Raw genomic sequence first — 57391 nt, 5'->3', positions numbered from 1 at the left:
ATCGGGCGGGGTTACGACGACGGGCTGCGGGTGGCGGTGGAGATCTGCAAGCTGATGGAGCGCAATCCCGACAAGTCCATGTCGGACCTGCGCCGGGCCCTGCCACGCACTTGGTCCACCCCCACCATGTCGCCCTATTGCGCCGATACCGAAAAATACCAGGTTCTGGAACGGCTTGTGGCGCGGCTGGTGCAGATGCAGCGCGATGGCGACTCCATTGCCGGCCGCCCGATTGCCGAGGTGGTCACGGTCAACGGCGCCCGGGTGATCCTGGACAATGGCGCCTGGGGGCTGGTGCGGGCTTCGTCCAACACGCCCAATCTGGTGGTCGTGTGCGAAAGTCCCGACAGCGAGGCCGAGATGCGTGCGATCTTTGCCGATATCGACAAGGTGATTCGCACCGAACCCGCCGTGGGCGAGTACGATCAGGTGATCTGAGCGGGGCGCGGCGGTGCGCCCCGCCACGCGCGCGGGTTGCGCGCGTGGCCTCCGGCGGGAGTATTTCTGGCAAGAGGAAGAGGTGCGGGCGGAACGGACTTGCGCGGCGGGCCTGCCCCCCTGTATGCGGGCGCCCATGAGCACCAATCCTCCCCGTCTGCGCCCCGATATCGCCCCTGCCGCCCGTCCGGATACCGCCAGCGCCGGGCGCCGCCCCGATCAGCCGAGCATCGGCATGGTCAGCCTGGGCTGCCCCAAGGCGCTGGTGGACAGCGAGCGCATCCTGACCCGGCTGCGCGCCGAAGGCTACGGCATCTCGCCCGACTATGCAGGCGCCGATGCGGTGATCGTCAACACCTGCGGCTTTCTCGACAGTGCCAAGGCCGAATCGCTGGAGGCCATCGGCGAGGCGCTGAAGGAGAACGGTAAGGTGATCGTCACCGGCTGCCTGGGGGCGGAGCCCGAGTACATCCGCAGCCGTCACCCGCGCATTCTGGCGGTGACGGGTCCGCATCAATACGAGCAGGTTCTGGACGCGGTTCATGCCGCGGTGCCGCCCGCGCCGGATCCCTTCGTGGACCTGCTGCCCGCCACCGGCGTGCGCCTGACGCCGCGCCATTACAGCTATCTGAAGATTTCCGAGGGCTGCAATCACAAGTGCCGGTTCTGCATCATTCCCGACATGCGCGGGCGGCTGGTGTCGCGCCCCGCGTCGGCGGTGCTGCGCGAAGCGGAAAGACTTGTCGAGGCGGGCGTGCGCGAGCTTCTGGTCATTTCGCAGGACACCAGCGCCTATGGCCTTGATCTGAAGCATGCGCGGCAGGCGTGGAAGGGGCGCGACATTCGCAGCCACATCTCCGATCTGGCCCGCGAGCTGGGGCAGCTTGGGGTCTGGGTGCGGCTGCACTACGTCTATCCCTATCCGCATGTGCGCGAGCTGATCCCGCTCATGGCCGATCCCGAAAGCGGTGTTCTGCCCTATCTGGACATCCCGTTCCAGCACGCCCACCCGGAGACGCTGAAACGCATGGCGCGGCCGGCGGCAGCGGCGAAGGTTCTGGACGAGATCGCCGCCTGGCGGGCGCTATGCCCGGATCTGGCGTTGCGTTCGACCTTCATCGTCGGCTTCCCCGGCGAGACGGAGGAAGAATTCCAGACCCTGCTGGACTGGCTGGAGGCGGCGCAACTCGATCGCGTGGGCTGTTTCAAATACGAGAATGTCGAGGGCGCGCGCTCGAACGCCCTGCCCGGCCATGTGCCCGAAGAGGTCAAGCAGGAGCGCTGGGAAAGGTTCATGGCCAAGGCGCAGGAAATCTCGGCGGCGCGGCTGGCGGCCAGGGTCGGGCGGCGGCTGGAGGTGATCGTGGACGAGATCGGCGAGGACGGCATCGCCACCTGCCGCACAATGGCCGACGCACCCGAGATCGACGGCAACCTGTTCATCGACGAAAATGCGGCGGGCCTTTCGGTCGGCGACATTGTCACGGTCGAAGTGGAAGAAGCAGGCGATTACGACCTGTGGGGCCGGCGGCTTTGAGGAGGGGAATGCACAATTTCCGTGCATTCGCGCGCAGCAATGCCTCTTGCAGAATTTTCTTTTCCGGTCACAACCTGCGTCATCGAAACTGCAACCGAAAGATGAAGAGGAATTCTCCATGGCCGACAAGCCCGTGATCGCGCAGAAAGAGCCCATCCCGGTCGAGGTGAGCGCAGGCAAGACCTATTTCTGGTGCGCCTGCGGCAAGTCGAAGAACCAGCCCTTCTGCGACGGGTCCCACAAGGGAACCGCGTTCGAGCCGATGAAATACACCGCCGAGAAGGACGGCAAGGTCTTCTTCTGCGGATGCAAGCATAGCGCGAAGGCGCCGCTTTGCGACGGCACGCACAACCGGCTGTGAGCGCGCGGCCGCCCGGGACCTACTCGTCTCCGGGCGGCACTTCGCGCAGCTGGTAGATGCCTTCGGGCAGGTCCAGGGCCGCGGCCAGGTCGCGCAGTTGCGCGGCCGAAAGCGTGATCTTCTGCACCGAGTCGCTATGCGGGTCGAACTGTTCGATGGTGACGCATTCGGCGAAACTGTTGATGATGACGTCCTCCTGCAAAGGCGGGGCGCCTTCGTCCATGAGGACGATCTCGGTCGAATCAAATCCGTGTTCAATGGTAAACATGCCCAACAGTGACGCCCGCAGCACGTGTCTGCAAGCGCCGGGATCGTTGTGCCCGCCGCACCGGCCGGGTTAGCATGGCATCGCACCGGGCGACAGGTGCGCCCCGGAACGCGCGCGGGGCCTCCGGCGGGAGTATTTGGAGCAAGAGGAAGATGGGGCGCAGCGATGCATCCGCACCCACCGGGAATGGCCCGCGATGCGGCCGGTAGGGCCGGTTCTTGCGCTGGTGGCCGGGGCCTGTACCGCCCTGCCCCCGGCGCCGCCATCCGGGCCGCTCACCCCGGCACAGGCAGCGGAGGCCTTCGTCGAGGTGGTATCGCGGGTGGAACCCGTGGCCGAGCGGGAATGCCGGCGCCTGACAGTCGGGGTGAACTGCCATTTCGTGATCCTCGTCGATCGCGACCCGCGGGCCGAGCCGAACGCCTACCAGAGCGTCGATGCCGCCGGGCGGCCGGTCATCATCTTCACCATCGCCATGATCGCCGATGCGCGCAACGCGGATGAAATGGCTTTCGTGCTGGGACATGAAGCGGCGCATCACATTCTCGGTCACCTGACGCGACAGGCCGAGGATGCGGCTCTTGGCGCGGAGATTTTCGCCCGCCTGGCCCGTCTCACCGGCGGCGACCGGACCGATGTGGAAAATGCACGCCAGATCGGCGCGGAGGTCGGAGCGCGCAGCTATTCGAAGGAATACGAACTCGAAGCCGACCAGCTTGGCACTGTCGTGACCGTTCGGGCCGGATACGATCCGCTGAAGGGGGCGGGCTATTTCGACCGCCTGCCGGAGCCGGGAAACCGCTTTTTCGGAACCCACCCACCGAACGAGCTGCGCAAGCAGGTGGTCATGGAAACCGCGCGCCGGCTGAGGGGCGGCGGCTGAGCGGCGCACCCGGCCCGTCCGAGGCGCGATCTTGACCTGCATCAATGGTGGTGGAATCCGATGCGGCTATGATCGCGGCAGGAGTTGAAGGCCGCCGGCTGCGCCCGCAACCGAAGGGAAAGGCACGGAAGGCAGGTCGGCGCTTCGACAGTGCCGGCGGTACGAGACGGAGGCCTGAAAGGTGGACGGCCAGACGACCGGTTTCGGAAAGATGGATGAACATTTCTGGCTTTGCCGTTCGGTTGCCCGTGTCATGGGCATCAACCTTTCCGAACGTATGGCCCAGGGACGGCTGAGCCCGGAAGATCTTGCCGAGATCGTCGCATGCTGTCGTGCGGGGGGCTGCGCGCCACTGTGCAAGGCATGGCTGGCCAATCAGGCCTTGCGCCCGGGAAAGGCGCCGCGGCACTGCGCGGTTGCCCACATTCTTGACCGCCTGATCTGAGGCACGGCATTCCCCGGCCTGGCGGAGCCGGACGGCCCCGGGCCGGGCCGGATCGGATGGAAACAATCGCCGTTGATCCGCCTTTGGAAACGGTGGATCGGGCGGGTGTCTGCAAAACCTCCACTTTCTTGCACAGTTTCGGCACATTTCATGCCAGCCGGTCGGGTTGCAACCCTTGGGAAGGCAATATTTTTCATTGTTTTTTAGCAACTTGAAATATCCCGACAATGGCTGTCGGGAAAATGCGGCCAACCTGCGCAAGTCACCCCCCGGCCACGGCATCGCCTCTTTGTCGGCGAAATCCGCAATTATTCGTTAACCGTAGATTCGTGAATGAGGGCGACTGAATCATGACGTTTCCTGCTCAGACATCGACCGGCCCCGAGAGTGCGCTCGCGGGCAAGGCGCAGAAGATGAGGATTCTGGTCGTGGACGACGAGGCCAGCATTCTCGAACTGTTGAAGACGGCGCTCAATGCGCTGGGAACCTATGACGTGTCGATTGCCTCCAGCGCCGAGGATGCGCTGCGGCTGATCGACAAGACCCACCCGCCGTTCGACAGCTTTCTTCTCGATATCCAGATGCCGAAGATGAACGGCATCACGCTTTGCCGCGAGATCCGCAAGGTGCCGGAATACACCCATACCCCGATCATCATGCTGACGGCGATGTCGGACAAGAAATACGTGGACGACGCCTTCACGGCGGGCGCGACCGACTACCTGACCAAGCCGTTCGACTTTCTGGAGCTTCGCACCCGCCTGAGCACTGCGCGCAAGCTGGTGCAGGAACATTCCATCGCCACCGACAGCATCGAGGTGGCCCGCAAGCTCAAGAAGGAGCTCGATACCACGCTTCAGTTCAGCATCGAGGATCCGATCCGCATCGAAGGGGTCGAACGGATGCTGGGATATGCCCAGTTCGAGAACTACGTGCTGCAGCTGTCCAAGGGGCGGCGGTTCACCTCTTACGCCACCGCGATCAAGATCGCACAGGCCAAGCAGTTGCATGAAAGCATGACCTCGGGTGACTTCCGCGACCTGCTGCACGACGCGGCCTTCGCGCTTTCCAAGCTGACCCGAAGTTCGGGCAACATCATGTCCTACCGGGGCAACGGCACCTTCCTGTGCATCAGCGATTCGAAGAAGAACGTGCCGATTCCGGGGATGGAAACCCAGATGAACCAGATGGTGGCCACCGTGCTGGCCCGGCGCAAGATCGCGGCCGAGGTGCGGCTCCTGGTCGGAGACAGCTTCCCCATGCGGTCCCTGACCAAGCTGGGCGCGCTCTACGCGCTCAACCGCGCCATCGAGAACGTGGAACTGCGCGACCAGGACATGGAACAGGTGGCCTCGATCTCCAAGCGAATGCTCAAGAGCCGGGCATTGAGTACGGAAGAGGCACATCTGGAGCGCCGTTCCTACGAGGTGATTCTGCAGCAGCTTCTTCGCGAGGACCAGTCGCTGCGCAAGATCTGACCGTGGGACAGGCGACATGCCCCGGCTGTCGCCCGCCGGGGTCTTCCTTGCGCGTTCACGAATGACCCGGCGCCGCCCTTGCCCGAAAATCTCCTGAATGCGGACCAAGTGTTTCCCAACTCGGCAGGTAGAACGAAACAATGACAAGCAAACCGGGAGCAGCGCGCCGCCATGGAACTCGTGGGTAGGGCATTTGGGTTCGGATGGCTGAAGCACGAGCTGCTCGAACGCCAGTTGAAGGACTATATCGGCGGAGTTTCCCGTCTCATCTGGCAACGCCAGTCGATCTTTTTCGCGGCAACGACACTGACCGCCTTCTATTTCGATCCGGCAAAATCCTTTGCCTGCTACGCAGCCGTGCTGTTCACCGAGATGCTGGACCTGATCCTTGCACGCCGGATCAACCAGTGGACCGATGGCGATCCGGCCACGGCGCGCAAATTTGCCCTGTGGGTCATGGTCAACACCGTCCTAAGCGCTGCCGCGATCAGCCTTTTCGTCATCATGATCGCCCTGCAACAGGGCGTTGGCGGCCATTTCACGCCGCTCTTCTTCCTGTTCGCCGCCGCCCTCTTCGCGGCAATGAACAACCACCAGTTCCTGCCCGCGCTGGTGCTGCGGCTCATCATCTACAGCGGGGCATTCTTCTTCATCGCCTTCCTGGACATCTGGCGCGTGGCACCGCCGATCACCTCGGTGCTGTGGCTGCATTTCTTCACGGTGGTCTTCGTCCTCTATTTCATCATCGACTGCTCCTTCATGTTCCTGCAGCTCTACCGCAACCGGCTGCGCCAGTTGGAAGAACTCAGGCGCGAACATGAACGGACCATGGCGGCCTATGAAATCAAGTCGCAGTTCGTGTCCGTCGTCAGCCACGAGCTGCGCACGCCGCTGACCTCGGTGAAGGGCTCGCTCGATCTGCTGAAATCCGGGGCGGTGGGCGAGATGCCCGAGTCGGTCGCCGCGCTGGTCGATCTGGCCTCGAAGAATGCCACGCGGCTGTCGAACCTGATCAACGACATTCTCGACTTCCAGAAGATCGAGGCCGGCGAGATGACCTATTCCTTCGATACGGTGGATGTCGGGGCGCTGGTCAAGGAAGCGGTCGAAAGCAACAAGGGCTATGCCGACAGCCATGGCGTGACGCTGCGCGCGGCGCTGCCGGAAGGCGGCAACGCGAAGGTTCTGGGCGACGAATCCCGCCTGATGCAGGTCATGGCGAACATCATCTCCAACGCCATCAAGTTCTCGCATGAAGGCGACGAGGTGATCGTGGGCTACGAGATCGAAGAGGGCCGGGTGCGGATCTTCGTCGAGGATCACGGAGAAGGTATTCCGCCGGGCTCCAAGAACAAGGTGTTCGAACGCTTCAGCCAGGTCGACAGTTCCGACCAGCGGAAGGTGGGCGGCACCGGGCTGGGCATGAGCATCTCCAAGCAGATCGTCGAACAGCACAACGGCGAAATCGACTACGAAAGCGAGCTCGGCGTCGGCACGACCTTCTACGTCACGCTGGACCTGATCGACTCGGACGCGCCCGAATTCACCGACGACGAGGTTCTGGTCGCCGCGCAGTAGCGCCGACCCTTCCTTCCCGTACCCGCTTCACCGGCTGCCGGCCCCCGGCGGCCGGTTTTCCCTTGCACGAACTCACACCACCTGCCGGCACCAGTGTTGCCGAATGACCCGCATTGGGCGTCTTTTTGCCGGCCCGCTCTCGGAATGCGGCAAAATTGTGTGGACACAATGGCATTGGTGGGGTTTTCTCATGCACAAAAGAGCAATACGAACGAGTGCAGGACATGAAACAGACGCGCATGCCGGTGGGGGCCATGCCGGCGTGGACCGTATTTCCAGAGCTCGAACCCGCCGAAAGGGTCGAGCCGGTCTCACGCAAAGCAAACAAGAGTTCCCATGAAAATTCGCAGATCCGGATCGACCGGAAGGCACTGCCCGCAGGCGTCGGGCATCTTCGTGCGAGCGTGTTGTCGTTCACGAACATGCACGAATACGGCAGTCTTCTGGTCAACTACCTGAAGGCCCGGCACAAGGTATTCATCGAACGCCTGAAATGGGATGTGCCGCATGTGGACGGGCTGGAATTCGACCAGTACGACACCCCCTTGTGCCGCTGGGCGATCATCCACGAATATGGCGAGGTCCTGGCCGGCGTGCGGATGATGCCCACCACGGCGAAATGCGGCATCTATTCCTACATGCTGCGCGATGCCCAGAGGGGACTTCTGGAGGGCATTCCCACCGACGTCCTGTTCTTCGAGGCCCCGGTGGAAAACCGCGTCTGGGAAGCCTCGCGCCTGTTCATCACCGATGCGGTTCCGGCCAGTCGCCGGGCCGCCGTCCAGAACCTGCTGATGGAGCAGATGAGCAACATCGCGCGCGAGGCCGGCGCCACGCATGTGATCGGCATCGTGCCGGCGCTGTTTGCCCGCTGGCTGCGCCGGCTGGGCCTGGGCGCGGTCCCGGTAGGTCCGAAATTCACCATCGACCGCACCTCCAGCCAGGCCGCCCTGTTCAACGTGACGCAGAAATTCGTGATCTGACTGTGGCACCCCCGGCCTGGCGGGGCGCGCCGGTCAGGCCGGGGCCGGCGCACCCACCTTGTGCACCGCCCCGCCCCAGAACCGGGCCATGAGCAGAACGCCGGCACAACCCAGCCCCAGCACGAGACCCAGCCAGATGCCGACGCCACCCATGCCGAGGACGAATCCCAGGACATACGAAGCCGGAATGCCCACGCCCCAGTAGGCCAGCGCAGCAATCAGCATCGGCACGGTGGTGTCCTGAACCCCGCGCAACAGGCCCAGCGCGATGACCTGCGCGCCATCCACCAGCTGAAACAGCGCCGCCATCGCCAGAAGCCCGGTCCCGATCGCCAGTATCTCGCTCCGCTTCGGGTTGTCCGCGTCCATGAACAGCGACAGCAGCGCCTCGGGAAACAGCAGGAAAGCCGCCATCGCGATCGCGGCCATGCCCAGCGACATGGCGATCACCACCACCGCGCCCCGCTTCATGTGCTGCCGGTCGCCCCGGCCGAAGGCATTGCCGGCCCGCACCGTGGCGACGCTGCTCAGCCCGAGGTGCACCATGAAGGTCAGGGATGCCAGTTGCAGGGCAATTCCGTGTGCCGCCAGGGGCAGCGCGCCAAGCCAGCCCATCATCATCGCCGATGCTGTGAACAGGCTGACCTCGGTCAGGTTCGTCAGTCCGATCGGCACGCCCAGGCGGAAGACCCGCGCCATCATCCCCCAGTCCGGCCGCCACAGCCGCTCGAACAACCGATGCTGCGGCAGCACGCGCGCCGCATAGAGGACGACCGCCAGCACAGAGACCGCCTGCGTCAACACCGAGGCGACCGCGGCACCTGTCACGCCCAGCCGCGGCGCCCCCCAGTTGCCGAAGATCAGCGCATAATCCGCCGCCGCATTCACCAGCGCGGCAAGGATGGTGATCCACAGCACCACCTGCGTGCGTTCCAGTGCGGCAAGATAGGATTTCATCACCATGACCAGCAGGGCAGGAAAGATCCCCCACCCGGCCACCGACAGATACGCGGCCGCCAATCCGGCCACCTCCGGTTCCTGCCCCAGGGCGATCAGGATCGGCCCGGCCCACCAGAACAGCGGCATGGCCGCCATGGAATAGGCCACCGACAGCCACAACCCCATCCGGGTGGACCGGCGCACACTGGTCTGGTCGTCGGCCGATTCGGCGGCCGCCACCAGCGGCATCACCGCCCAGCCGAAACCCGCACCCATCAGGAAGAACACGAAAAAATAGCTGCTGGCCAGCGTGACCGCAGCCAGCGCCTCGACTCCGTACCAGCCCAGCATGACCGTATCGGTCAGCCCGATGGCCATCTGCGCGAGATTCCCGCCGATGAGCGGCAGGCCGAGAACGGCGACCGCCCTTGCATGGGCGACATATGACATCCGCGTCGTCATCGCCCCTGCCTAGACGCAGATCGAGACCGGGACAAGCCGGGGGATCGGGCCGCCTCAGCCCCCCCGACCGACCCGCGCATCGGGGTGCAGCGCCGTGCCCAGGATATGATCCGCCCGGTGAATGACATGATGCGCCTGACCGACGATCAGCGGATCGGGCTGGCCCACCACCCCCTCGTCCTTGCCCGGATAGTCCAGCGAAGCCAGGAAGTGCCGCATGCAGTTGAGACGGGCGCGCTTCTTGTCGTTCGACTTGATGATCGTCCAGGGCGCGTCCGCCGTGTCGGTATAGAAGAACATCGCCTCCTTCGCCTCGGTATATTCGTCCCACTTGTCGAGGCTGGCCTTGTCGATCGGGGACAGCTTCCACTGCTTGAGCGGATCGGTCTCGCGCGACTTGAAGCGGCGCAGCTGTTCGTCGCGGGTGACAGAAAACCAGTACTTGTAAAGCCGGATACCCGAACGCACCAGCATCCGCTCAAGTTCCGGCGTCTGGCGCATGAATTCGAGATACTCGGTGGGTGTGCAGAAGCCCATCACCCGCTCCACCCCGGCGCGGTTGTACCAGGAGCGGTCGTAGAAAACCATCTCGCCCCTTGTGGGCAGGCGGCAGATATAGCGCTGGAAATACCACTGGCCGCGCTCTTCGTCGGTGGGCTTGCTCAGTGCCACCACCCGCGCCCCGCGGGGATTGAGATGCTCCATGAACCGCTTGATGGTGCCCCCCTTGCCGGCGGCATCGCGGCCCTCGAACAGCAGAACGAATTTCTGGCCCGTCTCCTGGGTCCAGTGCTGGACCTTCAGCAGCTCGGCCTGAAGGCGGGCCTTCTCCTCCTCGTAGACGCGGCGCGACAGCTTCTTCCGGTACGGATAGACGCCGTTTTCAAATGCCTGCCTGATGCTTTCCCTGGTGGGTTGAAGCGATTGCATGCCCACCGGCACCTCCACGCCGTCCACGTCTCCCCCTGGCTTCCCGGCGCCAGCGGCGCCCGCCTTTCGGGGTTCGGGGGTCTTCCCCTTTTCGGATCTGGCTGCGGGTGCGGGCATGTTGTTCCTCCTCCGATAACGGATCGGCCTTGCCGGGTTTCCATTCGCGCCCGTTTCTACCCGATTCCAAGGCCCGCCGCCTTGATCCGGGTCAAAAAGAAGAGGCTGACAGTAATGTTTTCAAGACAGCCTCCGACGCCTGCCCCCCGCGTGCGCCGACATTCAGCCCGGCGGGCCGGCCAGTTCCGTGGCCACGGCCTCCACTGCCGCTACCGCCGCCACCACATCCCGTTCGGTGGTGCGGTGATTGGTGATTGCGGCGCGCAGCACCGTCACGCCGTCCAGATCGGTGGTCGAGAACACCGCCTCTCCGCGTTCCTGCAGGATCCGGGCAATCCGGGCATTGAGCGCCGACTGCGCCCGGCCATCCAGCCCGCCACGGGCGGAAAAGACGCAGATATTGGCCACCGGCCGCGGCCCCGGCGCCATGGCCGGGCGGGCGCGCACCTCCTCGTGCATCCGCAGCGCCGCCCGGCAGTTACCGGTGATCGCCCGCCCGAAGACCTCGCGCCCGAGGCTTTCCAGCGCGCACCACACCCGCAGGGCGCGGTTGCCGCGCGACAGGTCGATGCCGTAATCGCAATACCACGGCTCGCCCCCGGCCAGGCCGTGCTCGGCCCCTTTCAGATAGGCCGGGCGGGCGGCAAAGGCGGCGCGGTGTTCGGATTCGTCGCGGATCAGGACAAGGCCGCAATCATAGCCCACATACATCCATTTGTGGAAATCCAGCGCGATGGAGTCAGCCCTCTCGATCCCCTCGCCCAGGTCGCACCACGGCGGATCGGCCAGCCGGATCCATGCGCCGAAGGCACCGTCCACATGCAGCCACAGCCCTTCATCAGCGGCCACATCCGCCACTGTGTTCAGGTCGTCGAACAGCCCCAGATCGACCGAACCGGCCGTGGCCACGACCAGGAACGGGATGCGCCCCGCCGCACGGTCGGCCGCCACCTGCGCGCGCAGGGCCTGCGGGTCCATCCGCCCCCCTTTCAACGGCACCAGCCGCAGGTTGTCAGAGCCGATTCCCAAAAGCTCCACCGCCTTGCGCGTGGCGTTGTGCACGCCCTGGCCGGCATAGGCCACCAGAGGCGCCCCGGCCTGCCCGCGCCGGCGCACCTCCGCGCCCAGCGCCCGCAGCCGCGCGGCGGCAAAGGCAATCACCGTGGCCTGAGAGGTGCCGCTGACCAGAACCCCGCTGGCCCCTTCGGGCAGGCCCATCTGGCGCCGGGTCCAGTCCACCACCGCGCGTTCCAGATAAACCGCGCCGTGGTCGCGCCCGCCGACATTGGCATTGATCGCCGCCCCCGCAATCGCAGCCAGCATGTCGCTGGCCAGCCCGGTACCCTGAACCCAGCCCCAGAACCGCGGATGCGGATTGCCGCCGTGATAGGGCAGGACCTCGGACACCAGCCTCTCGGCCAGGCCGCCCTTGCCGGCCCCGATGGCACAGGCCCGGCGCACCGCCTCGGGGACCGGCTGCCAGGGGTGGGCAGCCGCATCGCGCATCCGGTCGATGGCTGCGTCCAGAAGCCCGTGCGCTTCCTGCCGGAAGCGCTCCCAGTCATCCGGGTCGAGGCCGGCCCTGTCCGTCATGCGAATCCTCCGCTTTCCCCGCAGCCCAGCGCGAAGCGCCGCCAAGGTCAACGGCCCGAGGCGTCATTTCGGCCGAACAAATCGCCAATTCGCCTTTTGCCATGCCCGGCAACCCGGCGAACGGGGAACTCGGCCCTTTTCCCGTTCCGGCCGACCTGCCATAATGGCCGCCAACCAATCAACAACAGAGCAGCACGCCGATGCCCGACGACCTCCTCGCGCAATCCCAGGACGATTACAATGCCGCCTCGATCGAGGTTCTCGAAGGGCTGGAGCCGGTCCGCCAGCGGCCCGGCATGTATATCGGCGGCACCGACGAACGCGCGCTGCACCACCTGGTGGCCGAGATCCTCGACAACGCCATGGACGAGGCCGTGGCCGGCCACGCCACCCGGATCGAGGTCGAGCTGCACGCCGATCACGCCGTCACCATCCGCGACAACGGCCGCGGCATCCCCATCGATCCGCACCCGAAATTCCCCGACAAGTCGGCGCTGGAGGTGATCCTGTGCACCCTGCATGCGGGTGGCAAGTTTTCCGGCAAGGCCTACCAGACCTCGGGCGGCCTGCACGGGGTGGGATCGTCGGTGGTCAACGCGCTGTCGGATTCGATGGTGGTGCAGGTGGCCCGCGGCCGCGAGCTTCACGAGCAGCGCTTTTCCCGCGGCAAGCCGCTGGGACCGCTGCAACGGATCGGCAGCGCGCCGAACCGGCGCGGCACCACCGTCACCTTCCACCCCGACGCCGAGATCTTCGGCCATCACCGGTTCAAACCCGGGCGCCTCTTCGCCCTGGCCAAGTCCAAGGCCTACCTGTTCTCGGGCGTCGAGATCCGCTGGAAATCGGAAATCGACGATGGCGAGACACCGCGCGAGGCGACATTCCATTTCCCCGGCGGACTGGCCGACTACCTGAAAGAGGTGCTGGGCGCGGCCTCTACCTATGCGGAGGCGCCCTTCTCCGGACGGGTGGAATTCACCGAGAAATTCGGCCAGCCCGGCCACGTGGAATGGGCGATCAACTGGACGCCTGCGCGCGACGGCTTTGTGCAATCCTACTGCAACACCGTCCCCACCCCCGAAGGGGGCACCCATGTGCAGGGCTTCTGGGCGGCGATCCTCAAGGGAATCAAGTCCTATGGCGATCTGGCCGGCAACCGCAAGGCGGCGCAGATCACCCGCGAGGACCTGATGGCGGGGGGCTGCGCGCTGGTCAGCTGCTTCATCGCCGACCCGTCCTTCGTCGGTCAGACCAAGGACCGCCTGTCCACCGAAGCGGCGGCGAAGATGGTCGAGGGCGCGGTGCGTGACCATTTCGACCACTGGCTGGCATCGGACACGAAATCGGCCGGCGCGATCCTCGATTTCCTGGTGCTGCGGGCCGAGGAACGGCTGCGCCGCCGGGCCGAGAAGGAAACCGCCCGCAAATCCGCCACCAAGAAGCTGCGCCTTCCGGGCAAGCTGGTGGACTGCACCGCGCAATCGCGCGAAGGCACCGAAATCTTCATTGTCGAGGGCGATTCGGCCGGCGGCTCGGCCAAGATGGCGCGCGACCGCAAGACCCAGGCGCTGCTGCCGCTGCGGGGCAAGATCCTCAACGTGCTGGGCGCGGCATCGTCCAAGCTGGGCACCAACGCGGAAATCCGCGATCTCACCCAGGCGCTGGGCGTGGGGCTGGGCGCGAAGTTCGACATCGACGACCTGCGCTATGAAAAGGTCATCATCATGACCGACGCGGATGTGGACGGGGCGCATATCGCCTCGCTTCTGATGACGTTCTTCTTCACCCAGATGCGGCCGCTGATCGACCACGGGCATCTCTACCTTGCCTGCCCGCCGCTTTACCGGCTGACGCAGGGGGCAAGGCGGGTCTATGCCCTTGACGAGGCCGAACGCGACGAATGGCTGGCAAGGGGCCTGGGCGGCAAGGGCCGGATCGAGGTGAGCCGGTTTAAGGGCCTGGGCGAGATGGACGCCAAGGATCTGAAGGAGACCACGATGAACCCGGCCACGCGCAAGCTGATCCGGGTGACCATCGACGAGGACGAGCCGGGCGAAACCGGCGATCTGGTCGAGCGGCTGATGGGGAAGAAACCCGAATTGCGGTTCCAGTACATCCAGGAAAACGCGCGCTTCGTGGAAGAGCTGGACGTGTGACCGGATCGATGGTGCGGGCGGTGGGCGCCAATTTCAAATTGCACCAATTTGACCCTCGCATTATTGTGCGCAATGACGCGCAAAGACCTTGAAGTCTTCCACCGAAAAAACCAAAATCCAACTAGGTCATGTTGACAAAAGGCGAACCCAAAGTCGGATTGACGTGATGTCTATGAAACCCAGGAAGCTTTCGGCGGTCTTGTCGTAGCGTGTGGCGACGCGCCGGGCATTTTTGAGCTTGTTGAAACACCGCTCGACAAGATTGCGCAGGGCATACAGAGAGTGATCGACGCCGACGCGCATCTTGCGGGACTTGCGCATGGGAATTTGGGTCAGAACATCACGCGCATTCATCTTTTCCCGAATGCTGTCAGCATCAGTAACCACCCGATTGCTACCGCCTGCCTGACCGCGAGAGCAGATCTTATACTGCGTCGTTATTGACGTCATTAACGACGTCGTATCAGGCAGGAGCGGGATATGCGTCATGAGGTTATTGTCGGTGTTGAACGGCGTCGGCACTGGTCGGATGAGGAGAAATGACCTGCCCCCCAATGGTCCCTCATTCATAACGAGAGTCTGCGGGTTTGGTTTTCATAATCTGCGGTTTCGGTTTGGGCAAGCGCGCCGGGCGCGGAGCCTTTGGGTCGCTCAAGCGTCCGGCGCGCTTGGGCCGGCGTCTGGTTCCCCAGCGATGAGTGGGGCCTGACGTTGTTATAATCATAGCGCCACAGGGCCAGTTTTCGGCGGGCGTCATCGAGAGTATCGAACAGCTCCTCGTTCAGAAGCTCGTCACGCAGGCTGCCATTGAACGACTCGATGAAGGCATTTTGCTGAGGCTTGCCAGGATCGATGTAATGCCAGTCGACGTCATTGTCGTCCGCCCATTTGAGGATCGCCCGACTGGTGAACTCGGTCCCATTGTCAGAAACAATGCTTTCAGGCTTGCCATGGAGGCGGACAAGAGCATCAAGCTCGCGCGCCACACGCGCGCCCGAGATGCTGGTGTCGGCAAGTTAGTGTCCGCGCACGTGGTGTAATTTCTGCACCTTCGACGGTGTAACCAGGGTGGCCATCGAGGTGTATGGTTGCGGTGGAGTTTCAGAGCTTCAACCACGAACCACACGGAGACCCCGATGACCAAGACGAATATGGACCTTTCCGAACTTTTGGCCAAGCAGGACGGTGGCGATTTTCTTCGCGCCGTTGCTGAGGCCGTGCTGCAGCTTCTGATGGAGGCCGATGTCGAGGGCCTGATCGGCGCCGGCAAGCATGAGCGCAACAGTGAACGCACGACGTGGCGCAACGGGTATCGAGAGCGCGCTCTCGATACCCGTTTGGGCCGGCTGAACCTCAAGGTGCCCAAGCTGCGGCAGGGCAGCTACTTCCCGGGCTTTCTGGAGCCGCGCAAGACATCCGAGAAGGCGTTGGTCGCAGTGATCCAGGAGGCATGGATCGGTGGCGTCTCGACCCGCCGCGTGGACGAACTGGCACAGGCGATGGGCCTGCACGGCATCTCCAAAAGCACGGTGTCGAAGCTGTGCAAGGACATTGACGAACGGGTCAACGAATTCCTGAACCGGCCGCTTACCGGTGAATGGCCCTATGTCTGGCTGGATGCCACCTATCTCAAGGTGCGCCAAGGCGGGCGCATTGTCTCTGTAGCGGCCATAATCGCCGTCGCCGCGAACACGGACGGACGCCGTGAAATCATTGGCCTGGGGCTGGGACCGTCGGAGGCAGAAACCTTCTGGATGGATTTTCTCCGCGGCCTCAAGGCCCGGGGGCTTGACGGGAGCAAGCTGGTCATCTCGGATGCCCACAGCGGCCTGCGCGCGGCCATCGGGCGGGTCTTCGACGCTACCTGGCAACGCTGCCGCGTCCACTGGATGCGCAACGCCCTGGCCCACGTCTCGCGCGGCCAGCACACCGTCGTCGCCGCCGCCATCCGCCAGGCCTTCGATCAACCCGACCGAAAGCAGGCCGGCGAGACATGGCGCCGCGTCGCCGACCAGCTACGCTCTCGCTGGCCCAAACTGGCCGAGCTGATGGACGAGAGCGAGCACGACGTGCTGGCCTACATGGCCTTCCCCCGCCAGCACCGCAAGAAACTGCACAGCACCAACCCGATTGAACGTTTGAACAAGGAGGTGAAGCGCAGGGCCGACGTCGTCGGGATCTTCCCCAACGAGGCCTCCATCACCCGCCTCATCGGCGCCGTCCTGTTCGAGCAGAACGACGAATGGCAGACCGCAAGCCGCTACATGCAGGTCGAGGCCTTCGCCCAGATCGACAACGAGGAGACCGACCCCATTCTCAGCATAACAACTCAGGCCGCATGATCATGACACGAGGCCACCCAAATTACACCACCTTGACGGACGTGACCGTCGGCAACCAGGCAGAGGTTCTCGCGACAGCAATCGTCGATCACCGCCAGGATGCGGAACCGACGCGAAGCACCAAACGTGTCGGAGACAAAGTCCAGGCTCCATCGCTGGTTTGGCCTGATCGCCTCGGGCATTGGCGTCCTCGAGCCTCTGGCGCGCTTGCGCCCGCGCCGCCGTTTCACCGACAACCCTTCTTCGCGATACAGGCGATAGAGTTTCTTGTGGTTCATGATCATTCCCTTGCGTTCGAGCAACACGCCGATCCGTCGGTAACCGAAACGGCGGCGCTTGCCCGCAATCTGCTTCATCGCTTCGCGGATCTCCGGATGGTCCGGCGGGCGTTCGCGCCGGACCGTCTTGGGATCGACACCGACCAGCCTGCAGGCCCGGCGCTGCGAGATGCCATGATCCCGCATCGCCCGCAGCGCTGCATCACGCCGCGCGCTCGGCGTCGTCAGTTCTTTCCCAGGAGATCCTTCAGGACCGCGTTGTCCAGCATCGCATCGGCCAACAGGCGCTTGAGCTTGGCATTCTCGTCCTCAAGCATCTTCAGGCGCTTCACGTCCGAAAGCCCCATGCCGCCGTATTTCGACTTGTACTTGTAGAACGTCGCCGGGCTCAGCCCATGCCGGCGACAAACCTCCACCGTCGGCATTCCGGCCTCCTGTTCCTTGATCATCGCAATGATTTGCGCCTCCGTAAAACGGCTCTTTCGAATTCGTCTGCTCCTTTCTGATCGGGCAGACTCTACTTCAAAATGCGGGCGTTGGCGGGGGGCAGGTCAGGCGGTATCGCAGGGACAATACTTTATTCAATAGGATCAGCCATAGACGGAGACTGAATTTCTAATCCAAACGCTTGGCCAGTTCCTCCGCGCTCTCATTGTAATAGACCTGCAACATGCGCAGATCCGAGTGCCCCACCATCCGCGCCAGCGCCAGAACATCCAGCTTCTTCGCCAGCCTTGTAATGGCGGCGTGGCGGCTGTCGTGGAATGTCAGGCCCACCACCCCAGCCCGATCCCTAAGCTTTCTGAACAACACGTCCAGCTGCCGCGGCTTGAGACCAAACACCGGGTCGTCATGCGGTAGAGTCAGCAGCAGCCGCACCGCCTCCGATGATAACGGCACATCGCGCGGCCGCCCGTTCTTGGTATGGACCAGCCGCACCACCCGCCGCTCCAGATCCACACGGCCCCATGTTAGCCCTGCAATCTCCCCCGCCCGCATGGCAGTCTCCAGCGCGAAAAGGAAGGCGTGGAAGGCGCGCGCCGTGGCTTTGGTCAGATCCTCACCCGCGCTGTGGCGCATCCGCTCGATCTCGACATTGGTCGGCAGCCTGTCCCGCGGCGGCGGCTTGCGCGGCCTCGATACATCCGATAGCGGGTTGGCAGCGATCAATCCCCATTCCTTCCGTGCGGTGTTCAGGACACTGCTCATCAGCTGCATTTCGCGGATCACGCTGGCCGGCGCCACTTCCTGCAATCTGCGGTCGCGCCACTCAGCCAGATGACGCGCTTTCAGGTCACCCAGCCTGATGCGGGCCAGAGGATCGCGGCCCAGCTTCTCAAGCCGGATGACCTCCCACCGCTCGCCACGCTTCTTCGGGCTGACCTCTCGGGCATAGCGGTCCATGACCTCGCCCAGCGTCATTTCAGCCGCGATCTGTTCGCCGTTCAGGATCTCGTATTCGACCCGTGCGGCCCAATCCTTGGCCGCCTGCCTGGTCGGGAAGACCTTGCTCTTGCGAATCCCTTTACGCTGAACCTGCGCCCTGTATCCTCGCTTGTGCCTTGTGATCGAGGCCACAGAATCCCCCACGGTGTGTGATTTATGGGTGAATGAATGCGCAAAAGTGCTTGCAAAGTCAAATCATGGGGGCGCGGAGCAGGCGGAAAGGCCGTTGTTTTTCACGCAGTTGCGCTCATACAGGCACATTTCAGATCGGGGTTCTGGTGCGGGCGGTGGGACTCGAACCCACACGGGCATAGCCCTTCGGATTTTAAGTCCGATATGTCTACCATTCCATCACGCCCGCCGATGGCGCGTCTGTCTGCGCGCCGGGCGCGGTCAGGTCTAGCCGCTGGGCGCGGCAATCACAATCTTTGCGAACCGGAAATTCAGCCACCATCGCACGTCCCGTACCAAGACCATCGCCCCTTCCCCCGGGTCAGGTCGCGCCTTCGAGCGTGCCCAGCGGCCCGCCCTCCTTCACCGCCTGCATGGCCACATAGGTCGAGGTCGAGGCCACATGCGGCAGGGTCGAGATCTTCTCGGCCAGAACGATGCGGTATTCGGACATCGAGCGCGTGCGCACCTTCATCAGGTAGTCGAAACTGCCGGCGATCAGGTGCACCTGTTCGATTTCCCCGATCCGCGCCACCGCTGCGTTGAAGGCCGCCAGCGCCGCCTCGCACGTGTTGTCCAGCCGCACCTCGACAAAGGCCACGTGGTCCAGGCCCAGCCGAATCGGATCCACCAGCGCGCGATAGCCGGTGATGACGCCCCGGCGCTCAAGCCGCCGAAGCCGCGCCTGCGTGGGCGATTTCGACAGCCCGATCCGGCGCGCCAGATCGGCAATCGACATGCGGCCATCCTCGCTCAGTGCCTGCAGGATCGCACGGTCGAAGCGGTCCAGATCCGGGAAGTCCTTCTGCATCATTTTCCCCTTTGATTTCGGTCCATCGTTTCCTGTATTCCATGATTTCGGTCCATTGTCCCGCAAATACGGCGCTATACTGGCGCAAACGACTTTCATGACAGGTTCGACCATGCCCGACCGATCCCTGCGCTTTCGCATCGATGCCGAAACCTATGCCGACGAGGGCGCCGTCCTTGCCCGCCTGATCGATCAGGCCGCCCTGTCGCCCGCGGACCGGGCCGCCATCTGCGCCGAGGCGGCGACGCTGGTCCGCGACATCCGCGCCAGCACGGCGCCGGGGCTGATGGAGGTCTTCCTGGCCGAATACGGCCTCTCGACCGACGAGGGCGTGGCGCTGATGTGCCTGGCCGAGGCGCTTCTGCGGGTGCCCGACGCCGACACCATCGACGCGCTGATCGAGGACAAGATCGCGCCCTCCGACTGGGGCCGGCATATCGGCAGGTCGTCCTCGCCGCTGGTCAATGCCTCGACCTGGGCGCTGATGCTGACCGGCAAGGTTCTGGACGACGACGCGCCCGGCCCCGCCCAGGCCCTGCGCGGGGCCATCAGGCGACTGGGAGAGCCGGTGATCCGCACCGCCGTCGGGCGCGCCATGAAGGAGATGGGCCGCCAGTTCGTGCTGGGCGAAACCATCCGCTCGGCGATGAAGCGCGCCGCCGGGATGGAGGCGCGCGGCTATACCTACTCCTACGACATGCTGGGCGAGGCCGCCCGCACCGAGGCCGACGCCGCCCGCTATCACCTGGCCTATTCGCGGGCCATCGCCGCCATTGCCGAACGCTGCACCCGGGACGACATCCGCGACAATCCGGGGATTTCGGTCAAGCTCTCGGCGCTGCATCCGCGCTACGAGGTGGCTCAGGCCGACCGGGTGATGGACGAGCTGGTGCCGCGCCTGCGGGCGCTTGCGCTGCTGGCCCGGGACGCGGGGATGGGGCTCAACGTCGATGCGGAAGAGGCCGACCGGCTGGCGCTGTCGCTGGAGGTGATCGCGGCGGTCATCGCCGATCCGGCGCTGCGCGGATGGGACGGGCTGGGCGTCGTCGTCCAGGCCTACGGGCAGCGCGCGGGGGTGGTGATCGACACGCTGCACGACATGGCCGAACGGCATGACCGGCGGATCATGGTGCGGCTGGTCAAGGGCGCCTACTGGGATACCGAGATCAAGCGCGCACAGGTCAAGGGGCTTGACGGTTTTCCGGTCTTCACCGCCAAGGCCGCCAGCGACATTTCCTTCATCGCCAATGCCTGCAAGCTGCTGGCGATGGGCGACCGGATCTATCCCCAGTTCGCCACCCACAACGCGCACACGGTCGCGGCGGTGCTGCACATGGCCGGCGAAAGCCCCGGTGTCCGCTTCGAGTTCCAGCGCCTGCACGGCATGGGCGAAACCCTGCACGAGCTGGTCCGCGAACGGACCGGCGCGCGCTGCCGGATCTATGCGCCGGTGGGGGCGCATCGCGACCTTCTGGCCTATCTGGTGCGGCGGCTTCTGGAAAACGGCGCCAACAGCTCCTTCGTGAACCGGATCGTCGATGAAACCGTCCCGCCCGAGATCGTCGCCGCCGATCCGTTCGAGGAAATCCGCAAGCCGTCGAGGAAAATCCCCACAGGCGCCGGGCTTTTCCTGCCCGAGCGGCGCAATTCGCGCGGCTTCGACCTCGCGCACGCACCGACGCTGGAGGCGATCGAGGCCGCCCGCAGGCCCTTCCGCGACCACCGCTGGCAGGCCGCGCCGATCCTCGCCGGCAAGGCCCGGCCCGAGGCGGCCCTTCCCGTGGCCAACCCCGCCCGCCCCGAGGACAGCCCCGGCAGCGTGGCCTTCGCCAGCCCGGCGGATGTGGAAACCGCGCTGGCCTCGGCCCGGCCCTGGGAGGCGGATGCCGCAACGCGCGCACAAATCCTCAACCGCGCCGCCGATCTCTACGAAGAAAGTTTCGGCGAAATCTTCGCCCTTCTCGCCCGCGAGGCCGGCAAGAGCCTGCCCGACGCGGTGGCCGAGCTGCGCGAGGCGGTGGATTTCCTGCGCTACTACGCCGCCAACATCCCCGACGGCGACCCCGCCGGCCTCTTCGCCTGCATCAGCCCGTGGAACTTCCCGCTGGCCATCTTCACCGGCCAGGTGGCGGCGGCGCTGGCCACCGGCAACGCGGTGCTGGCCAAGCCGGCCGAGCAGACCCCGCTGATCGCGCATCTGGCGGTGCGGCTTCTGCATCAGGCGGGCGTGCCGCGCGCGGCGCTGCAACTGCTGCCGGGAGACGGGCGCGTGGGCGCGGCGCTGACCTCCGATTCGCGGGTGAACGGGGTGGCCTTTACCGGATCGACCGAAACCGCGCAGGCGATCCGCGCCGCCATGGCCGAGAACCTGGCCCCCGGCGCGCCGCTGATCGCCGAGACCGGCGGGCTGAACGCGATGATCGTTGATTCCACCGCCCTGCCCGAACAGGCGGTACAGGCGATCGTCGAAAGCGCCTTCCAGTCGGCGGGCCAGCGCTGCTCGGCCCTGCGCTGCCTCTACCTGCAGGAGGACATAGCCGACGAGGTGCTCGAGATGCTCATGGGCGCCATGGATGCGCTACGGCTGGGCGATCCGTGGGACTTGGCCACCGATTGCGGCCCGGTGATCGACGAAGAGGCCCGCGCCGGCATCAACGCGCATGTGGACAGGGCCCGCGCCGAGGGCCGGGTGCTGAAGGAACTGCCGCCCCCTGCGGCGGGGCTGTTCATCGGCCCGACCCTGATCGAGGTTCCCGGCATCGAGGCGCTCAGGCGCGAGATCTTCGGCCCGATCCTGCATGTGGCCCGCTTTGCCGCGGCGGATCTGGAGCGGGTGATCGAGGCGGTGAACGGAACCGGCTACGGGCTGACCTTCGGCCTGCATACCCGCATCGACGACCGGGTGCAGAAGGTGACCGAGGCGGTTCACGCCGGCAACATCTATGTCAACCGCAACCAGATCGGCGCCGTGGTCGGCAGCCAGCCCTTCGGCGGAGAAGGCCTCTCGGGCACCGGACCCAAGGCCGGCGGACCGCACTACCTGCCCCGCTTCTGCGCCCCCGACCGGCAGCGCGTGGCCGGCGGCTGGTCCGAGACCATGACCGAACTTCCGGCCCCCACCGGCGCGCCGGCGCCGCCCGCGGCCAGGCTGATGCCCGGCCCCACCGGCGAATCGAACCGCCTCGGCCTGGTGCCGCGGGCGCCGCTGCTGTGCCTCGGGCCGGGGCCCGATACGGTGCGCGCCCAGGCCCGGGCGGTCGAGGCGCTGGGCGGGCAGGCGATCCGGGCCACGGGCATGATCGACCCGGCACGTCTGCGGGAAATCGACGACTTCTCCGGCGTGCTGTGGTGGGGGGATGAAGATACCGGGCGAGCACTGGAAATCGCCCTGTCCCGTCGCGACGGTCCGATCCTGCCGCTGATCCCCGGCCGGCCCGACCTGATCCGGGTGATGGGCGAACGCCACGTCTGCGTCGATACCACCGCCTCGGGCGGAAATGCGGCACTGCTGGCGGGGGCGGGCTGAGCCCCCTTGACCTTCGCCCGGTTTCGACCCAGCGTTCCCCCATGTTCCCGATCCGCGACCACAACCCGTCGGGGCGCACGCCCTATGTCGTCTATGGCCTGATCGCGGTCAACGTGCTGGTCTTTCTCAGCTACCTGCCCCTGTCCGCGGATCAGCGGGCGCTGGATCATTTCTTCTACAACTGGGCCCTGATCCCGGCCCGCGTCAGCCAGGGGGACGGAGCGGTGACGCTCGTCACCTCGATGTTCCTCCATGCCGGGTTCCTGCACCTGGGGGGCAACATGCTGTTCCTGTGGATCTTCGGCGACAACCTCGAAGACGAGATGGGGCACTTGGGTTTCCTGCTGTTCTATCTTGCCAGCGGCATCGGCGCCGGGCTGGTCCACATGCTGATCGCGCCGTATTCGACAGTGCCCACGGTCGGCGCCTCGGGCGCCATCGCCGGGGTGATGGGGGGATACCTGCTGCTCTATCCGCGGGCGCGCGTGGACGTGCTGGTGATCCTGGTCATATTCTTCTACGTCTTCACGGTACCCGCCTGGCTGATGCTTGGCCTTTGGTTCCTGTTCCAGCTTTTCGGCTCGGCCGGGGCCGATCCGAATGGCGGCGGCGTGGCCTACTGGGCGCATACCGGCGGCTTCGTCGTGGGGTTCGTGCTGACGCTGCCCATATGGCTGCGCCGCGGCGGCGCCGGCTACTGGGGCCAGACGCACGGCCTGCCGCCGCACCCGGAACGCGAATACCGTTTCCGGACCTCACAGGTTCCGCGGATCCGGCGCAGACATACCCGAATCCCGCGAATCCGGCGGCGGCGCCGGTAGGCTTGCCGGGGCATGCCTCAAACGTCCTGCCGGCATGGCCGCCCCGGTATGGCAAATCCGCCTGCGGCGCGGCAATCTGCGGGGGCCAGCCCCCGCACCCCCGGAGTATTTGGGGCAAGAGGAAGGAAACAGCCTGCTCCGGGTAATGCGCCCTGCATTGCATCGCCGAGCGGGTAGGCTGCGCCCACGCGGAACCGCGGCGGTGGCGCTGCGCGATCAGCCGCGGATGATCCTGGCGAACTTCTCGAACAGCTGTTCGTTGGCGCAGACCACCTCGCCATCGTCGAGAATGCTGCCGCCGGGCCTCAGCGGCTCCACCAGCCCGCCCGCCTCGCGCAGGATGACGATACCGGCAGCCAGATCCCAGGCGTTCAGGCCGCGCTCCCAGAAGCCCTCATAGCGGCCCGCCGCCACATAGGCCATGTCCAGCGCCGCCGCCCCCCAGCGCCGCACCCCGGCGCAGACCGGCATCAAGCGCGCCAGATCCTGCAGCGTCTCGGGCAGATCGGCCCGCCCCCCATAGGGCAGGCCGGTAGCGAAGATCGACTCGATCAACCGCTTGCGCCCCGACACCCGCAGCCGGGTGTCGTTGAGCCACGCCCCCTGCCCCTTCTCGGCGAGGAACATCTCGTCCTTGGCGGCATCGAAGATCACGCCGGCCACGATCTTCCCCTTGTGCTCAAGCGCGATCGACACCGCCCAGTGCGGCAGTCCGTGCAGGAAATTGGTGGTCCCGTCCAGTGGATCGACGATCCAGCGCCGGGTCGGATCCTCGCCCTCGATGGCGCCGCCTTCTTCTGCCAGCCAGCCATAGCTGGGACGCGCGCCCAGAAGCTCCTCGCGCAGGATCTTCTCGGCCGCAAGATCGGCGCGCGAGACGAAATCGCCCGCCCCCTTCATGCTGACCTGAAGGTTCTCCACCTCGCGGAAATCCTTGACCAGCGACCGCCCGGCCTTGCGGGCCGCCTTGATCATGATGTTGAGGTTCGCACTGCCGACCATGCCACGGGCTCCAATATCGATCAGACCGCGCGTATACGCGCCCGCCCCGGCTTTGCCAAGACCCGCCCGGCCCCGCCATTCCTGCCGTAACGTTGCACCCCCGCACCCCTTGCCAACGGCCCCCCCCGGGCCCACCGTTGCGGGGAGACCGGGACAGGGAGACACGCCAATGACCGAAGAGATGACACGCATCGTGCTGGCCAGCCGCCCCGAGGCTGAGGCAACGCGCGACAACTTCCGCCTGGAAACCGCGCCCATCCCCACCCCCGGCGCGGGAGAGGTGCTGGTGCGCGTCCACTACATGTCGCTCGACCCCTACATGCGCGGCCGGATGAGCGACGCGAAATCCTACGCCGCGCCGGTCCCCGTCGGCGGCACGATGGAGGCCGGCGGCGTGGGCGAAGTGATCGCCTCCAACCACCCCGACTTCCGCCCCGGAGACTTCGCCTTCGGGATGTTCGGCTGGGCCACCCATGGCTGCCTTCCGGGCGACCAGCTGCGCCGGATCGACCCCTCCATCGCTCCGATCACCACCGCGCTCGGCGTGCTCGGCATGCCGGGCTTCACCGGCTGGATCGGGCTCAACGAATTCGGCCGACCCCGGCCCGGCGAAACCCTGGTCGTGGCGGCCGCCACCGGCCCGGTCGGCTCGATGGTCGGGCAGCTGGCGCGCCTTGCCGGCCTGCACACGGTCGGCATCGCCGGCGGCGCCGAAAAATGTCGCATCGCCACCGAAACCTTCGGCTTCGACGCCTGCATCGACCACCGCGCCTTCGACAACGCCCGCGACCTTCGCAAGGCCATCGCCGCCCAATGCCCCGACGGCGTGGACATCTACTTCGAAAACGTGGGCGGCACGGTGCTCGAAGCCGTCCTGCCGCTGATGAACAGTTTCGGCCGCATCCCCGTCTGCGGGATGATCAGCTGGTATGACCCCGCCCCCCATGAGGGAGCAGGCCTCACCGCCCCGATGATCTGGCGCACCATCCTGGTCAGGTTCCTGTCGGTCAACGGCTTCATCATCTTCAACCATTTCGACCGCTACCCGGAGTTCCTGACCGAAATCGCCCCCAAGGTGACCAGCGGCGAAATCCGCTACCTCGAAGACATCGCCGAAGGCCTGGAAAACGCCCCCGCCGCCTTCCTGTCCATGCTCAAGGGCGGCAATACCGGCAAGCAGATCGTCAAGCTGATCTGAGCCCCCCTTCCTCTTGCCCGAAATACTCTCGGGGGGAGTCCCGGCCCGCGGGGGCCGGGACCGGGGGGCAGACAGCCCCCCGCCCGATCAGAACGCTTACGGCCCGCCCGCCCCGTCATCCCCCTTCAATGCCCGCCAGCCGATATCGCGCCGGCTGAACCCTTCCGGCCAGTGAATCGCATCGACCATGGCATAGGCGCGCTCGCGCGCCTCGCGCAGGCTGGCGCCGCGCGCGGTGGCGTTCAAAACCCGCCCGCCCGCGGCCACGATGCGCCCGTCGCGCTCGGCGGTGCCGGCATGAAAGCACATCTCGAAACTGCTCTCCGGCAACCCCTCCAGCCCGCCGATCTCGCTGCTCTTCTCATAGGCCCCCGGATAGCCCTTTGCTGCCAGCACCACCGTCATGGCGTGATCGTCGGCCCAGTTCACCCGAACCCCGGCCAGCCGCCCCTCGGCGGCCGCATGCATCAGGTCGAAGGCCTGCGCCCCCAGCCGCATCATCAGCACCTGGCACTCGGGGTCGCCGAAACGCACATTGTATTCCACCAGCCGCGGCTGCCCGTCGCGGATCATCAGCCCGGCATAAAGCACCCCCGTATAGGGAAACCCGCGCCGGGCCATCTCGTCGATGGTCGGACGGATGATCCGGTCGATCGCCAGGCGCTCCACCTGCGGGCTCAGAACCGGCGCCGGAGAATAGGCCCCCATGCCGCCAGTATTGGGGCCGGTGTCGCCTTCGCCCACCCGCTTGTGATCCTGGGCAGTGCCCACCGCAACGATGTCGCGCCCGTCGCAGAGCACGAACAGCGAGGCCTCCTCGCCCTCCATGAACTCCTCGATCACCACCTCGGCACCGGCCTCGCCGAAGGCACCGGAGAACATGTCGTCGATGGCGGCCAGAGCCTCATCCACCGTCCCGGCCACGATCACGCCCTTGCCGGCGGCAAGACCGTCGGCCTTGACCACGATCGGCGCCCCCTGCGCCCGCACATGCGCCTTTGCCGCCTGCGCATCCGAAAACCGCGCCCAGGCCGCCGTGGGCACGCCGGCAGCGTCGCAGATCTGCTTGGTAAAGCTCTTCGACGCCTCCAGCCGCGCCGCTGCCGCCGAAGGTCCCAGCACCAGGATCCCCGCCTCGCGCAGCCGGTCGGCCACGCCGGCCGCCAGCGGCGCCTCAGGGCCGATGATGACGAAATCGATCGCCTGCGCCTGCGCGAATTCCGCCACCGCGCCTGCGTCATTGATGTCAAGCGCGGCACATTCGGCAATCCGGGCGATACCGGCATTGCCCGGCGCGACGAGCAGCTTGTCGCATTTGGGATTTTGCATCACCGCCCAGGCCAGCGCATGTTCGCGCCCGCCGCCACCGAGGATGAGTATGTTCATGGGGGAAGCCCTCCGTTCCGCTTGGCCTTGCCTGCGGCGCGTTCTAAGCTGAGCGCCAATGCAGAACAAGGCGAAGACATGTCCGACCTGATCGACGACCCGCTGCCGGGGCGGAACCTGCCGGAATACACAGTCTCGGAAATCTCGGGCGAGGTGAAGCGCACGCTCGAGGGCGCCTTCGGACGCATCCGCGTGCGCGGCGAGGTGGGGCGGGTGTTCCGGGCGCGCTCGGGGCATCTCTATTTCGACATCAAGGACGAACGCAACGTGCTGGCCTGCACCACGTGGAAGGGGCAAATCGCCGGGCTGTCGGTGATGCCCGAAGAGGGGCTCGAGGTCATCGTCACCGGCCGCATGACCGCCTTCGGCGGACAGTCGAAATACAACCTCAACGTAGACGAGGTGGTCATCGCCGGCCAGGGCGCGCTGATGGCGCTGCTTGAAAAACGCAAGAAGCAGCTTGCCGCCGAAGGGCTGTTCGACCCCGCCCGCAAGAAGAAGCTGCCCTTCCTGCCGCGGGTGATCGGGGTGGTCACCTCGCCTTCGGGGGCGGTGATCCGCGACATCCTGCACCGGCTGCGCGACCGCTTCCCGCGCCGCGTGCTGATCTGGCCGGTGGCGGTGCAGGGCAGGGACTGCGCGGGCGAGGTGGCCCGCGCCATCGAGGGCTTCAACCGGCTTTCCCCCGGCGGCCCCCTGCCCCGGCCCGACCTGATCATCGTCGCCCGCGGCGGCGGATCGGTCGAGGATCTGTGGGGATTCAACGAAGAGATCGTCGCCCGCGCCGCCGCCGCCTCGCGGATCCCGCTGATCTCGGCGGTGGGGCACGAAACCGACACCACGCTGATCGACTACGCCGCCGACAGGCGCGCGCCCACCCCCACGGCGGCGGCCGAAATGGCCGTGCCCGTGCGGCTGGAGCTGGTCTCGTGGTGCGACGACATGGGCGCGCGGCTGCGACGCGCCGCCACCGACGCCATCGCCCGGCGCCGCCAGCGCCTGGCCGACCTTGCGCGCGCCTTGCCGCGCCCCGATTCGCTGCTGGAGGGGCCTCGGCAGAGGCTGGACCGGGCGGCCGAGGCCCTGCCCGCCGCGCTCATCCGCGGGGTCCAGGCCCGCCGCCTGCGACTGAGCGAGATCAGCGGCACCCTGCGCCCGGCCACGCTGCGCCGGATGGCGGCGCAGGAACGGCGGCGACTGCAGGATCTTTCGGCGCGCCTGTCCCCGGCGCTGGCGCGCATGACCGCCACCCGGCGCGAAAGGCTGCAATCGCTGGGCCTGCGGCTGGCCGCGGCGCGGCCCGAGCGGGACATCCGCCGCGCCAGGCTGGATCTGGAGCGAATCGCGCAGCGTCTTTCGACGGCGGCGCGGGGCGGGCTGGAGCGATGGCGGCGGCAGCTGGAAGCCACCGACCGGCTGCGCGAGACGCTGAGCTACAAGGCCACCCTGGCGCGCGGCTATGCGGTGGTGCGCGCAAACGGCAAGGTGATCACCACCAGAGCAGGGGCGGCACGGGCGCGGGTCCTCGACATCGAGTTCCGCGACGGCCACCTGAACGCCCGGCCGGAATCCGCGGGCGGGACCGCCCCGACAGACGAGCCCGAACAGGGCACGCTTTTCTGAAACGGCAAGGCGCCGGCGGGCACACGCCCCGGATCCCGCTTCGGCCCGAAACGGGAACCCCCGGCACCATCCGGGAAAGGCCGCCAGAAAAGGGAAAGACCCGCCCGGGTCAGGGGCGGGTCTTCCTGTCGCCATCCACGCCTGCCGGCGCCGGGCCGGAAGCGGCTCAGTCGTTGTCGAGCGCCTCGACCGCCTTCTGGAGGTCTTCCTTCGACACCTCCCTTTCGGTGATGGAGGCCAGTTCGAACACGTAATCCACCACCTTGTCCTCGAAGATCGGCGCGCGCAGCTGCTGCTGCATCTGCGGGTTCTGCTGGACGAATTCGAAGAAGGCGCGCTCCTGCCCCGGATACTGGCGGGCCTGGTTCATGATCGCCTGGGTCATCTCGGAATCGCTGACCTCGACCTCGGCCTTCTGGCCCAGCTCGGCCAGCAGCAGCCCCAGACGCACCCGGCGCTCGGCCAGCTTGACGTGCTCTTCGGTCGGCTCGATCTCGTCGTGGTCATGGCCCTCAACGTCGGGGTTTTCCTCGTGCCACAGCTGATGGGCGATCTGCTTGGCCTCGGCCTCGACCAGGCTGGGGGGCAGCTCGAAATCGACCATCTCGTCCAGCCGGTCCAGAAGCGCCCGCTTCATCACCGCCCGCGAGGCGTCCGCATATTCGGCCTCAAGCCGCTCGGCGATCTGGGCCTTGAGCTGATCCAGCGACTCGGCGCCGAACTTCCTGGCCAGTTCGTCGTCGATCTCGGCGGCGACGGGTTCCTTCACCTCCTTGACGGTGCAGGTGAAGACGGCCTCCTTGCCGGCCAGATGCTCGGCCTGGTAGTCCTCGGGGAAGGTGACGGTCACGTCCTTTTCCTCGCCCACCTTCACGCCGACCAGCTGCTCCTCGAAGCCGGGAATGAAGCTGCCCGAGCCCAGCACCAGCGGGTAGTCCTCGGCCGCGCCGCCCTCGAAGGGCTCGCCATCCACCTTGCCCACGAAGTCGATCACCACCTGATCGCCCTCTTTCGCCTTCGAGCCCTTGCGGCGCGGCTTGAAGTCCTGCGCCGTCTCGGCCAGCGACTTCAGGGCCTCGTCCACGGCTTCGTCATCGGCCTTGACCACCAGCCTTTCCAGCTTGATGGACTTCAGGTCCAGCTCGGGGATCTCGGGCAGGGCCTCGTAGGACATCTCGATATGGACGTCGTCGCCCTCTTTCCAGTCCTCGTTGGTCATCCTGACCTCGGGCTGCATGGCCGGGCGGTCGCCGGTTTCCTCGAAATGCTTCGCCATGGCGCTGTCGATGCTTTCCTGCATCGCCTCGCCCAGCAGGCGCTTGCCGAACTGACGCTTGAGCAGCGCCAGCGGCACCTTGCCCTTGCGGAAGCCCTTCATCTCGATATCGGGCTGTGCCTCGGCCAGTTTCTCATCGACCTTGGCCTCCAGTTCCGCAGCGGTGACGGTGATGGCGTAGCCCCGCTTCAGACCTTCTTTCAGCGTCTCGGTGACCTGCATATGTTTCCCCATGAGTTCAGGGGGCGCCCGCGGATCGCGCGCCCATGCGAATTTGGGGCCTTCTATTTGCCCGCGCCCGGCTTCGCAAGGGGGATTGCACGGCAGGGCCGCCCGACAGCCCCCCACCGCCCGGATTCGGCCCGATTTCCGCCCGCGCACCAAACAGACGGGCGCGCGAACGAAAGACGGCGGCGCAGGACGCCGCCGCCGTTTCCTTGGCGAAATCGCCTCGGCTCAGAACTTCCAGCGGGCACCGAACAGGATCGATGACGCATCCCGGTAGGCGACGGCCGTCTCGGAAAGACTGTAGTCGCGATAGCCCAGGTAGGCCTCGACATTGGCGTTGTCGAATTTCTGCACCGCGCCGATGCCCAGCGACTTGGACGTGGACCCGACCGAGTTGAAATCGCTGCCCCGGTAGTAATCCACCGAGATGGCGGTGCTGCCGACGGCGAACCAGTTGCCGATATAGCCGACCTTGCCATAGGTGTAGTCGCCGCTGTTCTTGCGGCTGCCGGCGGCGACGGTCACGTTGAAGCCGGACGGGAACAGGGCGCTGAACGACCCCATCGTGTCGTCCTGGTTCACACCATTGCGGTCGCGCCGGGAAAACCCGATGGCCCCCTTCATCTTCACGCCCCCCGCTTCGCCGGAGTAGCGCAGCGCAATGTCGGTGTACTTGTCGTTGCTGCCGACGGTCAGGATTTCCTCGCCATAGGCCACCGCCACCGAAAACCCGCCGCCAAAGGTTGGCGTGTCATAGCGGATACGGCCGCGCCGGCCACCGTCGAGATCGGGGAAGACGTTCTTGATGGCGACACCCGAAAGCGCCCCGGCCGCGGTACGGAATCGGAAGCTGCCGGCAGTATCGGGGACACCCGCATAGGCGACAAGCGTGGTGCCCGACAAGTCGGTATTGGCGGCGCCATCCGTTGCCATGCTGCCCTGGCCGACATAGATCTTGCCGTAACTGCCCGTCTGCCAGGCGAAATCGACCTTGCGCAGCTTGGTGCGAGACCAGTCGAACGCCTTGGGCGTACTGGTCTGCGACAGGCCGCTGGATGGGCGCAGCCCGAGGGCGGTTTCGAAATTGAAGGAAAACTCGCCATTCGCCATCGGCTGACGCAGCCAGATGCCGACGCGGCTGTTGGAGTTGACGTTGTCCACCAGCTTGCCGGTCGAGGACACGCCATCATCGAAAGTCAGGTAGGCCGGGTCGAACTGGCCATAGAACAGGGCAGAGCCACCATTGCCGTTTTCATAGCGCAGTTGCGCCGTAGCCGGGACAGCTGTCCCGACCGCGATCGCAGCTGCGATCAGCGGAGTTGCATAGGATCTGGACATTATCTTCGCCTTTTTTGTCTTGGAAACAGTGCCGTTCCCTTCGGAAATCGGACGAAGGTGACAACATGACACAGACTTTGACATAGGGCGCGAAAACCGGTTGGTTAGGGGCGGGCCGGGTCGCTGCCCAACTTTCGCCATCATGTTGCAACATTGCACCATGATGTTGCCGTAAGGTCACGCACTCCACAAGGCCGGCCCCCGGTGCGCCAGATCAGGTCCGGTAGTCGCTCAGCATCGCATCGACGACGCTGTCGCGGGTGATCACGCCCTTAACATTGTCCACATGTGACGACCGGGTGTTGCCGAGAACAAGCTCGGCCACGTGGCCATGCGCCTCCATGCGCTTGAGCACCGATTCCAGCAGGTTGCCTTCCAGTGTCACGCCCACGGGCCTGAGGATCGGCGACAGCGGGATGGTAGGCCGGTCGGGGTGGACCTCGACGATGCCGACCACGTGCTTGCCCCGCGCCACCAGCGCATGGGCGGGGCGGGACGGCATGTCCGAGACGCGCACCGGATCATCGGGCATCTCGGTCACGTCGATGACCGCGACGATCGGCTCCATCACTTCCGAGGCATTGCGGATCGGGAACATGTGCGAACGGCGGTCCTTGGGAATGTTGTGGCCGCGCCGGGCAAGTTTCATGGTGTAGATGTTCTCTTCCGACAGGGTCCGGCGCACGCCGATGGCGCAGGCCACGGCGATGATCGCGGCGACGGTGATGTTGTAATCGCCGGTCATCTCGAAGATCATCATGATCGCGGTCATCGCCGCCCCGGTGCCGCCGCCGACGATGCCGGCCATCCCCACCAGGGCGAAGGTCACCGGGCTGAAGCCGAGATTGGGCCACAGCTCGCCCAGCACCGCGCCAAAGGCCCCGCCCAGCGTCGCCCCCAGAAACAGCGAGGGCGAGAAGATCCCCCCCGACGCCCCGGCGGCCAGGCTGACGCAGGTGGCGACCAGCTTGGCCACGAAGAGCAGCCCCAGCAACCACCAGACGGTCAGCGCATCGTTGAGGATGGCCTGGATCGTGGCATAGCCGACGCCCGCGGTGTGATACATGCCGGTCCAGGTCACGAAGCCGTACATCATGACCCCGAGAAAGCTCATGCCGATCACGTTGCGCACATAGGGGTTGGCCGGAATCGCGTCGAAGCGGTCCTCGATCCAGTGCAGAAACCACACGAACAGCCACGACGCCACGCCGCACAGGACGCCGAGAATGACGAACAGCGGCAGCATGTCCACCGACAGCGGCACGAAGGGGTCGTGCTGGGTATAGGAGATGACCAGGAAGGCCGGCTCGTCCCCGAAGGCCAGGCGGCCGATATAGGTGGCCGCGCCGGTGGACAGCACCACCGGCAGGAAGGTGCGGGCGCTGAACTCGGGCAGCATCAGCTCGATGGCGAACATCACCGCGCCCAGCGGCGTGTTGAAGGTCGCGGCGATGCCGGCCCCGGCCCCGGCGGCGACCAGCGTGATGACCTGCCACGGCCGCAGCTTCAGCCACTGCCCCAGGACCGAGCCGATGCCGCTGCCGATCTGGATGATCGGGCCTTCGCGCCCCACCGAGGCGCCCGACCCGATCGACAGCGCCGAGGCCAGCGACTTGATGACCACCACCTGCGGCCGGATGCGGCCGTTGCGGAAATAGATCGCGTCCATCACCTCGGGCACACCGTGACCGCGGGCCTCGGGGGCGAATTTCGACACCAGGAACACCACGATCAGCCCGCCGATGACCGGAGCAAGGATGATCCACGCGCCGAAGGGGCTTTCGGGGGTGGGCAGATTGGCGTCATATTCGAACGAAAACGTGCCGAGGAAAAACAGGTTGTGGATGATCGCGATGAGATATCGCAACGCGATGGCGCCGAAGCCGGTGATCACGCCGATCACCACGGCAATCACCGAAAGCACGATCAGGTTGACTTGTCGGTTGTGCACGCCCGCTGTCTCTGGCATGGGATACCCTCGATATATTCGCGATCCTGAATCGGTGTCGGCGCCGCCTGTAGTAATGGCTATTCGGTGCAAGTGAAAGCACCCCGATCAAGGCGGCGTCGAGGGCAGCCCCGCGGCTGGCGGGGCAAGGCCCGCGAACGGGGTGACGAGGGAGATTTGGCAAATGGCAGCACAGGCGGTGCGTTCCGGAATTCGCGGACTGCGGCGCAAGATGCTCAGGCGGCGCCTGCCCGAGATCGTTCTCGGCGCGCTGGCGCTGGCGGGATACGTGTTCTACCTGAACCAGCAGGACGCCCGGGTGCAGGCCCATTTCGAGAAAACCCGCCGGGAGGCGCCACAGACATACCTGGACGAACTGCGCGTCGTGCGCGGCTTCAACGCCTACCTCGAAGCCTACGCCGAAATTCACGGCACCGACCGCTTCGGCGACCGGGCGCCCGAGTTCCTTCTTGGTCGCTGGGCGGTGTTCGACCGCCCGCTGCGGGTCGATGACCGCTTCAGCACCACCTCGTGCCGCAACGCGGTTCTGGTGGAGAACGGGCGGTTGACGCTGCCGGACGCGACAGGCGCCGTGCCGGCGGAATACCGGCTGTTCGGGAATCGCGTCTTCATCAGGACCAGGGATCGGCAGGACGAGATCATCATCCGCCTGATCGCTTCGGGCATCTATCTGCACCACCTGGAATTCGACCGGGGCGACGGGCGGGGCATCGGCTACGCCTATCGCTGCGCCTGAGCCGGTCGCGCCGCCGGCTCAGCCGGCAAGAAGCGCCCGCGCCGCCTCGCGCGCGGCGTCGGTGACGGTGTCGCCCGCCACCATGCGGGCGATCTCGTCCACCCGCGCATCCGCATCCAGCGGCGTCACCGTCGAAAGGGTGGCCCCGTCCACGATCTTCTTTTCCACCCGCCAGTGATGCGCCCCGCGCGCCGCCACCTGCGGCGAATGGGTGACGACCAGAAGCTGCCCGCCGGCCGCCAGCGCCTCGAGCCGCCGCCCCACCGCATCGGCGGTGGCCCCTCCGATACCGCGGTCGATCTCGTCGAAGATCATGGTCACGCCCCGGTCGGGCCCGGTCAGGCAGACCTTGAGCGCCAGAAGAAAGCGGCTGAGCTCCCCCCCCGATGCGATCCGGTTGAGCGGACCTGCCGGCGCACCGGGATTGGTTGCGACGGTGAAGGTCACCGCGTCGCGCCCGTCCGGGCCGGGATCGGTGGGGGCGAGATGGGTGGAAAAGACCGCCCGCTCCATCTTCAGTGGCGCAAGCTCGGCCATGACCGCCCGGTCCAGCCGCCCGGCGGCTTCGCGGCGCGACTCCGTCAACGCGGCGGCCGCGGACTCGTAGGCGGCCTCGGCCGCACGCAGAACCGCGCGCCGCGCCTGAAGATCGGCATCGCCCGCCTCCAGTGCCGCCAGCCGGTCCCGCAACTCCGCGGCCAGCGCACCCAGATCGTCGGGCAGAACCCCGTGCTTGCGCGCCAGCGCCCGAATCGCGAACAGGCGTTCCTCGACCCGTTCCAGTTCGAAGGGGTCGAAATCCAGCGCCTCGAGGCAGCGCGCCACGCCATCCTGCGCCTCGGCCAGCTCGATCAGCGCCCGGCCCAGCGCGGCAATCGCCTCGTCCAGCATGTCGGGGGCGCCCTCGCCCACCCCCTCGAGCCAGCGCAGCGCATCCGCCGCCGCCCCCTCGGCCCCGTCGCTGCCCAGAAGGGCAAACGCGCGGCCTACGTCATCGCGGATGCGCTCGGCCCCCTGCATCATGCGCCGGCGGGCATCAAGTTCCGCATCCTCCCCCGGCTGCGGATCCAGCGCGTCCAGCTCTGCCACCGCATGGCGCAGAAAACCCTCTTCGCTGCGGATCCGCTCCAGCGTCTCCTGCGCATCCGTCACCGCCCTGCGCGCGGCCTGCACTTCGCGCCAGGCATCGCGCACCGCGGTTACCAGATCGCCATGCCCGGCGAAGGCGTCCAGCATCGCCCGATGCCCGCGCGGGTCGAGCAGCCCCCGATCGTCCTGCTGCCCATGCAGCTCGACCAGCGTTGCGCTGAGCGCACGCAGCACCTCGCCCGAGCATCGCCGGTCGTTAACCCAGGCCGTCTTGCGCCCCTCGGCCGTGTTCACGCGGCGCAGGATCAGCTCGTCGCCCGCCGGAAGCCCGGCCTCGTCCAGAACCGCGCGCGCCGGATGCGCCGGGGGCAGGTCGAAAACCGCCACCACCTCGCCCTGCGCGGCGCCTTGGCGGACCAGGTCGGCCCGCCCCCGCCAGCCCAGCACGAAGCCCAGCGAATCGAGCAGGATCGACTTGCCGGCGCCGGTTTCCCCCGTCAGCACGTTCAGCCCCGACCGGAACGCCAGTTCCAGCCGGTCGATGATGAGCATGTCGCGGATGTCCAGTGCGCGCAGCATCTCCGCCCCTGGCGTCAGGTCGCCGCAGCCGGAGCCGTGCGCGCCGTTCCCGTCACAGCCATTCGCCCTTGATCGACTGGCGATAGATCTGCGCGAGCCAGTTACCCGAGAAGAGCCCCGGTTCAAGCCCCTTGCCCGTCAGAAGGTCGTAGCCGTCCTTATACCAGGGGCTGGACCGGTAGTTGTAACCGAGGATCGCACCTGCGGTACGCGCCTCTTCCTCCAGCCCCAGTGCCAGATAGGCCTCGATCAGGCGATACAGTGCTTCGGGCGTGTGGCTGGTGGTCTGGTAGTCCTCGACCACGGAACGGAACCGCTTGATCGCCGCGGCATAGTTCTTCCGGAGCAGGTAATAGCGCCCCACTTCCATCTCTTTCGCCGCCAGGTGGTCGAAGGCAAGATCGAATTTCAGCATCGCCGAGGTGGCATATTCGCTGTCGGGATAGACCTCGATCACCTTGCGCAGCTCCTGAAGCGCCTGGAAGGTCAGACCCTGATCGCGGCCGACCTCGTCGATCTGGTCGTAATAGCTGAGCGCCAGAAGATACTGCGCGTAAGCCGCATCCTCGTCAGTGGGATAGAAATCCAGATACCGCTGCGCGGTCGAGCGGCTGTTCTCGTAATCCTGCCCCTTGTGATAGCTGAAGGCCTGCATGATCAGCGCCCGCTTGGCCCAGCTGGAATAGGGATAAAGCCGCTCGATCTCGGAAAAGTACCAAGCCGCATCGTCTGTGCGGCCGCGGTTGAGCTCGAATTCCGCACGCTGGTAGATCTGCTCGGGCGTGAAGCCGTCCAGCCCCTTGGTGCGGTCGGCAGCGGGACCGCCACCGATGCCGCTGCACGAGGCCAGAAACAGAAACACGATGACTGCGCTGAGACGTTTCACCACTGTCCTGCTGCCCGTCATGCTTGCCAAACCCTTGCCGACCCCCGGCCTTCCGCCGGTTCGCGGCACGGTCTAGCACATTAATTCGCGGTGCAAAACGCCTTATCGGCGTCCTCGGCAAGATCGCACATGAGGCGCGGCGACCTGCCGCCAGGCCATGCCGTCACGCCACGCGGGGGATCTCGCTCAGCGCCAGCCCCCTGCCCGGCAGCCGGGCTGAGACGCGCGGATCGCAGATCACCGGGCGGACCGCGCCGGGCGTCGCGAACAGCTTGCGCAAGAGCGTGTTGGTCAGTGCGTGGCCGGCCTTCTCGCCCACGTAATGGCCCAGAAGGGGACCGCCCGCCAGCGCCAGATCGCCCAGCGCATCCAGCATCTTGTGGCGCACGGCTTCGTCGGCGCGCCGGAAACCGCCAGGCGTCAGCACATGGTCGCCATCGACGACCACGGCGTTTTCCAGCGACCCGCCAAGCGCAAGCCCGTTGCGCTGCATCCCCTCCACGTCGGAGAAGCGGCAGAAGGTTCGGCAGTCGCTGAGTTCGCGCGCGAACGCGCCATTGCCCATGTCGAGCGTGCGGCTCTGCCGGCCGATCGCGGCATCTTCGAAGTCGATGTGAAACTCGATCACCAGGCGGTCCGACGGCTTCAGCGTCGCCCGCGACCCGTCCTTTTCGACGCTCACCGTTTCGCGCACCTCGTAGGCGACCACGGGCGCATCCAGCGGCCGCACGCCGCGCGTCATGATCCCGTGCACGAAGGCCAGCGACGATCCGTCCATGATCGGCACTTCCGGTCCATCGATCTCGATCAGGGCGTTGTGAACGCCGGTCCCGGCCAGCGCCGCCATCAGGTGTTCGACCGTGGAGACGGACACGCCCGCCCGGTTGACAAGCCGGGTACAGAGCGGCGTGCGGTCCACCGCGTCATAGAGCGCCGGGATCATCGCGTCGCCCACCTGGATGTCGGTTCGCCTGAACCAGATACCATGTCCTGCGGCGGCGGGCCGGATCGTCATCCGCACCTTTGCGCCACCGTGCAGGCCGACGCCTTCGAACGTGACCGGCGATTTGAGCGTGTTCTGCAAAACGAGCCTCTGGCAGCGATGTCCAGCCTCGCGGGCTGTGTTGCGCAATGAGGTAGCGATGCCCCCCCGGCGGCTCAACTCAATCTTTGTAACGGAATGAAACACGGCTGTAACAAATCGGCAATTCCCTGCCGACGCCCCTGCAACCTGCCGTCAAAAAAGGAAAAAAGGCCGCCCGGCGGCGGCCTTTCCGGTTTCGAATGTGACCCGGTCAGTTCGCCTGACGGCGCAGGAAGGCCGGAATTTCGATCTTTTCCTGCTCGGGATCGGGCGCCGGCTCGGGCGTTTGCGCAACGCCGCTCCGCTGAAGGCGCGGCTGCGGGCGCGCCTCGGCCTGGTTGTCATGCGCGTGACCCGTCATCCGCCCGATCAGCCCGTTCAGACCGAAGCGCGAGCGCTCGGGTTTTTCCTCCGGCGGCCTCGCCTCAAGCGGCGGATCGGTCCGGGGGACGTTGCGAACGGCCGCCCGAAGACGCTGCTCGGCCTCGGGCGAGGGGGTGCCCGGCGCCGGGGCGCGCGGGGCGACGAAGCTATCGGCCTCGTCCTCAGCCATGGCGTCGGGGCGCGGCTCGAAAGCCGGCGCCTCGGGGGTATAGGCCGGCGGCGGCAGGTCGTCCTGCCCGACCACCGAGGGGGTTTCCTCTTCGAAGATGTCCTCGAACTGGTCGCTGGCGGCGACGTCTTCGGCCGCGACCGCATCGAACAGGGACGGCTCTTCGGCGGCTTCCGCCACCACCGGCTCCTGAAGATCGAACGGTTCCTCCCCGGCGGCCTCCTCGGCCGATACGCGCGGCTTGAGCGGCTGGGCAAGGGGCCTGCGCTCGACCGGAGCGGCCTGCACCGCCGAGGCATCGATACCGGTGGCGACCACGCTGACCCGCATGATGCCCTGCATGTCGGGATCCAGCGTGGAGCCCACGATGATGTTGGCTTCGGGGTCCACCTCCTCGCGGATGCGGTTGGCGGCCTCGTCCAGTTCGAACAGGGTCAGATCGTGACTGCCGGTGATGTTGATGAGAACGCCCCTGGCGCCCTTGAGGCTGATTTCGTCCAGCAGCGGGTTGGCGATGGCCTTTTCCGCGGCCTGGACGGCGCGATCCTCGCCCTCGGCCTCGCCGGTCCCCATCATCGCCTTGCCCATCTCATCCATCACCGCCCGCACATCGGCGAAATCGAGGTTAATCAGCCCCGGCTTGACCATCAGATCGGTCACGCCCTTGACGCCCTGGTAGAGAACGTCATCGGCCATGGCGAAGGCCTCGGTGAAGGTGGTCTTTTCGTTGGCCAGACGAAACAGGTTCTGGTTGGGAATGATGATGAGGGTGTCCACCACCTTCTGCAGCGCCTCGACCCCTTCCTCGGCCTGGCGCATCCGCTTGGCGCCCTCGAACTGGAACGGCTTGGTCACCACGCCGACGGTCAGCACGCCCAGCTCGCGCGCGGCCTGGGCGATGATCGGCGCCGCCCCGGTGCCGGTGCCCCCGCCCATGCCGGCGGTGATGAAGCACATGTGTGCCCCGGCCAGGTGATCGACGATCTGCTCGATGCTTTCTTCGGCGGCCTTGGCCCCGATCTGCGGACGCGCCCCGGCGCCCAGCCCCTCGGTCACCTTGACACCCAGCTGGACGCGGCTTTGCGCGTGGCTCTGCTGCAGCGCCTGAGCGTCCGTATTGGCCACGACGAAATCGACGCCTTCCAGCTTCTTCTCGATCATGTTGTTGACGGCATTGCCGCCGGCACCGCCGACGCCGAAAACGGTAATGCGCGGCTTCAACTCTTCCTGTCCGGGCATTGAGAGGGTCAATGTCATGCTCTGATCCGCCTGTCCTGCCGCCCCGAGCGGGCGGGCTTGATGCTTACCTGTCCTGTCCGATCCTACCCGGATGTTGCGCCGAGGTCACGAAAAAAACGCGAATTGAGCCCAATTTGCAGGCGGTTTTTCGCCTCTTTACACTGGATTTTGGGCGACTCGGCAACATCTGGGGGCTACCAGTTGTCCTTGAACCATTTGACCGCACGACGCAGCGACCGGGCCGGGTAGCGGTCCACCGGCATCTCGAAGTCCCACCACTCGTCCTGCGGGTGCGCGGCAAACAGGCTCAGCCCCACCACGCCCGAGAATCCCGGCCCCGTGGTCGATTGCGGCAAGCCGTGAACCCGCAGCGGCCGACCCAGACGCACCTGCTGGCCGAGGATGCGGCTGGCCAGGCCGTCGAGGCCCGTCACCTGGCTGGCACCGCCGGTCAGGACGATCTGCTGGCTGGGCATGTGATCGAAGCCGGCCGCGTCCAGCCGCGCGCGCACCTCTTCGAGGATCTCCTCGACCCGCGGGCGCATGATGCCGATCAGCTCGGCCCGGCTGACGGTGCGCCGGTCGCGCTCCCAGTCGCCGGTATCGCCGCCGATGTCGATCATTTCCCGATCATCCGCGCCGGTAGCGTGCACCCCGCCGCAGAACGTCTTGATCCGTTCGGCATTGGCCATGGGCACGCCAAGCCCCATCGAGATGTCCTTGGTCACATGCTCGCCGCCCATGCGCACGCAATCGGCGTAGATCATGTGCTTCTTCATGAAGATCGAGATGCTCGTGGTGCCGCCGCCCATGTCGATGCAGGCCGCGCCCAGTTCCTGTTCGTCCTCGACCAGCGCCGAGATCCCCGACACGTAGGCCGACGAGGCGATCCCGGCCAGCTCCATGTCGCAGCGCTTGATGCATTGCACGAGGTTCTGGATGGCGGTGGCATCCACGGTCAGCATGTGCATGTCCACCGCCAGCGTCTGCCCCAGCTGGCCGCGCGGATCGATCAGCCCCGAGCGGTTGTCCAGCGCGAAGTTCACCGGCTGGGCGTGCAGCACCTCGCGCCCGTCGCCGTATTCGGGGACATCGCAGGCCGCCAGCACCCGGGCGATTTCCTGTTCGGTGACCACCTGTCCTTCCAGATCCACCTGGGCATCCAGACCGTAGCTGCGCGGACGGGCGCCCGAGAAGCACGCGATCACGTGATCGACGCGGATGTCGGCCATCTTCTGCGCCGCCTGCAGCGCGGTGCGGATGGCCCGTTCGGTTTCGCGCATGACGGCGACCTCGCCGAACGCCACCCCGCGCGAACGGGTCGTGGCCGCGCCGATCACGCGAAAACCGCTCTGCCCGGCAAGAGAGCCGATCGAGCCGTCCTCGCTGAGCGGCCCGGTGCCGTCGAAACGCAGCACCAGGCAGGCAATCTTCGAGGTGCCCACGTCGAGAATGGCGACGACGCCACGCTGCATCGCCTGCTTGCGCATCTGCCGCATCGCGCGCTGAGACTGGTAAAGATCCTTCATCGCCTTCTACTGCCTGCCTCCGTTGATCTTTCTTGCCTGCCACCAATTTTCGACGGCGGCGCTGCTCATGCGGATGGTGGGCCGGTCGCCCAGCCGCATGTCCACCACCGTCACGTCGCGTTCGAGCAGATCCTGCGCCTCGCCCAGCGCGATCACTCGTTCCAGCGCCCGGACCGGATCGGCTTCGGGCAGCAGGATCCGCTGGCCACGGTCCAGAACCACGTCCCAGCGGCGCTCGCCCATCCGCACCAGCCCGCGCAGCCGCTTGCCCAGGGGGCGGGCGGCGGCGAAGATCGCCAGCGCCTCGGGTACCTTTTCGTCGGCCCCGTCTCCGGCGATCAGCGGCAGATCGGGTCGGTCGGCGCGCCGCATCAGGTCGTCCACATGCGCCCCGGTCGCATCCAGCATCTCGACCCCGTCGCGCGAACGCCAGACCACCGCCGGCCTGCGTTCCACCACGTCCACCTGCAGGATGCCGCCCGGTCGGGTCCTGACCGAGGCCGATTTCACCGGATCGAGGCCGGTGATCACCTCGCGGATGCGCGCAATGTCCAGATCGAAGCTGCTTACGGGGAAGTCCAGCGCGACCACTTCGCGGATATCCTCGGCAAGGTTGTCGCCGGCCCCGTCCACCACCATCACCCGGATCATGAATTCGGGCCTCTGCTCGAAGCTTTCGCGCAGTTCCGTCACGAAAAGGTTGAGCGCATCGCGCCGTTTCTGGTCGGCGAGGAACCCGCTGGCCAGCGCGAAGACCACAAGCGACGGCACCCCGATCCGCAGGCCCAGGCGCACACCCGGAGTCAGCAGCCACCGCTGCAGGCGATAGCTCAGCCGCGACGGCGCCGGATCCTTTCGTGACGGGCGCGGGGGGCGGGGCGGGAGCGGAGGCGTCACCTGTTGCATGAGGCATCCTCCACGATCCAGCGGCACAACGCGCCGAAGGGGATCCCCGCCACCGCCGCCTGTTCGGGGCTGAGCGATGTGGGCGTCATGCCCGGCTGGGTGTTGACCTCGAGCAGCACCAGCCCCTCGGCGCCGCGCGCCTCGTCCCAGCGGAAATCCGCCCGGCTGAGCCCCCGACAGCCCAGCGCCCGGTGGGCACGCAGGGCGTGATCGAGGCAGAGGCCGGAAATGTCGTCGGGGATCTCGGCCGGCACCACGTGGCGCGAACCGCCGGGGCGATACTTGGCGTCGTAGTCGTACCAGCCATCGGTGATGATGTCGGTCACCGCCAGCGCGCGCTCGCCCATCACGGTCACGGTCAGTTCACGCCCCGGCACGAAGGTCTCGACCATCACCACCTCGGGCATGTCGTCGGTCAGCGCCGGCGGGGCATTGGCCGCCTCGGGCACGAGATAAACCCCGACCGAAGACCCCTCGTTGTTAGGCTTGACCACATAGGGCGGCGCCATCACATGGCGCGCCGACACCTCGGCACGCGGATGGAGCCCGCCTTGCGCCACCGGCAGCCCGGCGGCGCGGAACACCTCTTTGGAGCGCTGCTTGTCCATCGCGAGCGCCGAGGCCAGCACGCCGGAATGGGTATAGGGGATGCCCAGCCACTCCAGCAGGCCCTGCACGCAGCCATCCTCGCCCCAGCGGCCATGCAGGGCGTTGAATGCGACATCGGGGGCGATTTCGCGCAGGCGTTCGGCAAGGTCCGGGCCGGCGTCCAGCTCGACCACCTCGAAACCTTCCTCCCTGAGCGCGGCGGCGCATTCGCGCCCGCTTGACAGCGATACCTCGCGTTCGGCCGAAGGGCCGCCCATCAATACCGCCACCCGGAGGATCGTCCTGCCCGACTGATCCACGTCAAGTGCCTCGTTTCCGCCGGATCTTTCGTGCGACCCGGTCCTGTTATCGTTCGTCTTTCCCCGTCTCCGCGCCCGATGAAATGCCTGTCCGTGCCGCGCGGGCGGGGTCATTCGTCCTCACGCGGCTCGCCGACCCGCATGATTTCCCATTCTAGCGTGATGCCGCTTGAATCGTAAACCTTTTTTCGCACCTGCTCGCCCAGCGCCTCAAGCTCGGCAGCGGTCGCACCGCCGGTATTGACCAGGAAGTTGGCGTGCTTCTCGCTCATCTGCGCGCCCCCCAGCCGGACGCCGCGCATGCCGGCATCGTCGATCACCTTCCAGGCCTTCAGGTCGTGCACGTCATCGGCCCGCCCGGTCGAGGAAAACCCCGCCGGGTTGCGGAAGGTGGAGCCGGCGCTGCGCTCTTTCACCGGCTGGGTCTCGTCCCGTTTCTTCAGCTGCGCGGCCATCCTTGCGGCCAGTTCGGCCGGCTCGCCGGGCGGGCCCTGGAAGGTAGCCTCGATCAGCACCGCGCCCTCCGGCAGATCGGTCCGGCGATAGCGGAAGTTCAGATCCTCCGCCCCCAGCGTGACGATCCTGCCCTGCCGGGTCACCGCCCGGGCCGAGACGAACACGTCGGCCACGTAGGTGCCGTAGCAGCCGGCATTCATCCGCACCGCGCCGCCGATGCTGCCGGGGATGGTGCGCAGGAAGGTCAGGTCCACGCCCGCCTCGGCCGCGCGACGGGCCACATGCGCATCCAGCGCCGCCGCCCCGGCGGTGACGCGGTGACCCGCGACCGAGATGCCGTTGAAGCCCCGTCCCAGCCGGATCACCACCGCGCGGATGCCGCCGTCGCGCACGATCAGGTTCGATCCCACCCCCATGGGAAAGACCGGGATGGACGGGTCCAGATCGCGCAGGAAGGCGGCAAGGTCGTCCTCGTCGGCGGGCTGGAACAGCCAGTCGGCCGGCCCGCCCACCCGCAGCCAGGTCAGATCGGCAAGGCTGCGGTTCGGGGTCAGCCTGCCGCGGGGGGTGGGAAGCTGGGTCATGTCGCGCCCCTGCCCGCCCATGCGCGCACGGCTCCCCCGCCGGGGCGCCGGTGAGCAAGCCGCAGCAGCACGGGACTAGCCCCGTCTTTCACCGCGCCGGGCCAGCGCGCGGCCGCCAAGCCCGCCGACGATGATCCCGAATATCCCCGGAAACAGCACCCCGGTCAGCAGCGCGAAGGGCAGGAATGCCTTCTCTTCCTCGCCCTCGCCCACTGCCGCAAGGCGAATGATGATCACCAGCGCCACCAGGCTGGCCAGCCCAAGCAGCCACAGGAAGCCGCGCGTGCCGCCATGGCGCCCGGCCAGCAGCCCTGCCGCCGCCCCCACCAGCAGCCCCGCCAGCGGCACCAGCGCGTAAAGTCCCACATTTTCCATTCCGCTTCCCCTTTGTCGCGGCGCCTATTGCCGGGCCTTGCCGATCCCCTCCAGCCGCCGGCGCAGCCAGCGCGCGAGATAGATCACCGGCCAGCGCAGGACCGACATCGCACCGGCCAGCACGATCAGGCCGACCCATGGTCCATTCTCATAGGTCACGAAGCCCAGCAAGGGAATACCGACGGCAATCAGGACATAGGCGTTGCGCCAGTGATTGTCCTTCGACGGGGTCATGGCCAGAAGATTGGCAACCACGGCCCAGGCCGCCGCAAGGATCAGCGACAGGGTCATCCACGAGCCTCCTTCTTCCTTCCGCGCAGCCTGCGCCACAGATGGCGCAGCGGGCGGCGGAATATCGACACGAATGCCGCAAGCGCGGCAACCGACCACCCCCAGCCATGGTCGAAACCGAGCCGGACGATCAGGACCGGCGCGGCCAGCAGCAGAACGAAACCGGGCGCGAACTGCCAGCGCACGGGCAGAAGGGCCACGACCGTCGCCGCAACCGCCCACAGCGCCGCCGCGATCACCGAGGCGCTCATGGCCGCACCCCCAGCGTCAGCACCAGCGCCGACAGCGACAGGATCAGACCCAGCACCGGCACCGCCATCGGCACCCGGAACGGAGCCTGCGGGTGGCGGCGCTTTTCGAGGATGAGCGCCAGATTGACCAGCGAGAACACTCCCAGAAGGATCGCCGAGGTCATCTCGGCCAGAAACGTCACGTGCAGGAACAGCGCGAACAGGATCACCACCGTGCCGATCAGGACGGTTGCCAGAACCGGGGTGCCAAAACGGGGATGGGCGTGGTGGAACGCCGCCAGCGCCGGCGTCCGCCGCCCCAGCCCGAACAGCACCCGCGCCGCCATGACGATCTGCGCCAGCACCCCGTTGAGCGCGGCGAAGACGGCGATGGCCGACAGGAATGCGGCATCGCCCCCCCGCGCGGTCTGCCAGACCAGGGCCAGCGGGCTGGAACTGCCCGCAAGCCGCTCCAGCGGCACCGCGTGGACCGCCGCCCATGTCACCAGCGCGTAAAGAACCGCGGTAATGGCCAGCGAGGCGAGGATCGCCAGCGGCAGGGTCCGCTCCGGGCGCTCGACCTCTTCGGCCATGTTGACGATGTCCTCGAAGCCGATGAAGGCGAAAAAGGCCAGCACCGCGCCCAGCCCGACCCCTCCCGGCACCAGCGCGGCCGGGGCGGTCCAGTCGGGCGAAGGCTCGGCCGACAGCCCCGCCCAGATCACCAGCCCCAGGCCGGTCAGCTCGATCAGGGTGAATATCGCCGCCAGTGCCAGGCTTTCCAGAACGCCGATCACCGCGACCGCCACCAGGGCGGCGCCCAGCCCCACGATCGCGGGCGCCGAGGGCACGCCGAACCCCTGTGAAAGATACCCCACCCCACCGCCCAGCACCGCGCCGGCCGAAACCGTACCGGCAGCCACGATGCCCAGCCCGACAACAAGGCCCAGCCAGCGCCGACCGAACCCGCGCGCCACATAGGCGGCCTCGCCCGCGGCTTCGGGCAGGCGGGTCGAGAACTCGGCATAGGACAGAGCCGCCGGCGCCGCGATCAGCCCGGCGACGAGGAAGGAAACCGGCGCCCAGACCCCGGCCCGGCCGGCGATCGCGCCGACCAGAACGTAGATGCCCGCCCCCACCATCACGCCGACACCGTAGGCCGTCAGAAGGCCCGGTCCGATCCGGCGTCTGAGGCGGTCTTCGGTCATGTCTGCCAGTCCCGCAATCGTTCCACCAGGCCGCTGGCCCAGGCGCTGATGGTGCCGGCGCCGAGGCAGACGACGATATCGCCGGGGCGGGCCTGTTCGCGCACCAGGCGCTCCAGATCGTCTTCGTTCAGGATCGCACGGGCGTGGCGGTGGCCATGCCGGATCAGCCCGGCCACCAGATCGTCGCGCGAGGCGCCGGGGATCGGGTCCTCGCCAGCGGGGAAGACCTCGGCGATGGCGACCACGTCGGCCTCGTTGAAGCAGGCGCAGAAATCCTCGAACAGGGTGGACAGGCGGGTATAGCGGTGCGGCTGGTGCACGGCGATGACACGCCCCTCGGTAGCCTGGCGTGCGGCGCGCAAAACGGCGGCGATTTCCACCGGGTGATGGCCGTAATCGTCGATGACGGGGATGCCGTTCACCTCTCCGACCTTGGTGAACCGCCGGTTGACCCCGCCGAAAGCGGCCAGGGCGGCGCGGATCTCCTCGCCCTTCATCCCCAGTTGCCGCGCCACCGCCACCGCCGCCAGCGCGTTCGAGACGTTGTGATCGCCCGGCATCGGCAGGGTGCAGCCCTCGATGGTGATGTCCTCGGCCTGCAACGCCACGTCGAAATGCGCAACCCCCTTTTCATAGCGCAGGTTCACCGCCCGCACATCCGCCTGGGCGTTGAAGCCGTAGGTGATCACCCGGCGGTCGGTGATGCGCCCCACCAGCATCTGCACCTCGGGGTGGTCGGTGCAGCAGATGGCAACGCCATAGAAGGGAATGTTCGAGACGAATTCGTGAAACCCCTGGCACAGGTTGTCGATGGTCCCCCAGTGTTCCATGTGCTCGGGGTCGATATTTGTGACGATGGCGATGGTCGCCGGCAGGCGGTTGAAGGAGCCGTCGCTTTCGTCGGCCTCGACCACCATCCATTCGCCGGTGCCGAGGCGGGCGTTCGAGCCATAGGCATGGATGATGCCGCCATTGACCACGGTGGGATCGAAGCCCCCCGCATCCAGCAGCGTCGCCACCATGGTCGTGGTGGTGGTCTTGCCGTGGGTGCCGGCGACGGCGACATTGGACTTCAGCCGCATCAGCTCGGCCAGCATGTCGGCGCGCCGCACCACCGGCAGGCCGCGGGCGCGGGCCTCGTCCAGCTCGGGGTTGCCGGGCTTGATGGCCGAGGAGATCACCACCACCGCCGCGCCGTCGAGGTTTTCGGCCTTCTGCCCGATGAAGATGCGCGCCCCCAGCCCGGCCAGCCGATCGGTGATCTTCGACGCCTTCAGGTCCGACCCCTGCACGTCATAGCCGAGATTGAGCAGCACCTCGGCAATCCCCGACATGCCGATGCCGCCGATCCCCGTGAAGTGGATCGGGCCGACGTCGCCGGGAAGCTTGGTGGCGGGGGTCATGCGGTGTCCTTCTCTGCCAGTTCCTCGACCAGGGTCACGAGCCGCTCGGTCGCGTCGGGGCGGGCCGCGGCAAGGGCGGCATGGCTCATCTTCACGGCCGCGTCCGGGTTGGTCAGTACCGCCGTCATCTGCGCGGCCAGCGAGGCGGCGTCAAGGGCGCTTTCGGGAATCATGATCGCCGCACCCGCCTGCACCAGTCCGCGGGCATTCGCCGTCTGGTGATCGGCCGCCGCCGCGGCAAAGGGCACCAGGATCGAGGGCCGCCCGATCACCGTCAGATCGGCGATCGAGGAAGCCCCGGCGCGCGAGATCACTAGTTGCGCCTCGGACATGCGCGCCGGCACGTCGCGGAAGAAGCTGCGCACCTCGGCCCCGACGCCCGCCTGCGCATAGGCCGCGACCACGCGCTCTTCGTCTTCGGGGCGGGCCTGGTGGCTGACCCGCAGGTTGCGGCGGAGTGCCTCGGGCAGCGCCGCCACCGCCGCCGGCACCACGTCCGAGAGTATCCGCGCGCCCTGGCTGCCGCCCATCACCAGGATCGACATCGGGTAGTCGCCCGGCGGGATATAGGGGGCGCCCGCACGCTCCAGCACCGCGCGCCGCACCGGGTTGCCCACATGCACGCCCTGCGCGCCCTCGGGCAGATCCGTCGGCCAGACACCGCAGGCCATACAGGCAACGCGCGGCGCGAAAAGCCGGTTCACCCGCCCCAGAACGCCGTTCTGTTCATGGATCATGCGCGGGATCTTCAGCAGCACCGCGGCGGACAGCGCGGGAATGGTCGGATAGCCTCCGAACCCCACCACCACGTCGGGACGGTCGCGGCGCATCAGCCACGCGGCGCCCAGTATCCCGGCGGCGATCTTCGGCCCCGCCGCCGCCTTCGCCGCCATCCCGCCCCGCGCGAAGGTGGCCGACGAAACCTGCGTGATCTCGGTCGTGTGCGGAAACCCGCCGGCAAAGCGGGCACCGCGCACATCCGTGGACAGCCGCACCCGCCAGCCCCGGTTGAGCATCGCCTCGGCCAGCGCCTGGGCGGGGAACATGTGTCCACCCGTGCCGCCCGCGGCCAGCAGAAGAAACCGGCCCTGCGTCATCGGTGCCCCCGCAGGATGTCGCCGATCTCGCCCTGCGGCCGGGTCCGGGTGAAGGCCAGCAGCATCCCCACCGCGATGCCGCCGGCGATGATCGACGATCCGCCATAGCTGACAAAGGGCAGCGTCATCCCCTTGGCCGGCAGCAACCGCACCGCAACCCCCATGTTGATCATCGCCTGCACGCCGAAGATCGCCGCCAATCCGGTCCCCGCCAGACGGATGAACGGGTCGCGCTCGCGCATGAGGCGCACCAGCGACCGCACCACCACGATCGCGAACAGGGCGATGATGATCAGCACCAGAACCAGACCGTATTCCTCGGCCGCCACCGCAATGATGAAATCCGTGTGCGCATCGGGCAGCGACCACTTCACCTGCCCCTCGCCGACACCCACGCCGAAAAGCCCCCCCTCGCGGATCGCATTGGCGGCATAGCCCAGCTGGGTATTGGGATCCACCTCGGGGTTGAGGAACCCGTCGATGCGGCGGGCGAAATGCTCGGACAGCGAATAGGCAAGCGTGCCGCCCGCCACCGCCAGCCCGGCCATCAGCGCCAGCAGGAACAGCGGCGCGCCGGCCACGAAATACATCACCCCCCAGCTGAACAGGATCAGGCTGGCCTGCCCGAAATCGGGCTGCAGCACCAGCAGCCCCATGACCAGAAGGCAGAGCATGAACGACCACAGCGTGCCCGGCGGGCCGTTGATCTGCTGGCTGGCCGACATCAGCCAGGCCACGGCGATGATGAACCCGGGCTTGAGAAATTCCGAAGGCTGCAACGCCGCGAAGCCCAGCGAATACCACCGCACCGCCCCCTTGCCGTAATCGGTGCCGAAAAACGGTAGCAGCACCAGCGCCACCAGAACCGCCAGAAACCCGATGACGCCAAGCCGCCGCACCAGCGTGGGCGACATCATCGAGGTGACGAACATCGCCACCATTGCCAGGCTGCCGAACACGATCTGCCGCTGGAAATAGTGAAAGGGCGTGAACCCGTTGCGCTCGGCCAGCGGCACCGAGGCAGCCAGCCCCAGCAGCAGACCGACCGCAAACAGCATCAGAATGCAGGACATCGACCACTTGTCCACCGTCCGCCACCACTTCGGAAGAATCGGTTCACCGGCCCGCTCCGGGACCGCGCCGTATACCATCTCAGTCATGGGTAACTGCCACCTTCTGCCTCGCCCTGTCCCGGTTTTCCGGGATCTTGCGCCAAGTCTAACCGCAAACGGCCGATCACGCCAGCCTCATCCCCCGGCAAGGCCGATCCCCCCGGCCTTGCGCCCCGGCCGGAGCCCCCCTCTTCCTCTTGCCCCAAATACTCCGGGGTGAATTGCCCCGGCACGGGGCAAGAGGGGCAGCGCCCCTGCGCCGCGCCATCCACTGCCGCCACACGGCTGCAAACCTTCCCGTCGGCACGAGATGCCTTGCCGCCAGGCACCGGAATTCCTAGGGTCGCGCCAACGCTCGGCTCAGACAGGCAGCAGAAAGGCACACCCATGCGCGACGCGGCTCCGACAACCGTCCGCCTCCAGGACTACCGGCCGTTCGGCTTTCTCGTGGACAGCGTGCAGCTGACCTTCGACCTCGACCCCCAGGCCACCCGTGTCCGGGCGCGCATCGCCTTCCGCCCGAACCCGGCCACACCCGACCGCAGCTTCTTCCTGCACGGTGAGCATCTCCAGCTCATCAACGCGGCCATCGACGGCGAACCGGTCACGCCGAAGATCACCGACGAAGGCCTCACCTGCACCGTTCCCGACCGCCCCTTCACCTGGGAGGCTGAGGTGCAGATCGCCCCGGCCGCCAATACCGCCCTGGAAGGGCTCTACCTGTCGAACGGCATGTACTGCACCCAGTGCGAGGCCGAAGGCTTCCGCCGCATCACCTTCTACCCCGACCGGCCCGACGTGATGAGCACCTTTACCGTGCGCATCAATTCCAACCTGCCGGTGCTGCTGTCGAACGGCAATCCGGTGGCAAGCGGCAAGGGCTGGGCCGAATGGCACGACCCCTGGCCCAAGCCGTCCTACCTCTTCGCGCTGGTCGCCGGCGATCTGGTCGCCCACCGCGACCGCTTCACCACCCTGTCCGGGCGCAAGGTCGATCTGGCCATCTGGGTCCGCCCCGGCGACGAAGGCAAATGCGCCTTTGCCATGGACTCGCTGAAAAAGGCGATGAGATGGGACGAAGAGGTCTATGGCCGCGAATACGACCTCGACGTGTTCAACATCGTCGCGGTGGACGATTTCAACATGGGCGCGATGGAAAACAAAGGACTCAACATCTTCAACGCGTCGGCCGTGCTGGCCAGCCCGGAAACCGCGACGGACGCCAATTTCGAGCGGATCGAGGCGATCATCGCCCATGAATATTTCCACAACTGGACCGGCAATCGCATCACCTGCCGCGACTGGTTCCAGCTCAGCCTGAAAGAGGGGCTGACCGTCTTCCGCGATGCCCAGTTCACCGCCGACCAACGCAGCGCCGCGGTCAAGCGCATCCAGGACGTGATCGACCTGCGCGCCCGCCAGTTCCCCGAGGACGACGGCCCGCTGGCCCACCCGGTCCGCCCCGAAAGCTATCAGGAGATCAACAACTTCTACACCGCCACCGTCTATGAAAAGGGCGCCGAGGTGATCGGCATGCTCCGGCGCCTGGTGGGCGAGGAAAAATATGCCGAGGCCCTCGATCTCTACTTCGCCCGCCATGACGGGCAGGCCTGCACCATCGAGGACTGGCTCAGGGTGTTCGAGGACGTCACCGGGCGCGACCTGGGCCAGTTCAAGCGCTGGTACTCCCAGGCCGGCACCCCGCGGCTGCGGGTCGAGGAAAGCTGGCAGGAACAGGACGGCACCTATACGCTGACATTTTCCCAGCATACCAGGCCCACCGCCGCCACCCCGGACCCGCAGCCGCTGGTCATCCCCATCGCCGTGGGGCTTCTGAGCCCCAATGGCGACGAGGTGCGGCCCACGGAAATCCTGGAAATGACCGAGGCCAGGCAGAGCTTCCGCTTCTCCGGGCTGGCGGCACGGCCGGTGCCGTCGATCCTGCGCGGCTTCTCGGCCCCGGTGATCCTGGAACGCGACACCGACAAGGCCGAGCGCGCCTTCCTGCTGGCCCACGACACCGACCCGTTCAACCGCTGGGAGGCCGGCCGCGCGCTGGCGCAGGAGACGCTGATCGCCATGGCCACCCGCGGCGCGGCGCCGGATGCGGAATATCTCGACGCCATCCTGTCGGTGCTGCGCGACGACCGCCTCGACCCGGCCTTTTGCGCCCTGATGGTGAAACAGCCCACCCAGTCCGAACTTGCCGGCGCGCTGCATGATGCCGGCATCACCCCCGACCCGGACGCGCTGTGGCAAGCGGGCGAAGACCTGAAGACGGCGCTGGCCCGGCACGCCCGCGACCTGCTGCCCCTGCTGCACGCCGAGGCGCGGATCGACGCCCCCTACAGCCCCGACGCCGAGCAGGCCGGCAAACGGGCGCTGGGGGCGGCAGCGCTGGCACTCACCACGCGGCTGGACAAGGGCGAAATGGCGGCCGCGCAGTTTGCCCGGGCCGACAACATGACGCTTCAGCTTTCGGCGCTGGGCTGCCTGCTCTCGGCCGGCAGGGGCGAGGCCGAACTGGCCGCCTTCCGCGAACGCTGGCAGGACGACCGGCTGGTGATGGACAAGTGGTTCGCGCTGCAGCTTGCCCATGCCGCCCCGGACCGGGCAGTCGAAACCGCGCAACGCCTGAGCCGGCACCCGGATTTCAACTGGAGGAATCCCAACCGTTTCCGCGCGCTCTTCGGCGCGCTGGCCATGAACCATGCGGGCTTTCACCGGGCGGACGGGGCGGGCTATGCGCTGCTCGCCGACTGGCTGATCCGGCTCGACCCGGTCAACCCGCAGACGGCGGCGCGGATGTGCAGCGCCTTCCAGACCTGGCGGCGCTATGACGAGAACCGCCAGGCGATGATCCGCGCTCAGTTGGAACGGATCGCCCGGACGCCGAAGCTGAGCCGCGACATGTCCGAGATGGTCGGCCGCATGTTGCAGGGCTGACCCGTCAATGACCCGGCCAACGCATGATTCCGCCCCGGGCGGCGGCGCGGGATCGGACGCCCCGCCCCCCATCCTGACCTTTCTCCGCAGCGCGCGATCGCCGGGGGTGCTGCTCGTGCTCGCGGCGGTCTACGCGGCCCTGGGCGCGGCGCTCGTCATCCTGCGCGCGGCGCCCTGGATCATTGCGCTTTTCGCCCTGCCGACCCTGCCCGCCCTGTTCGGGGCGGCGACCGGCGCCACCGCCGGGCTGGTGGTCGCGCCGGACCGCATCGCATGGCACACCGGCCACAGGACCGGCGAAGCCCGCGTCGGACAGATCGATCACGTGCGGCTCGACCGCCGCTGGGACTTCTCTGCCCGGGCGACACTGGTGATGAACGATGGCAGCCGGCTTCGGCTCCCATCCGACTGCCTGCCGCGCTTCGCGGTGCTGGCGGACGCGCTGGAACGCGCCGGTGTGCGGGTCGAGCGCCACCATTTCGCCGTGTTCTGAACGGCACCCGCCCCTGCCACGGATTTATCCCGATTGCTGTCCCGAAACTCCGCAACCGCGCCACGATTGCGCCCCATTGCCCGGCCACTGTGCGAACAGCACCAATCGACAACCAGAGATACAAGCTGCCAGGAGCCGACATGCTCAATCGCACCCGCCGCGTTTTCACCGCCCTCCTGTCACCGAAACCGATCCGGCAGGCGCTTCGGGGGGATGGCGGAGGCGGAGGGTCGGACCGGGGCCGCCGCAAGCTTCTGCCGGGGCAACGGCCCGAGGAATTCCTTTCCATCCCCATCCGCGACATGAGCGAAGATGATGAAGCCTGCCGCGACGCCCAGAAGCGCGGGCAGTTTCTTGCCCGGCAGGACATGTGGGAAGAACTGGCCGAAGAAATCGCCGAGGCCGACGGGAACCGCGAGACCACCCCCGCCGGAATGCCGGTCGCCGATCTTCTGGCATGGGGGGCCCGGGCCGACGTGGTGCGGGCGGTCGAACATGCTCTTCTGGACGAGAGCAGCCCTCAGGGCGATGCACCGCTGGTCGAGGGCATTCGCGGGCTTGAGGCGGTGCGGGCCGAGATGCCGGACAACCCCTGGATCGCGCTGGTCGTGGCGCTTGCGCATATCGACATCGGCTGGGCCTGGCGCGGACCGACGCACGGCGACAGCGTGCCCGGGCGCAACCGCAAGCAGTTCGCCGCGCATTTCGACCGCGCCGCCGCACTGCTTGCGCCCCATCGCGATGTCGGGCTGAGCAGCCCGGCCATGGCCGCGGCGCGCTGTGCGGTGCTGGCCGGCCGGCGCGATCCGCGCGCGCGACTCGCCGATGATTACGAGAATCTCATCGACCTCGATCCCCACAACTACCGGCACATGCGCGCGCTGGGCAATCACATGCTGCCGCGCTGGTTCGGGTCGCACACGGAACTGGAAATCGAGGCCCGGCGCATTGCCGCCCGCACCCAGCACATCTGGGGCGCCGGCGGCTATGCCTGGGTCAATTTCGACGCCATCGCGATCGACGAGGGCGCCTGTGCCCGGGTCGACGTGGATTTCTTCCTCGACGGGCTGCGCGACATCATTGCCGCGCGCCCGGAACAGGCCATGGTCAACCTGCTGACCGCCTACTGTTCCGTCGCCATCCGCAAGGGAGAAGGCCGCGACCCGCAAGCCGACCTTCAGCGCGAGCGGATCTCGGCGGCCGCGTCGTGGCTGATCCGCGACCACCTGACCGAGCTGCACCCGATGATCTGGGCCCATGCGGCGGACGGGTTCGACAACAGCGCGCGCATCACCTCGCCCAGCCGGTTCGCGGCGCGCGGGCGGGCGGATGCGTTGCGCATCATCGCCGACCAGTTCCGCGACGACATCGAACGGGGGCACCTGGTCGTCTTCTCCGCCGACGGTCCCGAATTGCGCCGGGTCTAGGAAGGGGGCTCTGCCCCCTCCGGGCCTGCGGCCCGTTCACCCCCGGAGTATTTGGAGCAAGAGGAAGATTCTGAACGCTGGCGCGGAATGCGGGCAGGCGACGTGTGCGCCTCTTGCCCCCGCCACGCCCCTGCCCTAGAACGCGGCCGGACGAGATGCGGAGAAGAGGCGCCTGTCGATGCTGGACCTGACCCACGAATCCCCCAAGCCCAGGACCATTGCCGGAGCCCGGCATGACTGGGAACTGGTGATCGGCATGGAGGTGCATGCCCAGATCTCGTCCAGGGCCAAGCTGTTTTCCGGCGCCTCGACCGAATTCGGGGCCGAGCCGAATTCGAACGTCTCGTTCGTCGATGCGGCCATGCCGGGGATGCTGCCGGTGGTCAACGAGTTCTGCATCGAGCAGGCGGTGCGGACGGGGCTGGGGCTGAAGGCGAAGATCAATCTCGTCTCGGCCTTCGACCGCAAGAACTATTTCTATCCCGACCTTCCGCAGGGCTATCAGATCAGCCAGCTGTATCATCCGCTGGTGGGCGAGGGCGAGGTGCTGGTCGAGATGGGGCCGGGGGTTGCCCGGCGCGTGCGGATCGAGCGGATTCACGTGGAGCAGGATGCGGGCAAGTCGATCCATGACATGGATCCGCACATGTCCTTCGTGGACCTGAACCGCACCGGGGTGGCGCTGATGGAGATCGTCTCGCGCCCCGATATCCGCAGCCCGGAGGAGGCGGCGGCCTATGTGTCGAAGCTGCGTCAGATCATGCGTTACTTGGGCACCTGCGACGGCAACATGCAGAACGGCAATCTGCGCGCCGATGTGAACGTGTCGGTCTGCCGCCCCGGCGATTACGAAAAATATCGCGAGAGCGGCGATTTCAGTCATCTCGGCACCCGCTGCGAGATCAAGAACATGAACTCGCTGCGCTTCATCCAGCAGGCGATCGAGTACGAGGCGCGCCGGCAGATCCGGATTCTCGAATCCGGCGGCACGGTCGAGCAGGAGACCCGGCTTTACGACCCCGACAAGGGCGAAACGCGTTCCATGCGCTCCAAGGAAGAGGCGCATGATTACCGCTATTTCCCCGACCCCGACCTGCTGCCGCTGGAGATCGAGCAGGAATGGGTGGACGGGATTGCCGCCACGCTGCCGGAGCTGCCCGACGAAAAGAAGGCGCGGTTCATCACGGAATACGGGCTGACGGACTATGACGCGTCGGTGCTGACGGCGGATGTGGAATCGGCCGCCTATTTCGAGGAAGTGGCGAAGGGCCGCGACGGAAAGATGGCAGCCAACTGGGTCATCAACGAGCTTTTCGGCCGGCTGAAGAAGGAAGACCACGGCATCACCGAATCGCCGGTGTCGCCGCAGCAGCTGGGCGGAATCATCGACCTGATCCGCAAGGGCGACATTTCCGGCAAGATCGCCAAGGAGCTGTTCGAGATCGTCTATACGGAGGGCGGCGACCCGGCCCGGATCGTCGAAGAGCGCGGCATGAAGCAGGTGACCGACACCGGCGCCATCGAGGCGGCAGTGGACGAGATCATCGCCGCCAACCCCGCACAGGTGGAAAAGGCAAAATCGAACCCGAAGCTTGCCGGCTGGTTCGTGGGGCAGGTGATGAAGGCCACCGGCGGCAAGGCCAACCCCAGGGCGGTGAACGACATCGTCAGGGCGCGGCTGGGGCTGTGAGGCCCGACGCGATGGCGCCGCGCTTTGAATACAGGGTGGTTCCGGCCCCCGCGAAGGGGAAAAAGGCGAAGGGCGTGAAAACGCCGCAGGCCCGCTTCGCGCTGGGGGTCGAGGCGGTTCTGAACGAAATGGCCGCGGACGGGTGGGAATATCTGCGCGCCGAGCTTCTGCCCAGCGAAGAGCGCAGCGGGCTGACCGGCACGGTCACCCGCTGGCGCAACGTGCTGGTATTCCGTCGCCCCATGGTCGTGCCGGTGGTCACGCCCGTGGACGCTTCGGCACCGCCCGCCGTCGAGGAACCGCCGCTGACGGGGGGTGCCGAGCCCCCTTCGCTCTCTTCCGGGGCCGTCAGTGCCGAAGGAACCGGAGATGCCGCCCCCGAAAACGGCAATCCCGAAGACAAGCCCGATATCCCCGGGCCGCGCGGCGACGGCTGAGGCCGCTCAGACCCCGATATCCAGCGACAGCGCGTGGATCCGGCCCACCAGATCGGGGCCCAGCGCCTCGTGGACCGCGCGGTGCCGGGCGATCCGCGACTGCCCCTCGAAGGCCGCGGCCCGGATCTTCACGTTGAAATGGCTCTCGCCTCCCTCGCGGTATCCCGCATGCCCGCGGTGGCGTTCGCTGTCGTCCACCACTTCCAGCAGGGTCGGCCGGAACGCATGCTCCAGCCGGTTTCTGATCTCGTCCGTCACGCTCATGCCTGATCCTCTCCGGGAAAAAAATTCCCGCCCCCTCTTCTATCTGTCGCCGCACAGACTAAACTGCTGCCTCCGAGTCGAAAAGATGTGCCTTGCAGGAGTTCCGTCATGCCCAGACCCGACCCCTTCGGCTTTGATATTTCCGTCTCTGCGGCGAAAAAGAAAAACCCCCGCGGACGACGCGGCATGTCGGGCGCGTCGGAAACCTCGACCCGGATCTGCGATCACGAAGGCTGTGACGAACCGGGCAAGTTCCGCGCCCCCAAGGCCCCGGACGTCCTGGACG

48 protein-coding genes, 1 tRNA gene and 3 pseudogenes (2 of these 52 running past the window's edge) are annotated in these 57391 nt (G+C 66.7%); 21 read left to right on the top strand and 31 right to left on the bottom strand.

Annotated features, from left to right (window positions below; genetic code table 11):
- The 3 genes from ACZ5CM_RS04665 to ACZ5CM_RS04655 all read left to right on the top strand — a co-directional run.
- Positions 1 to 438, top strand: partial view of a phosphomannomutase/phosphoglucomutase gene (locus ACZ5CM_RS04665; RefSeq protein WP_464642495.1) — the 3' portion only. The gene continues 1059 nt to the left of window position 1, outside the view; only the last 438 of its 1497 coding nucleotides appear in the window; the start codon falls outside the window, past its left edge; the stop codon is at positions 436 to 438.
- 136 nt (positions 439 to 574) lie between these two features.
- Positions 575 to 1975, top strand: a complete 1401-nt coding sequence (rimO, locus tag ACZ5CM_RS04660) for a 30S ribosomal protein S12 methylthiotransferase RimO (protein WP_464641551.1) — start codon at positions 575 to 577, stop codon at positions 1973 to 1975.
- A gap of 118 nt (positions 1976 to 2093) precedes the next feature.
- A complete protein-coding gene (locus ACZ5CM_RS04655) occupies positions 2094 to 2336 on the top strand; it encodes a CDGSH iron-sulfur domain-containing protein (RefSeq protein ID WP_464641550.1) in 243 nt (80 codons plus the stop codon).
- Positions 2337 to 2355: 19 nt separating this feature from the next.
- Here ACZ5CM_RS04655 and ACZ5CM_RS04650 read toward each other — a convergent pair whose 3' ends face one another.
- Positions 2356 to 2604, bottom strand: a complete 249-nt coding sequence (locus ACZ5CM_RS04650; RefSeq protein ID WP_464641549.1) for a hypothetical protein — start codon at positions 2602 to 2604, stop codon at positions 2356 to 2358.
- A 196-nt stretch (positions 2605 to 2800) separates the two neighbouring features.
- On the opposite strand from ACZ5CM_RS04650, the gene ACZ5CM_RS04645 reads away from it, so the two are divergent.
- From ACZ5CM_RS04645 to ACZ5CM_RS04625, 5 genes are all read left to right on the top strand, one after another.
- On the top strand, positions 2801 to 3487 hold the full coding sequence (locus ACZ5CM_RS04645; protein WP_464641548.1) for a M48 family metallopeptidase: 687 nt from the start codon (positions 2801 to 2803) through the stop codon (positions 3485 to 3487).
- Between the two features lie 181 nt (positions 3488 to 3668).
- A complete protein-coding gene (locus tag ACZ5CM_RS04640) occupies positions 3669 to 3932 on the top strand; it encodes a DUF6455 family protein (protein WP_464641547.1) in 264 nt (87 codons plus the stop codon).
- 350 nt (positions 3933 to 4282) lie between these two features.
- Complete coding sequence (locus ACZ5CM_RS04635; protein WP_464641546.1) at positions 4283 to 5410, top strand: response regulator; 1128 nt, start codon at positions 4283 to 4285, stop codon at positions 5408 to 5410.
- Positions 5411 to 5590: 180 nt separating this feature from the next.
- Complete coding sequence (locus ACZ5CM_RS04630) at positions 5591 to 6988, top strand: sensor histidine kinase (protein ID WP_464641545.1); 1398 nt, start codon at positions 5591 to 5593, stop codon at positions 6986 to 6988.
- Positions 6989 to 7392: 404 nt separating this feature from the next.
- Entirely contained in the window at positions 7393 to 7971 is a 579-nt protein-coding gene (locus ACZ5CM_RS04625) for an acyl-homoserine-lactone synthase (protein ID WP_464642493.1), read from the top strand.
- 33 nt (positions 7972 to 8004) lie between these two features.
- Here the strand turns inward: ACZ5CM_RS04625 and ACZ5CM_RS04620 are convergent, their stop codons facing one another.
- From ACZ5CM_RS04620 to ACZ5CM_RS04610, 3 genes are all read right to left on the bottom strand, one after another.
- Entirely contained in the window at positions 8005 to 9372 is a 1368-nt protein-coding gene (locus ACZ5CM_RS04620) for an MATE family efflux transporter (RefSeq protein ID WP_464641544.1), read from the bottom strand.
- Between the two features lie 54 nt (positions 9373 to 9426).
- The gene (gene ppk2 / locus ACZ5CM_RS04615) at positions 9427 to 10302 is read right to left on the bottom strand and encodes a polyphosphate kinase 2 (RefSeq protein WP_464642491.1); all 876 of its coding nucleotides are present in this window, start codon (positions 10300 to 10302) and stop codon (positions 9427 to 9429) included.
- Between the two features lie 279 nt (positions 10303 to 10581).
- Positions 10582 to 12012, bottom strand: coding sequence for a pyridoxal phosphate-dependent decarboxylase family protein (locus tag ACZ5CM_RS04610; protein WP_464641543.1), 1431 nt, complete (start codon positions 12010 to 12012; stop codon positions 10582 to 10584).
- A gap of 200 nt (positions 12013 to 12212) precedes the next feature.
- Here ACZ5CM_RS04610 and parE point away from each other — a divergent pair, with 200 nt between their 5' ends.
- Positions 12213 to 14168, top strand: coding sequence for a DNA topoisomerase IV subunit B (parE, locus tag ACZ5CM_RS04605; protein ID WP_464641542.1), 1956 nt, complete (start codon positions 12213 to 12215; stop codon positions 14166 to 14168).
- A gap of 126 nt (positions 14169 to 14294) precedes the next feature.
- On the opposite strand, the pseudogene ACZ5CM_RS04600 reads toward parE, so the two are convergent.
- Positions 14295 to 14546 (bottom strand): annotated as a pseudogene (locus ACZ5CM_RS04600) (transposase); the annotation flags it as partial.
- 188 nt (positions 14547 to 14734) lie between these two features.
- Positions 14735 to 15184: pseudogene (locus ACZ5CM_RS04595) on the bottom strand (integrase core domain-containing protein); the annotation flags it as partial.
- A gap of 120 nt (positions 15185 to 15304) precedes the next feature.
- On the opposite strand from ACZ5CM_RS04595, the gene ACZ5CM_RS04590 reads away from it, so the two are divergent.
- Positions 15305 to 16510: an IS256 family transposase gene (locus tag ACZ5CM_RS04590; RefSeq protein WP_464637579.1), complete on the top strand. Its 1206-nt coding sequence runs from the start codon at positions 15305 to 15307 to the stop codon at positions 16508 to 16510.
- A gap of 47 nt (positions 16511 to 16557) precedes the next feature.
- Here the strand turns inward: ACZ5CM_RS04590 and ACZ5CM_RS04585 are convergent.
- From ACZ5CM_RS04585 to ACZ5CM_RS04570, 4 genes and pseudogenes are all read right to left on the bottom strand, one after another.
- Positions 16558 to 17276, bottom strand: a pseudogene (locus ACZ5CM_RS04585) (transposase); the annotation flags it as partial.
- 127 nt (positions 17277 to 17403) lie between these two features.
- Positions 17404 to 18378: a tyrosine-type recombinase/integrase gene (locus ACZ5CM_RS04580; RefSeq protein WP_464641541.1), complete on the bottom strand. Its 975-nt coding sequence runs from the start codon at positions 18376 to 18378 to the stop codon at positions 17404 to 17406.
- Positions 18379 to 18510: 132 nt separating this feature from the next.
- Positions 18511 to 18595 (bottom strand) — tRNA-Leu (locus ACZ5CM_RS04575).
- Positions 18596 to 18727: 132 nt separating this feature from the next.
- Positions 18728 to 19216, bottom strand: coding sequence for an Lrp/AsnC family transcriptional regulator (locus ACZ5CM_RS04570; protein ID WP_464642489.1), 489 nt, complete (start codon positions 19214 to 19216; stop codon positions 18728 to 18730).
- 112 nt (positions 19217 to 19328) lie between these two features.
- Here ACZ5CM_RS04570 and putA point away from each other — a divergent pair, with 112 nt between their 5' ends.
- Positions 19329 to 22742, top strand: coding sequence for a bifunctional proline dehydrogenase/L-glutamate gamma-semialdehyde dehydrogenase PutA (gene putA, locus ACZ5CM_RS04565; RefSeq protein WP_464641540.1), 3414 nt, complete (start codon positions 19329 to 19331; stop codon positions 22740 to 22742).
- Positions 22743 to 22783: 41 nt separating this feature from the next.
- Positions 22784 to 23563: a rhomboid family intramembrane serine protease gene (locus ACZ5CM_RS04560; RefSeq protein ID WP_464641539.1), complete on the top strand. Its 780-nt coding sequence runs from the start codon at positions 22784 to 22786 to the stop codon at positions 23561 to 23563.
- Between the two features lie 216 nt (positions 23564 to 23779).
- Here ACZ5CM_RS04560 and ACZ5CM_RS04555 read toward each other — a convergent pair whose 3' ends face one another.
- Positions 23780 to 24565: an inositol monophosphatase family protein gene (locus tag ACZ5CM_RS04555; protein WP_464641538.1), complete on the bottom strand. Its 786-nt coding sequence runs from the start codon at positions 24563 to 24565 to the stop codon at positions 23780 to 23782.
- 169 nt (positions 24566 to 24734) lie between these two features.
- Here ACZ5CM_RS04555 and ACZ5CM_RS04550 point away from each other — a divergent pair, with 169 nt between their 5' ends.
- Positions 24735 to 25763 (top strand): NADP-dependent oxidoreductase, encoded by a 1029-nt coding sequence (locus tag ACZ5CM_RS04550; RefSeq protein WP_464641537.1) that lies wholly within the window; start codon positions 24735 to 24737, stop codon positions 25761 to 25763.
- A 96-nt stretch (positions 25764 to 25859) separates the two neighbouring features.
- On the opposite strand, the gene purD is transcribed toward ACZ5CM_RS04550, so the two are convergent.
- Positions 25860 to 27149, bottom strand: a complete 1290-nt coding sequence (purD, locus tag ACZ5CM_RS04545; RefSeq protein WP_464641536.1) for a phosphoribosylamine--glycine ligase — start codon at positions 27147 to 27149, stop codon at positions 25860 to 25862.
- A gap of 78 nt (positions 27150 to 27227) precedes the next feature.
- Here purD and xseA point away from each other — a divergent pair, with 78 nt between their 5' ends.
- The gene (gene xseA / locus ACZ5CM_RS04540) at positions 27228 to 28772 is read left to right on the top strand and encodes an exodeoxyribonuclease VII large subunit (RefSeq protein ID WP_464641535.1); all 1545 of its coding nucleotides are present in this window, start codon (positions 27228 to 27230) and stop codon (positions 28770 to 28772) included.
- Between the two features lie 166 nt (positions 28773 to 28938).
- Here xseA and tig read toward each other — a convergent pair whose 3' ends face one another.
- The 3 genes from tig to ACZ5CM_RS04525 all read right to left on the bottom strand — a co-directional run bounded on the left by tig (position 28939) and on the right by ACZ5CM_RS04525 (position 33583).
- On the bottom strand, positions 28939 to 30270 hold the full coding sequence (tig, locus tag ACZ5CM_RS04535) for a trigger factor (RefSeq protein WP_464642487.1): 1332 nt from the start codon (positions 30268 to 30270) through the stop codon (positions 28939 to 28941).
- Between the two features lie 234 nt (positions 30271 to 30504).
- The gene (locus ACZ5CM_RS04530) at positions 30505 to 31614 is read right to left on the bottom strand and encodes a porin family protein (RefSeq protein ID WP_464641534.1); all 1110 of its coding nucleotides are present in this window, start codon (positions 31612 to 31614) and stop codon (positions 30505 to 30507) included.
- 214 nt (positions 31615 to 31828) lie between these two features.
- Positions 31829 to 33583: a chloride channel protein gene (locus ACZ5CM_RS04525; protein ID WP_464641533.1), complete on the bottom strand. Its 1755-nt coding sequence runs from the start codon at positions 33581 to 33583 to the stop codon at positions 31829 to 31831.
- A gap of 163 nt (positions 33584 to 33746) precedes the next feature.
- Here ACZ5CM_RS04525 and ACZ5CM_RS04520 point away from each other — a divergent pair, with 163 nt between their 5' ends.
- The gene (locus ACZ5CM_RS04520; RefSeq protein WP_464641532.1) at positions 33747 to 34319 is read left to right on the top strand and encodes a hypothetical protein; all 573 of its coding nucleotides are present in this window, start codon (positions 33747 to 33749) and stop codon (positions 34317 to 34319) included.
- Between the two features lie 18 nt (positions 34320 to 34337).
- Here ACZ5CM_RS04520 and recN read toward each other — a convergent pair whose 3' ends face one another.
- The 15 genes from recN to ftsW form a co-directional block, all read right to left on the bottom strand.
- Positions 34338 to 35987 (bottom strand): DNA repair protein RecN, encoded by a 1650-nt coding sequence (gene recN, locus ACZ5CM_RS04515; protein WP_464641531.1) that lies wholly within the window; start codon positions 35985 to 35987, stop codon positions 34338 to 34340.
- Between the two features lie 52 nt (positions 35988 to 36039).
- Positions 36040 to 36894 carry an outer membrane protein assembly factor BamD gene (locus ACZ5CM_RS04510; RefSeq protein WP_464641530.1) on the bottom strand — a complete coding sequence of 285 codons (855 nt, stop codon included), beginning with the start codon at positions 36892 to 36894 and terminating at the stop codon, positions 36040 to 36042.
- Between the two features lie 142 nt (positions 36895 to 37036).
- Positions 37037 to 37957 carry a UDP-3-O-acyl-N-acetylglucosamine deacetylase gene (gene lpxC, locus ACZ5CM_RS04505; protein ID WP_464641529.1) on the bottom strand — a complete coding sequence of 307 codons (921 nt, stop codon included), beginning with the start codon at positions 37955 to 37957 and terminating at the stop codon, positions 37037 to 37039.
- 211 nt (positions 37958 to 38168) lie between these two features.
- The gene (ftsZ, locus tag ACZ5CM_RS04500; protein WP_464641528.1) at positions 38169 to 39749 is read right to left on the bottom strand and encodes a cell division protein FtsZ; all 1581 of its coding nucleotides are present in this window, start codon (positions 39747 to 39749) and stop codon (positions 38169 to 38171) included.
- A 194-nt stretch (positions 39750 to 39943) separates the two neighbouring features.
- The gene (gene ftsA, locus ACZ5CM_RS04495; protein WP_464641527.1) at positions 39944 to 41278 is read right to left on the bottom strand and encodes a cell division protein FtsA; all 1335 of its coding nucleotides are present in this window, start codon (positions 41276 to 41278) and stop codon (positions 39944 to 39946) included.
- 6 nt (positions 41279 to 41284) lie between these two features.
- Positions 41285 to 42184: a cell division protein FtsQ/DivIB gene (locus ACZ5CM_RS04490; RefSeq protein WP_464641526.1), complete on the bottom strand. Its 900-nt coding sequence runs from the start codon at positions 42182 to 42184 to the stop codon at positions 41285 to 41287.
- Complete coding sequence (locus ACZ5CM_RS04485) at positions 42172 to 43050, bottom strand: D-alanine--D-alanine ligase (protein ID WP_464642486.1); 879 nt, start codon at positions 43048 to 43050, stop codon at positions 42172 to 42174. Before ACZ5CM_RS04485 ends, ACZ5CM_RS04490 begins: the two co-directional genes overlap by 13 nt.
- A gap of 152 nt (positions 43051 to 43202) precedes the next feature.
- On the bottom strand, positions 43203 to 44132 hold the full coding sequence (gene murB, locus ACZ5CM_RS04480; RefSeq protein ID WP_464641525.1) for a UDP-N-acetylmuramate dehydrogenase: 930 nt from the start codon (positions 44130 to 44132) through the stop codon (positions 43203 to 43205).
- Positions 44133 to 44207: 75 nt separating this feature from the next.
- Complete coding sequence (locus tag ACZ5CM_RS04475; protein ID WP_464641524.1) at positions 44208 to 44507, bottom strand: hypothetical protein; 300 nt, start codon at positions 44505 to 44507, stop codon at positions 44208 to 44210.
- 24 nt (positions 44508 to 44531) lie between these two features.
- Positions 44532 to 44798 carry a DUF2484 family protein gene (locus ACZ5CM_RS04470; RefSeq protein ID WP_464641523.1) on the bottom strand — a complete coding sequence of 89 codons (267 nt, stop codon included), beginning with the start codon at positions 44796 to 44798 and terminating at the stop codon, positions 44532 to 44534.
- Positions 44795 to 45049, bottom strand: a complete 255-nt coding sequence (locus ACZ5CM_RS04465; protein WP_464641522.1) for a DUF2484 family protein — start codon at positions 45047 to 45049, stop codon at positions 44795 to 44797. The genes ACZ5CM_RS04470 and ACZ5CM_RS04465 overlap by 4 nt, the downstream gene beginning before the upstream one ends.
- Positions 45046 to 46236, bottom strand: coding sequence for an APC family permease (locus ACZ5CM_RS04460; RefSeq protein ID WP_464641521.1), 1191 nt, complete (start codon positions 46234 to 46236; stop codon positions 45046 to 45048). The genes ACZ5CM_RS04465 and ACZ5CM_RS04460 overlap by 4 nt, the downstream gene beginning before the upstream one ends.
- Positions 46233 to 47639, bottom strand: a complete 1407-nt coding sequence (murC, locus tag ACZ5CM_RS04455; RefSeq protein ID WP_464641520.1) for a UDP-N-acetylmuramate--L-alanine ligase — start codon at positions 47637 to 47639, stop codon at positions 46233 to 46235. The genes ACZ5CM_RS04460 and murC overlap by 4 nt, the downstream gene beginning before the upstream one ends.
- A complete protein-coding gene (locus tag ACZ5CM_RS04450; protein WP_464641519.1) occupies positions 47636 to 48736 on the bottom strand; it encodes a UDP-N-acetylglucosamine--N-acetylmuramyl-(pentapeptide) pyrophosphoryl-undecaprenol N-acetylglucosamine transferase in 1101 nt (366 codons plus the stop codon). Before ACZ5CM_RS04450 ends, murC begins: the two co-directional genes overlap by 4 nt.
- A complete protein-coding gene (ftsW, locus tag ACZ5CM_RS04445; RefSeq protein WP_464641518.1) occupies positions 48733 to 49896 on the bottom strand; it encodes a putative lipid II flippase FtsW in 1164 nt (387 codons plus the stop codon). The genes ACZ5CM_RS04450 and ftsW overlap by 4 nt, the downstream gene beginning before the upstream one ends.
- Before the next feature lie 339 nt (positions 49897 to 50235).
- On the opposite strand from ftsW, the gene pepN reads away from it, so the two are divergent.
- From pepN to ACZ5CM_RS04420, 5 genes are all read left to right on the top strand, one after another.
- Positions 50236 to 52794, top strand: coding sequence for an aminopeptidase N (gene pepN, locus ACZ5CM_RS04440; RefSeq protein ID WP_464641517.1), 2559 nt, complete (start codon positions 50236 to 50238; stop codon positions 52792 to 52794).
- 7 nt (positions 52795 to 52801) lie between these two features.
- Complete coding sequence (locus tag ACZ5CM_RS04435; protein ID WP_464641516.1) at positions 52802 to 53287, top strand: hypothetical protein; 486 nt, start codon at positions 52802 to 52804, stop codon at positions 53285 to 53287.
- Between the two features lie 140 nt (positions 53288 to 53427).
- Positions 53428 to 54714, top strand: coding sequence for a hypothetical protein (locus ACZ5CM_RS04430; RefSeq protein ID WP_464641515.1), 1287 nt, complete (start codon positions 53428 to 53430; stop codon positions 54712 to 54714).
- Positions 54715 to 54892: 178 nt separating this feature from the next.
- Entirely contained in the window at positions 54893 to 56404 is a 1512-nt protein-coding gene (gatB, locus tag ACZ5CM_RS04425; RefSeq protein ID WP_464641514.1) for an Asp-tRNA(Asn)/Glu-tRNA(Gln) amidotransferase subunit GatB, read from the top strand.
- Positions 56405 to 56478: 74 nt separating this feature from the next.
- Complete coding sequence (locus ACZ5CM_RS04420; protein ID WP_464641513.1) at positions 56479 to 56841, top strand: DUF4177 domain-containing protein; 363 nt, start codon at positions 56479 to 56481, stop codon at positions 56839 to 56841.
- A gap of 6 nt (positions 56842 to 56847) precedes the next feature.
- Here ACZ5CM_RS04420 and ACZ5CM_RS04415 read toward each other — a convergent pair whose 3' ends face one another.
- The gene (locus ACZ5CM_RS04415; protein ID WP_464641512.1) at positions 56848 to 57105 is read right to left on the bottom strand and encodes a BolA family protein; all 258 of its coding nucleotides are present in this window, start codon (positions 57103 to 57105) and stop codon (positions 56848 to 56850) included.
- A 108-nt stretch (positions 57106 to 57213) separates the two neighbouring features.
- Here ACZ5CM_RS04415 and ACZ5CM_RS04410 point away from each other — a divergent pair, with 108 nt between their 5' ends.
- Positions 57214 to 57391, top strand: the 5' portion of a protein-coding gene (locus ACZ5CM_RS04410) for a J domain-containing protein (protein WP_464641511.1). Its footprint extends 446 nt past the window's final position; the window shows 178 of its 624 coding nt (coding positions 1-178); its start codon is at positions 57214 to 57216; its stop codon lies off the right edge, out of view.

Source organism: Piezobacter thermophilus (genome assembly GCF_055386745.1).
The sequence above is the reverse complement of the archived record's forward strand: the minus strand, read 5'-3'. Positions and strand labels throughout refer to the sequence as shown.

Coding starts and splice junctions, on each gene's coding strand:
- ACZ5CM_RS04590 (WP_464637579.1), top strand. CDS start 15,305: ATGACCAAGACGAATATGGACCTTTCCGAACTTTTGGCCAAGCAGGAC.
- ppk2 (WP_464642491.1), bottom strand. CDS start 10,302: ATGCAATCGCTTCAACCCACCAGGGAAAGCATCAGGCAGGCATTTGAA.
- ACZ5CM_RS04475 (WP_464641524.1), bottom strand. CDS start 44,507: ATGGAAAATGTGGGACTTTACGCGCTGGTGCCGCTGGCGGGGCTGCTG.
- ACZ5CM_RS04450 (WP_464641519.1), bottom strand. CDS start 48,736: ATGACGCAGGGCCGGTTTCTTCTGCTGGCCGCGGGCGGCACGGGTGGA.
- ftsZ (WP_464641528.1), bottom strand. CDS start 39,749: ATGCCCGGACAGGAAGAGTTGAAGCCGCGCATTACCGTTTTCGGCGTC.
- putA (WP_464641540.1), top strand. CDS start 19,329: ATGCCCGACCGATCCCTGCGCTTTCGCATCGATGCCGAAACCTATGCC.
- pepN (WP_464641517.1), top strand. CDS start 50,236: ATGCGCGACGCGGCTCCGACAACCGTCCGCCTCCAGGACTACCGGCCG.
- murC (WP_464641520.1), bottom strand. CDS start 47,639: ATGACCCCCGCCACCAAGCTTCCCGGCGACGTCGGCCCGATCCACTTC.
- ACZ5CM_RS04570 (WP_464642489.1), bottom strand. CDS start 19,216: ATGCAGAAGGACTTCCCGGATCTGGACCGCTTCGACCGTGCGATCCTG.
- ACZ5CM_RS04645 (WP_464641548.1), top strand. CDS start 2,801: ATGCGGCCGGTAGGGCCGGTTCTTGCGCTGGTGGCCGGGGCCTGTACC.
- ACZ5CM_RS04555 (WP_464641538.1), bottom strand. CDS start 24,565: ATGGTCGGCAGTGCGAACCTCAACATCATGATCAAGGCGGCCCGCAAG.
- ACZ5CM_RS04520 (WP_464641532.1), top strand. CDS start 33,747: ATGGCAGCACAGGCGGTGCGTTCCGGAATTCGCGGACTGCGGCGCAAG.
- ACZ5CM_RS04635 (WP_464641546.1), top strand. CDS start 4,283: ATGACGTTTCCTGCTCAGACATCGACCGGCCCCGAGAGTGCGCTCGCG.
- ftsA (WP_464641527.1), bottom strand. CDS start 41,278: ATGAAGGATCTTTACCAGTCTCAGCGCGCGATGCGGCAGATGCGCAAG.
- ACZ5CM_RS04510 (WP_464641530.1), bottom strand. CDS start 36,894: ATGACGGGCAGCAGGACAGTGGTGAAACGTCTCAGCGCAGTCATCGTG.
- ACZ5CM_RS04415 (WP_464641512.1), bottom strand. CDS start 57,105: ATGAGCGTGACGGACGAGATCAGAAACCGGCTGGAGCATGCGTTCCGG.
- xseA (WP_464641535.1), top strand. CDS start 27,228: ATGTCCGACCTGATCGACGACCCGCTGCCGGGGCGGAACCTGCCGGAA.
- ACZ5CM_RS04550 (WP_464641537.1), top strand. CDS start 24,735: ATGACCGAAGAGATGACACGCATCGTGCTGGCCAGCCGCCCCGAGGCT.
- purD (WP_464641536.1), bottom strand. CDS start 27,149: ATGAACATACTCATCCTCGGTGGCGGCGGGCGCGAACATGCGCTGGCC.
- ACZ5CM_RS04460 (WP_464641521.1), bottom strand. CDS start 46,236: ATGACCGAAGACCGCCTCAGACGCCGGATCGGACCGGGCCTTCTGACG.
- recN (WP_464641531.1), bottom strand. CDS start 35,987: ATGCTGCGCGCACTGGACATCCGCGACATGCTCATCATCGACCGGCTG.
- ACZ5CM_RS04470 (WP_464641523.1), bottom strand. CDS start 44,798: ATGACCCTGTCGCTGATCCTTGCGGCGGCCTGGGCCGTGGTTGCCAAT.
- ACZ5CM_RS04485 (WP_464642486.1), bottom strand. CDS start 43,050: ATGGGCGGCCCTTCGGCCGAACGCGAGGTATCGCTGTCAAGCGGGCGC.
- rimO (WP_464641551.1), top strand. CDS start 575: ATGAGCACCAATCCTCCCCGTCTGCGCCCCGATATCGCCCCTGCCGCC.
- gatB (WP_464641514.1), top strand. CDS start 54,893: ATGCTGGACCTGACCCACGAATCCCCCAAGCCCAGGACCATTGCCGGA.
- ACZ5CM_RS04620 (WP_464641544.1), bottom strand. CDS start 9,372: ATGACGACGCGGATGTCATATGTCGCCCATGCAAGGGCGGTCGCCGTT.
- ACZ5CM_RS04560 (WP_464641539.1), top strand. CDS start 22,784: ATGTTCCCGATCCGCGACCACAACCCGTCGGGGCGCACGCCCTATGTC.
- ACZ5CM_RS04430 (WP_464641515.1), top strand. CDS start 53,428: ATGCTCAATCGCACCCGCCGCGTTTTCACCGCCCTCCTGTCACCGAAA.
- ACZ5CM_RS04650 (WP_464641549.1), bottom strand. CDS start 2,604: ATGTTTACCATTGAACACGGATTTGATTCGACCGAGATCGTCCTCATG.
- murB (WP_464641525.1), bottom strand. CDS start 44,132: ATGACCCAGCTTCCCACCCCCCGCGGCAGGCTGACCCCGAACCGCAGC.
- ACZ5CM_RS04465 (WP_464641522.1), bottom strand. CDS start 45,049: ATGAGCGCCTCGGTGATCGCGGCGGCGCTGTGGGCGGTTGCGGCGACG.
- ACZ5CM_RS04490 (WP_464641526.1), bottom strand. CDS start 42,184: ATGCAACAGGTGACGCCTCCGCTCCCGCCCCGCCCCCCGCGCCCGTCA.
- ftsW (WP_464641518.1), bottom strand. CDS start 49,896: ATGACTGAGATGGTATACGGCGCGGTCCCGGAGCGGGCCGGTGAACCG.
- ACZ5CM_RS04610 (WP_464641543.1), bottom strand. CDS start 12,012: ATGACGGACAGGGCCGGCCTCGACCCGGATGACTGGGAGCGCTTCCGG.
- parE (WP_464641542.1), top strand. CDS start 12,213: ATGCCCGACGACCTCCTCGCGCAATCCCAGGACGATTACAATGCCGCC.
- ACZ5CM_RS04530 (WP_464641534.1), bottom strand. CDS start 31,614: ATGTCCAGATCCTATGCAACTCCGCTGATCGCAGCTGCGATCGCGGTC.
- ACZ5CM_RS04525 (WP_464641533.1), bottom strand. CDS start 33,583: ATGCCAGAGACAGCGGGCGTGCACAACCGACAAGTCAACCTGATCGTG.
- tig (WP_464642487.1), bottom strand. CDS start 30,270: ATGCAGGTCACCGAGACGCTGAAAGAAGGTCTGAAGCGGGGCTACGCC.
- ACZ5CM_RS04435 (WP_464641516.1), top strand. CDS start 52,802: ATGACCCGGCCAACGCATGATTCCGCCCCGGGCGGCGGCGCGGGATCG.
- ACZ5CM_RS04655 (WP_464641550.1), top strand. CDS start 2,094: ATGGCCGACAAGCCCGTGATCGCGCAGAAAGAGCCCATCCCGGTCGAG.